The organism is Pseudarthrobacter sp. rb, from assembly GCF_056389225.1.
Genome location: NZ_JBWJAR010000007.1, coordinates 114200 through 170087, shown reverse-complemented (window position 1 = coordinate 170087; position 55888 = coordinate 114200). Strand labels below are relative to the sequence as shown.

The 55888-nt window shown below is 61.9% G+C and carries 57 protein-coding genes (2 of these 57 cut by a window edge); 23 read left to right on the top strand and 34 right to left on the bottom strand.

Annotated features, from left to right (window positions below):
- The 3 genes in view from ACWRN3_RS11705 to ACWRN3_RS11695 are tightly spaced (at most 26 nt apart) and all read left to right on the top strand, a layout consistent with a single transcriptional unit that may run on beyond the window.
- On the top strand, positions 1–156 hold the 3' end of the coding sequence (locus ACWRN3_RS11705; protein ID WP_476740743.1) for a fumarylacetoacetate hydrolase family protein. The gene continues 669 nt to the left of window position 1, outside the view; the window shows 156 of its 825 coding nt (coding positions 670–825); the start codon falls outside the window, past its left edge; the stop codon is at positions 154–156.
- The gene (locus ACWRN3_RS11700) at positions 156–905 is read left to right on the top strand and encodes a maleylpyruvate isomerase family mycothiol-dependent enzyme (protein WP_476740742.1); all 750 of its coding nucleotides are present in this window, start codon (positions 156–158) and stop codon (positions 903–905) included. Before ACWRN3_RS11705 ends, ACWRN3_RS11700 begins: the two co-directional genes overlap by 1 nt.
- Positions 906–931: 26 nt before the next feature.
- Positions 932–1501, top strand: coding sequence for an adenylate kinase (locus tag ACWRN3_RS11695; protein WP_255175571.1), 570 nt, complete (start codon positions 932–934; stop codon positions 1499–1501).
- Positions 1502–1576: 75 nt separating this feature from the next.
- Here the strand turns inward: ACWRN3_RS11695 and ACWRN3_RS11690 are convergent, their stop codons facing one another.
- Both ACWRN3_RS11690 and ACWRN3_RS11685 read right to left on the bottom strand, forming a co-directional pair.
- Entirely contained in the window at positions 1577–2029 is a 453-nt protein-coding gene (locus ACWRN3_RS11690) for a DoxX family protein (RefSeq protein ID WP_324644932.1), read from the bottom strand.
- A 151-nt stretch (positions 2030–2180) separates the two neighbouring features.
- Entirely contained in the window at positions 2181–2678 is a 498-nt protein-coding gene (locus ACWRN3_RS11685) for a MarR family winged helix-turn-helix transcriptional regulator (RefSeq protein ID WP_255175287.1), read from the bottom strand.
- Between the two features lie 102 nt (positions 2679–2780).
- Here ACWRN3_RS11685 and ACWRN3_RS11680 point away from each other — a divergent pair, with 102 nt between their 5' ends.
- The 4 genes from ACWRN3_RS11680 to ACWRN3_RS11665 all read left to right on the top strand — a co-directional run bounded on the left by ACWRN3_RS11680 (position 2781) and on the right by ACWRN3_RS11665 (position 5158).
- Entirely contained in the window at positions 2781–3356 is a 576-nt protein-coding gene (locus ACWRN3_RS11680; RefSeq protein WP_255175286.1) for an NADPH-dependent F420 reductase, read from the top strand.
- Positions 3357–3468: 112 nt separating this feature from the next.
- On the top strand, positions 3469–3993 hold the full coding sequence (locus tag ACWRN3_RS11675; protein ID WP_255175285.1) for a VOC family protein: 525 nt from the start codon (positions 3469–3471) through the stop codon (positions 3991–3993).
- The gene (locus ACWRN3_RS11670) at positions 3990–4814 is read left to right on the top strand and encodes an alpha/beta hydrolase (RefSeq protein ID WP_476740741.1); all 825 of its coding nucleotides are present in this window, start codon (positions 3990–3992) and stop codon (positions 4812–4814) included. Before ACWRN3_RS11675 ends, ACWRN3_RS11670 begins: the two co-directional genes overlap by 4 nt.
- 44 nt (positions 4815–4858) lie before the next feature.
- Positions 4859–5158, top strand: a complete 300-nt coding sequence (locus ACWRN3_RS11665; protein WP_476740740.1) for a luciferase domain-containing protein — start codon at positions 4859–4861, stop codon at positions 5156–5158.
- A gap of 45 nt (positions 5159–5203) precedes the next feature.
- Here ACWRN3_RS11665 and ACWRN3_RS11660 read toward each other — a convergent pair whose 3' ends face one another.
- From ACWRN3_RS11660 to ACWRN3_RS11630, 7 genes are all read right to left on the bottom strand, one after another.
- Entirely contained in the window at positions 5204–6370 is a 1167-nt protein-coding gene (locus ACWRN3_RS11660; protein WP_255175282.1) for a serine hydrolase domain-containing protein, read from the bottom strand.
- A gap of 24 nt (positions 6371–6394) precedes the next feature.
- Positions 6395–7381 (bottom strand): alpha/beta hydrolase, encoded by a 987-nt coding sequence (locus ACWRN3_RS11655; RefSeq protein ID WP_476740739.1) that lies wholly within the window; start codon positions 7379–7381, stop codon positions 6395–6397.
- A 29-nt stretch (positions 7382–7410) separates the two neighbouring features.
- Positions 7411–9891 (bottom strand): beta-glucosidase family protein, encoded by a 2481-nt coding sequence (locus ACWRN3_RS11650; protein ID WP_324644925.1) that lies wholly within the window; start codon positions 9889–9891, stop codon positions 7411–7413.
- A gap of 44 nt (positions 9892–9935) precedes the next feature.
- The gene (locus ACWRN3_RS11645; RefSeq protein ID WP_255175279.1) at positions 9936–10796 is read right to left on the bottom strand and encodes an ATP-binding cassette domain-containing protein; all 861 of its coding nucleotides are present in this window, start codon (positions 10794–10796) and stop codon (positions 9936–9938) included.
- Entirely contained in the window at positions 10793–12640 is a 1848-nt protein-coding gene (locus ACWRN3_RS11640) for a dipeptide/oligopeptide/nickel ABC transporter permease/ATP-binding protein (protein ID WP_324644922.1), read from the bottom strand. Before ACWRN3_RS11640 ends, ACWRN3_RS11645 begins: the two co-directional genes overlap by 4 nt.
- Entirely contained in the window at positions 12637–13578 is a 942-nt protein-coding gene (locus ACWRN3_RS11635) for an ABC transporter permease (protein WP_476740738.1), read from the bottom strand. The genes ACWRN3_RS11640 and ACWRN3_RS11635 overlap by 4 nt, the downstream gene beginning before the upstream one ends.
- Positions 13579–13647: 69 nt before the next feature.
- A complete protein-coding gene (locus tag ACWRN3_RS11630) occupies positions 13648–15147 on the bottom strand; it encodes an ABC transporter substrate-binding protein (protein ID WP_255175275.1) in 1500 nt (499 codons plus the stop codon).
- 201 nt (positions 15148–15348) lie between these two features.
- Between ACWRN3_RS11630 and ACWRN3_RS11625 the strand changes: the two genes are divergently transcribed.
- Positions 15349–15987, top strand: coding sequence for a TetR/AcrR family transcriptional regulator (locus ACWRN3_RS11625; protein WP_476740737.1), 639 nt, complete (start codon positions 15349–15351; stop codon positions 15985–15987).
- 43 nt (positions 15988–16030) lie between these two features.
- On the opposite strand, the gene ACWRN3_RS11620 is transcribed toward ACWRN3_RS11625, so the two are convergent.
- From ACWRN3_RS11620 to ACWRN3_RS11585, 8 genes are all read right to left on the bottom strand, one after another.
- Positions 16031–16840, bottom strand: coding sequence for an alpha/beta fold hydrolase (locus ACWRN3_RS11620; RefSeq protein ID WP_476740736.1), 810 nt, complete (start codon positions 16838–16840; stop codon positions 16031–16033).
- 131 nt (positions 16841–16971) lie between these two features.
- Positions 16972–17727, bottom strand: a complete 756-nt coding sequence (locus ACWRN3_RS11615; RefSeq protein WP_255175272.1) for an SDR family NAD(P)-dependent oxidoreductase — start codon at positions 17725–17727, stop codon at positions 16972–16974.
- A 25-nt stretch (positions 17728–17752) separates the two neighbouring features.
- On the bottom strand, positions 17753–18589 hold the full coding sequence (locus tag ACWRN3_RS11610; protein ID WP_476740735.1) for a cyclase family protein: 837 nt from the start codon (positions 18587–18589) through the stop codon (positions 17753–17755).
- A 187-nt stretch (positions 18590–18776) separates the two neighbouring features.
- On the bottom strand, positions 18777–19235 hold the full coding sequence (locus ACWRN3_RS11605; RefSeq protein ID WP_255175269.1) for a VOC family protein: 459 nt from the start codon (positions 19233–19235) through the stop codon (positions 18777–18779).
- A gap of 53 nt (positions 19236–19288) precedes the next feature.
- Complete coding sequence (locus ACWRN3_RS11600) at positions 19289–20458, bottom strand: mandelate racemase/muconate lactonizing enzyme family protein (RefSeq protein ID WP_255175268.1); 1170 nt, start codon at positions 20456–20458, stop codon at positions 19289–19291.
- Between the two features lie 24 nt (positions 20459–20482).
- Positions 20483–21844 carry an MFS transporter gene (locus ACWRN3_RS11595; RefSeq protein WP_255175267.1) on the bottom strand — a complete coding sequence of 454 codons (1362 nt, stop codon included), beginning with the start codon at positions 21842–21844 and terminating at the stop codon, positions 20483–20485.
- 381 nt (positions 21845–22225) lie between these two features.
- Positions 22226–23281 carry a zinc-dependent alcohol dehydrogenase gene (locus tag ACWRN3_RS11590; RefSeq protein ID WP_324644914.1) on the bottom strand — a complete coding sequence of 352 codons (1056 nt, stop codon included), beginning with the start codon at positions 23279–23281 and terminating at the stop codon, positions 22226–22228.
- 252 nt (positions 23282–23533) lie between these two features.
- On the bottom strand, positions 23534–24451 hold the full coding sequence (locus ACWRN3_RS11585; protein WP_476740734.1) for a LysR substrate-binding domain-containing protein: 918 nt from the start codon (positions 24449–24451) through the stop codon (positions 23534–23536).
- Between the two features lie 175 nt (positions 24452–24626).
- Between ACWRN3_RS11585 and ACWRN3_RS11580 the strand changes: the two genes are divergently transcribed.
- The 10 genes from ACWRN3_RS11580 (at position 24627) to ACWRN3_RS11535 (ending at position 36443) form a co-directional block, all read left to right on the top strand.
- The gene (locus tag ACWRN3_RS11580) at positions 24627–25337 is read left to right on the top strand and encodes an SDR family oxidoreductase (protein WP_255175264.1); all 711 of its coding nucleotides are present in this window, start codon (positions 24627–24629) and stop codon (positions 25335–25337) included.
- A 167-nt stretch (positions 25338–25504) separates the two neighbouring features.
- The gene (locus ACWRN3_RS11575) at positions 25505–26704 is read left to right on the top strand and encodes a thiolase family protein (protein ID WP_476740733.1); all 1200 of its coding nucleotides are present in this window, start codon (positions 25505–25507) and stop codon (positions 26702–26704) included.
- Positions 26704–27393 carry a 3-oxoacid CoA-transferase subunit A gene (locus tag ACWRN3_RS11570; RefSeq protein ID WP_018762905.1) on the top strand — a complete coding sequence of 230 codons (690 nt, stop codon included), beginning with the start codon at positions 26704–26706 and terminating at the stop codon, positions 27391–27393. Before ACWRN3_RS11575 ends, ACWRN3_RS11570 begins: the two co-directional genes overlap by 1 nt.
- 1 nt (position 27394) lies before the next feature.
- Positions 27395–28063: a 3-oxoacid CoA-transferase subunit B gene (locus tag ACWRN3_RS11565; protein WP_255175261.1), complete on the top strand. Its 669-nt coding sequence runs from the start codon at positions 27395–27397 to the stop codon at positions 28061–28063.
- A 273-nt stretch (positions 28064–28336) separates the two neighbouring features.
- Positions 28337–28849, top strand: a complete 513-nt coding sequence (locus ACWRN3_RS11560) for an SRPBCC family protein (protein WP_255175260.1) — start codon at positions 28337–28339, stop codon at positions 28847–28849.
- 95 nt (positions 28850–28944) lie between these two features.
- Entirely contained in the window at positions 28945–29871 is a 927-nt protein-coding gene (locus ACWRN3_RS11555) for an oxygenase MpaB family protein (RefSeq protein WP_476740732.1), read from the top strand.
- A complete protein-coding gene (locus tag ACWRN3_RS11550; protein WP_476740731.1) occupies positions 29858–30340 on the top strand; it encodes a hypothetical protein in 483 nt (160 codons plus the stop codon). Before ACWRN3_RS11555 ends, ACWRN3_RS11550 begins: the two co-directional genes overlap by 14 nt.
- Complete coding sequence (locus tag ACWRN3_RS11545) at positions 30340–31344, top strand: hypothetical protein (protein ID WP_476740730.1); 1005 nt, start codon at positions 30340–30342, stop codon at positions 31342–31344. The genes ACWRN3_RS11550 and ACWRN3_RS11545 overlap by 1 nt, the downstream gene beginning before the upstream one ends.
- 608 nt (positions 31345–31952) lie before the next feature.
- Positions 31953–35507, top strand: coding sequence for a MobF family relaxase (gene mobF / locus ACWRN3_RS11540; protein WP_476740729.1), 3555 nt, complete (start codon positions 31953–31955; stop codon positions 35505–35507).
- Positions 35508–36158: 651 nt separating this feature from the next.
- Positions 36159–36443, top strand: coding sequence for a hypothetical protein (locus tag ACWRN3_RS11535; RefSeq protein ID WP_476740728.1), 285 nt, complete (start codon positions 36159–36161; stop codon positions 36441–36443).
- A 120-nt stretch (positions 36444–36563) separates the two neighbouring features.
- Here the strand turns inward: ACWRN3_RS11535 and ACWRN3_RS11530 are convergent, their stop codons facing one another.
- From ACWRN3_RS11530 to ACWRN3_RS11495, 8 genes are all read right to left on the bottom strand, one after another.
- Positions 36564–37055 carry a single-stranded DNA-binding protein gene (locus tag ACWRN3_RS11530; RefSeq protein WP_476740727.1) on the bottom strand — a complete coding sequence of 164 codons (492 nt, stop codon included), beginning with the start codon at positions 37053–37055 and terminating at the stop codon, positions 36564–36566.
- Positions 37056–37113: 58 nt separating this feature from the next.
- Positions 37114–38193 (bottom strand): ArdC-like ssDNA-binding domain-containing protein, encoded by a 1080-nt coding sequence (locus ACWRN3_RS11525; RefSeq protein WP_476740726.1) that lies wholly within the window; start codon positions 38191–38193, stop codon positions 37114–37116.
- Between the two features lie 153 nt (positions 38194–38346).
- On the bottom strand, positions 38347–38859 hold the full coding sequence (locus ACWRN3_RS11520) for a hypothetical protein (protein WP_476740725.1): 513 nt from the start codon (positions 38857–38859) through the stop codon (positions 38347–38349).
- Positions 38852–40669 (bottom strand): type IV secretory system conjugative DNA transfer family protein, encoded by a 1818-nt coding sequence (locus ACWRN3_RS11515; protein ID WP_476740724.1) that lies wholly within the window; start codon positions 40667–40669, stop codon positions 38852–38854. The genes ACWRN3_RS11520 and ACWRN3_RS11515 overlap by 8 nt, the downstream gene beginning before the upstream one ends.
- A complete protein-coding gene (locus tag ACWRN3_RS11510; RefSeq protein ID WP_476740723.1) occupies positions 40666–41880 on the bottom strand; it encodes an ATP-binding protein in 1215 nt (404 codons plus the stop codon). The genes ACWRN3_RS11515 and ACWRN3_RS11510 overlap by 4 nt, the downstream gene beginning before the upstream one ends.
- Before the next feature lie 227 nt (positions 41881–42107).
- Positions 42108–43604: an SCO6880 family protein gene (locus ACWRN3_RS11505; RefSeq protein WP_476740722.1), complete on the bottom strand. Its 1497-nt coding sequence runs from the start codon at positions 43602–43604 to the stop codon at positions 42108–42110.
- Positions 43597–44718 carry a type IV secretion system protein gene (locus ACWRN3_RS11500; RefSeq protein ID WP_476740779.1) on the bottom strand — a complete coding sequence of 374 codons (1122 nt, stop codon included), beginning with the start codon at positions 44716–44718 and terminating at the stop codon, positions 43597–43599. Before ACWRN3_RS11500 ends, ACWRN3_RS11505 begins: the two co-directional genes overlap by 8 nt.
- A 252-nt stretch (positions 44719–44970) precedes the next feature.
- Positions 44971–45258, bottom strand: coding sequence for a hypothetical protein (locus tag ACWRN3_RS11495; RefSeq protein ID WP_109864358.1), 288 nt, complete (start codon positions 45256–45258; stop codon positions 44971–44973).
- 177 nt (positions 45259–45435) lie between these two features.
- Here ACWRN3_RS11495 and ACWRN3_RS11490 point away from each other — a divergent pair, with 177 nt between their 5' ends.
- Positions 45436–46500, top strand: a complete 1065-nt coding sequence (locus ACWRN3_RS11490; RefSeq protein WP_476740721.1) for a DUF3644 domain-containing protein — start codon at positions 45436–45438, stop codon at positions 46498–46500.
- Between the two features lie 94 nt (positions 46501–46594).
- Here the strand turns inward: ACWRN3_RS11490 and ACWRN3_RS11485 are convergent, their stop codons facing one another.
- The 3 genes from ACWRN3_RS11485 to ACWRN3_RS11475 form a co-directional block, all read right to left on the bottom strand.
- Entirely contained in the window at positions 46595–47716 is a 1122-nt protein-coding gene (locus ACWRN3_RS11485) for a C40 family peptidase (protein WP_476740720.1), read from the bottom strand.
- Positions 47716–48216 (bottom strand): hypothetical protein, encoded by a 501-nt coding sequence (locus ACWRN3_RS11480; RefSeq protein ID WP_476740719.1) that lies wholly within the window; start codon positions 48214–48216, stop codon positions 47716–47718. Before ACWRN3_RS11480 ends, ACWRN3_RS11485 begins: the two co-directional genes overlap by 1 nt.
- 249 nt (positions 48217–48465) lie before the next feature.
- Positions 48466–49449, bottom strand: a complete 984-nt coding sequence (locus tag ACWRN3_RS11475; protein WP_476740718.1) for a hypothetical protein — start codon at positions 49447–49449, stop codon at positions 48466–48468.
- 99 nt (positions 49450–49548) lie between these two features.
- Between ACWRN3_RS11475 and ACWRN3_RS11470 the strand changes: the two genes are divergently transcribed.
- Positions 49549–49872: an ArsR/SmtB family transcription factor gene (locus ACWRN3_RS11470; RefSeq protein ID WP_476740717.1), complete on the top strand. Its 324-nt coding sequence runs from the start codon at positions 49549–49551 to the stop codon at positions 49870–49872.
- Positions 49873–49907: 35 nt separating this feature from the next.
- Here ACWRN3_RS11470 and ACWRN3_RS11465 read toward each other — a convergent pair whose 3' ends face one another.
- Entirely contained in the window at positions 49908–50405 is a 498-nt protein-coding gene (locus tag ACWRN3_RS11465) for a hypothetical protein (protein WP_476740716.1), read from the bottom strand.
- A 182-nt stretch (positions 50406–50587) separates the two neighbouring features.
- Between ACWRN3_RS11465 and ACWRN3_RS11460 the strand changes: the two genes are divergently transcribed.
- Positions 50588–50845 (top strand): ArsR/SmtB family transcription factor, encoded by a 258-nt coding sequence (locus ACWRN3_RS11460; protein WP_476740715.1) that lies wholly within the window; start codon positions 50588–50590, stop codon positions 50843–50845.
- 551 nt (positions 50846–51396) lie between these two features.
- Here the strand turns inward: ACWRN3_RS11460 and ACWRN3_RS11455 are convergent.
- On the bottom strand, positions 51397–51813 hold the full coding sequence (locus ACWRN3_RS11455; RefSeq protein ID WP_476740714.1) for a hypothetical protein: 417 nt from the start codon (positions 51811–51813) through the stop codon (positions 51397–51399).
- Positions 51814–52364: 551 nt separating this feature from the next.
- On the opposite strand from ACWRN3_RS11455, the gene ACWRN3_RS11450 reads away from it, so the two are divergent.
- The gene (locus ACWRN3_RS11450; protein ID WP_188571321.1) at positions 52365–52595 is read left to right on the top strand and encodes a hypothetical protein; all 231 of its coding nucleotides are present in this window, start codon (positions 52365–52367) and stop codon (positions 52593–52595) included.
- Positions 52596–52628: 33 nt separating this feature from the next.
- Here the strand turns inward: ACWRN3_RS11450 and ACWRN3_RS11445 are convergent, their stop codons facing one another.
- Complete coding sequence (locus tag ACWRN3_RS11445; RefSeq protein ID WP_476740713.1) at positions 52629–53447, bottom strand: hypothetical protein; 819 nt, start codon at positions 53445–53447, stop codon at positions 52629–52631.
- A gap of 127 nt (positions 53448–53574) precedes the next feature.
- The gene (locus ACWRN3_RS11440; protein WP_476740712.1) at positions 53575–53976 is read right to left on the bottom strand and encodes a hypothetical protein; all 402 of its coding nucleotides are present in this window, start codon (positions 53974–53976) and stop codon (positions 53575–53577) included.
- Positions 53977–54204: 228 nt separating this feature from the next.
- Between ACWRN3_RS11440 and ACWRN3_RS11435 the strand changes: the two genes are divergently transcribed.
- Positions 54205–54420, top strand: a complete 216-nt coding sequence (locus ACWRN3_RS11435; RefSeq protein WP_476740711.1) for a helix-turn-helix domain-containing protein — start codon at positions 54205–54207, stop codon at positions 54418–54420.
- Between the two features lie 477 nt (positions 54421–54897).
- On the opposite strand, the gene ACWRN3_RS11430 is transcribed toward ACWRN3_RS11435, so the two are convergent.
- Complete coding sequence (locus ACWRN3_RS11430; RefSeq protein WP_476740710.1) at positions 54898–55569, bottom strand: HNH endonuclease family protein; 672 nt, start codon at positions 55567–55569, stop codon at positions 54898–54900.
- A gap of 183 nt (positions 55570–55752) precedes the next feature.
- Positions 55753–55888: the 3' portion of a hypothetical protein gene (locus ACWRN3_RS11425; protein WP_476740709.1), read on the bottom strand. Its footprint extends 137 nt past the window's final position; the window shows 136 of its 273 coding nt (coding positions 138–273); its start codon lies beyond the right edge, outside the window; it ends in the stop codon at positions 55753–55755.

Sequence of the window (55888 nt, the reverse complement as noted above, 5' to 3'; positions counted from 1 at the left end):
ATCACCCTGAACCCGGGCGACGTGATCGCCACCGGTACCCCTGGCGGCGTGGGCCACGCCCAGGACCCCAAGCGCTACCTGCAGGAAGGCCAGGTCCTGGTCACCACCATCGAGGGCCTGGGCCAGTTGACCAACCGCGTGGTCAAGGAAGCCTGATGGGCGCCCGCCACGACCAAACCACAGACCCGCGCCTGCAGGAAGACCTCCTGCAGGCGCGGCGTGGCACCGCGTTCTTCGCCCGCAAGCTCAACGAGCTTTCCGATGCAGAGCTCGACGGCGGCACCCGCCTTCCGGGGTGGACGCGCCGGCACGTCGTAGCGCACGTGGGCTACAACGCCCGGGCCATCGCGCGGCTGGTGGAATGGGCGGCCACCGGCGTGGAAACACCCATGTACCCCTCCCCCGAGGCCCGAAACCATGAAATCGACTTCGGCGCCACCCTCTCCCCCATCGCACTGCGGCACCTCTTCGACCACTCCGCCGTGCACCTCAACGTCGAATGGCGCGACCTGCCCGCCGACAACTGGCACCACAAGGTCAAGACCGCCCAGGGCCGAACCGTCCCCGCCGAAGAAACCGTCTGGATGCGCACCCGCGAAGTCTGGATGCACGCCGTGGACCTGGACAACGGAGCCAGCTTCAGCGACATCCCCGCACCGGTCCTGGAACGCCTGATCAAGGACATCACCGGCGCCTGGCACACGCGCGGCACCGACACCGGACTCCTCGTCACGGTGGACGGTACGGACCTGGCGTTTGGCGATGCGGGCACCGCTGACCCAACGATCATCACCGGGCCGCTCCCCGCCGTCGCCGAATGGGCCGCCGGCCGCGGCAACAGCGGCGTCACCGCCACCGGCCCGGGCACCACCGAAGGCACCCCCGCAGCACCGAAATGGATCTAGGGCGAGGGGCTTTTGCGATGACGAGAATGCTGATTATTGGACCTCCCGGTTCAGGAAAAGGAACGCAGGCGGAGCGGATTTCAGAGCGCCTCGGCGTTGTGGCCATCTCCACCGGCGACATCTTCCGTGCCAACGTGAAGAGTGGCACCCCGCTGGGCGTCAAGGCAAAGAAGTACATGGACAACGGCGACTTCGTCCCGGACAGCGTAACCAACATGATGGTCCGTGACCGCCTGAACGAGTCCGATGTCGAGAACGGCTTCCTGCTGGACGGCTACCCGCGCACCACCGCGCAGGTGGACTACCTGGACGAGATCCTCGCTGACGCTGACGAGAAGCTCGACGTAGTCCTGCAGCTCACCGCCGACGACAAAGAGCTGGTGCACCGCCTCCTGGGCCGTGCCAAGGAAACGGGCCGGAGCGACGACAACGAAGCCGTCATCCGCCACCGCCTGGACCTGTACAACGAGCAGACCGAACCCGTGGTGGCGAAGTACGCCGAGCGCGGCATACTCACCCAGGTCGACGGCGTCGGCGGCATCGACGAGGTCACCAACCGCGTGATGCAGGCCATCAAGGCAGTACAGGCCATCTAGCCTTCAGCGAAATGGCGCCGGCATCCGCTTATGCGGGTGCCGGCGCCATTCGTCGTTTATGAGTTTGGCTGCCGCTTAGGCCAGGGCTGCCAGGGTACGGTTACCGTTACGACCAAAGAGCAAAGCGTCGACGGAGAATCGGCCTGCCCCGACGATGGCGAGGGCTGCGGCGCCGGCCGCCAGGACGAGTACGAGTTCGTAACCACCTTTGTCAGCGAAGATTCCGGCCGGGGCGTGCACCAGGAAGAGGGCGCCAAGCATGTCCAGTGCCAGGAGGATGGCCACGGGACGAACCAGCACGCCGACAATGATGGCGGCGCCCCCAAGGAGTTCCAGGAAGCCGATCGCCGGAGCAACCAGCTGCGCGGCCGGTACCCCCATCTGTGCGAACGCTGCCTGGGTGCCGGGGATGGTGTAGTCGAAGATCTTCTGCCAGCCATGGGCGAAGAAGATAACGCCCACAACGAGGCGCAGGACTGTGCGGGCGATGTTGGACTGGGTGGCAGCGGGCTGAATCGGAGAAGTCATGGTGCGGTCCTCTTTTCTCGCCTTCTGAAGCCTGCAGTAGCGGTCTTCAAAAGGAATAAGTTGATGTTTCAAGTAATAGCCTATGGCAGATTACTTGTCGCGTCAACTATTTTCACGGGGCCCGCTTTGGCGCCGCCCCCTATAGCCAAACTCACTCAGGCCCGTCATGCCGGCGGTACAGAGGGGCCATCGCTGCGTCAGGGTCGAGCTTCTCCAACAAGGCATCGGCAATCCCCCGCAACTGACCGAGCTGCTCCGGAGTTAGTGCATCGATAACGTTCCGCCGCACGTTTTCCACATGCCCGGGCGCGGTCTCGACAATTTTGCGCTGCCCCCCGGCGGTGAGGCGGGCGTTGGTTGCACGCCGATCCTCGGGGCACGGAAAGCGCTCCACCAGGCCGCGTGCTTCAAGACGCTTTACTACGTGGGACAGGCGCGCCAGCGTGGCGCTCGTCTGCGCTGCCAGATCTGTCATCCTCAGCGTCTGCCGCGGAGCTTCCGAAAGCATGGCGAGCACGTAGTACTCGAAGTTCGTCAGATCCGCGTCGCGGCGGAGCTGGGAGTCAAGCGCATTCGGCAGCAGCTCGACCACCGTATACAGCCGCACCCAGGCGGCCAATTCATCCCTTGTAAGCCATCGTGTCTCCATGCCTTCATTCTTCCCCAAATTGGTTGTTGCAACAACTAACTTCGGGCGCTACTATTTAGTTGAAGCCTCAACCAATGGGGCCTGCACACAAAGGAGACCGTTATGACTGCAGTAAGCATCCTCGGACAAGGCAACATGGGCTCGGCTATCGCCGGCATCGCAGAGAAGGGCGGCAATACCGTCCAGGTCCTCGGCAGCGGGGACACCGACAAGACCATTACCGGAGAGATTGTCGTTCTGGCCGTTCCCTACCCGGCCGTGCAGGAGATCCTGGCCCAGCGTGGCGAGCAGCTCGCCGGCAAGATCATTGTTGACATCACGAATCCGCTGAACTTCGAAACCTTCGACTCCCTGACCGTGCCGGCCGATTCCTCAGCCACCGCCCAGATCCAGGCCGCGCTTCCCAACTCCAGCGTAGTGAAGGCGTTCAACACCACCTTCGCAGCCACCCTGGCCTCGGGCGAAATCGCCGGGCAGCCCACTACAGTGCTGATCGCCGGGGACGACGCGGACGCGAAGACCCGGCTCGCCGGGCTCATCTCCGCCGCCGGGCTGCGCGCCATCGACGCCGGATCGCTGCGCCGGGCACGGGAGCTGGAGGCAACGGGCTTCCTGCAGATCGCCCTTGCCGCCGGTGAAAAGATCGCCTGGACCGGCGGCTTCGCCGTCAAGGCCTAAACAGGCAGTCAACCCGACTCCGCACCACCGTACTTTCCGGGAACCGGCCGGCTAATAGGCCGGCTCCCGGACCACGGGCGCGGCTTCCGTACCGAGAAAGAACCACCTTCCGATGCCAGTCTCACCCGTCCGGCTGAACCATGCCGTACTCTTCGTCACCGACCTTGCCAGGGCCGAACGCTTTTATACCCAGCTCTTCGGAATGGAAGTCGTCGCCCGCGAACCGCGCGCCAACGCGTCCTTCCTGAGGCTTCCGCGCTCCGGTAACCACCACGACCTCGGCCTCTTCGGGGTAGGCGATACCGCGCCGCCCAAGGTGCGTGGCGCCGTCGGGCTCTACCACCTTGCCTGGCAGCTGGACACCATCGAAGAGCTAGCGGAAGCCCGAAGGACCTTGGAAGAAGCCGGCGCGTACACAGGTCAATCCAGCCACGGGGCCACGAAAAGCGTCTACGGGGCGGATCCGGACGGCAACGAGTTCGAACTTATGTGGATGCTTCCCCGCCAGCATTGGGGCGAGTACGCGAACACCGCGCCCGTTGAGCCGCTGGAGCTCGACGACGAACTGCGCAGATGGTCCGGTGTACCCACCGCTGGCCGAATCACCGAAACTAATCCTGATGAGGACAACCAATGAATAACGCCTTCGACGAACCCACGGTTGTCTGGCACACCCCTGACACCACCGACCGTCCCCTGGTGGTGCTGCTGCATGGACGCGGCGCGGACGAGACCGGCATCATCGGTTTGGCCGGACACTTGCCAGCGGGCCCGTCGTATGCCGCTGTCCGCGCACCGATTCCGGCCGGAGGGGGCTACGCCTGGTTTGCCAACCGTGGAATCGGCCGTCCGGTGGCGGAGTCCCTCAATCAGACGATGGCTTGGTTCCGCAAGTGGCTCGACAACGTGGCACCTCCGGGTCGCCAGGTGATACTCGTCGGCTTCAGCGGCGGCGCAGCCTTTGCAGGAGGTCTGCTCCTGTCCGATCCACAGCGTTTCGCAGGCGCTGCCATCCTCTACGGAACATTACCGTTCGACGCCGGCGTCCCAACTTCACCTGCCCGCTTGGCCGGGGTGCCGGTTTTCGTTGCCCAAGGCGAGACCGACACTGTCATCCCCCGCGAGCTCCTGGACCGAACGTGGACCTACCTGCTCGGTGATTCCGGCGCACCCAGCTACGCCCGCCGCGATCCCGGCTTGGCGGCCACGGCCTCACCAATGACACTGTTGCGGAGCTTGGCGGCTGGATCGCGGAGCGTTTGCACTTCCTCGCCTCCCGCGGCACTCTGCCGTCCGACGATGGCACCTGGAACGCCTTTCCCGACGGCGCGCTCCCGGTTCGTTCCGGCGCTCGCCCCGATGTTTCCTGGTCGATACCGCAGGAGCAGCGCTCCGACAATAGCCCGCGCCACGTCCGGGAGCGGCTCCTGGACCGTGTCCTCGCCTTGCCCGGGGTAACTGCACGCCAGTCAGCCATCTCCGTGCCCGGTGCATCCGGGTTCATGGTCGAACGCGACGCACGGGCGCCGCTTGACGCATTCCTCGTTCCACAGGCCGGAGAGTTTGCGCACCTCCACCCCGAGTACGATGGATCACTGCATACGGCCCTGCCTCCGGCCCTTGCCCGCGAGGCCATAGCCAAAGGTTGGGGCGTGGCTCATCCCCTGGCCGGGATCCGGCTTGCCCGGGGAATGGTCATGATCTATGGACCACGAAACGACGCTGAGCTTGATGTCGTCACCGGAATCCTGCAGACAAGCCACGCCTACGCCACGCTCCCCGCAGGCAGCGGGAACGCCTGACATTCCGCGGAGCCATGGCCAGAGACGGCCATGGCTCCCTTGCGCCTAGCTCTGGCGGACAGCAGCCCTCACGGTTTGCGAGAGGTGGATCGCCCTGGCATCCGCGCCGCCCGGCAGTTGCATCTGGAGCGGGATATAGCCAAAGCTGATGCCGTACAGCGGGTCAGCGTACCCGAGCGCCCCACCGGCACCATCATGGCCAAACGCCTGGTAGCTGCCAAAATCAGAGCCTGGGTGGGGCTTCATGAAAACGACACCGAACGACGCCGGGAAATTCAGGACCCTGTCCACTCCCCACACCTGCTGCTGCCCCATTGCCGCAACAGTATCGGAGTCTACGAGGGCATCCCCCGTCAGGCCAATGGCTGCTGCGTAAACCTGCGCCAGCCCCCTTGCCGATCCGATACCGCCAACTGCGGCAGGGCCAGCCGCCCGCACTTCGCGGCGATTGGGTGAGTAGGGACCCAGGTTTGGCGGTACAAGGCTGTTGACACCGTTGAACATCAGGGCGCCAAGACCATCCGGCGACATCTGGCTTGCGGACATGATTTCAAGCTGTTCGGTCGTAGGTTGCGCGGGACGTACTGCTTCGAACCGATCCTCTTCTGATTCCGGCAGGCCGAGCCAAAAGTCAATGTCCCGGGGTGCGCGGACGGTGTTCTCGTAGAGTTCCTGCAAGGTCAGGCCCGTAATCCGCCGCACCAGTTCCTCGATGACGGATCCGATGGTCAGGCCGTGATAACCGAAGCTTGATCCCGGGCGCCAGTACGGCCGTTGCGTCGCGAGTTTGGGTGCCGCGCGGCGGGAGTCCAGTATGTCCGCGGTTTCCAGCCCCGCGTCCACGTTGATCAGTCCAGCCTGGTGCGACAAGAGCTCGCGGACAAGCACCCGTTCTTTTCCGTTGGCGCCAAATTCCGGCCAATAGTGAACCACCGTTTGATCAAGGTCCAGCTGTCCTGAGCTGACCAGCGTCGCCAGGGCTATTGCGGCGACGCCTTTTGTCGCCGAGAACGTTCCCGTCAACGTGTCGCGTTCCAGGCCGTCTCCACCGACCAGATCAACCACGAGGTGGTCCTTCCAGTACACGGCCAGCTGGGCGCTGTAATTGAGGTCCTCGGCGAGATAGGCATCAAACTGGGCCTGTACGTCCTCGAACCCGGGTGCGACGGTGCCTGTGGACTGGCTTTTGGCAGGAGCCGTGACGGCTGACATATGCTTCGGACCTTTCCTTGGAAACTAGTGGTGGGCCGGCGACTGGCTGCCCGGTGCTGCCGTCCCGGCGGCACCGCGGAGCCAGGCGAGCATTTGCTCAACGGAGTGTTTGGCTGGTCCTGTGTGGGGATGGTCCAGGTGTCCGTGCATGCTGTCCGGTTCCATCTCCATGCGGACTGGCACTCCTGCGGCTTCCAGTTGGGCTGCGAAGAGTTCCCCTGAGGCGCGCAGGGTGTCAGATTCGGAATTGATGATGTAGACGGGGGGAAAACCCTTGACGTCGCCCTCCCCGGCGAACGCATGCGCGTCCTTGAACGTGTCCTCACTGCCGGCGAAATTCAGGTTGATGTCCCGGATGAAGTCCGGCCCGAAGGCAAGGTCAGCGGGAACGCCGGCCATCTTCCCGCGCAGATCCTCGTTGAGCGGGGGAAGCTCGGCGTGGACGAGAGGGTATGCGAGCAGCAAGGAAGCAGGCATCTGCCCGGATTCGTCCCTCAGCCGTCCCGTCAGCGCGGCAGTCAGCGCGGCGCCGGCGCTTGCCCCGCCAAGATGAAGGTCTCCCACAGTCTGCAACCCCAGAGATTCAAGATTCTCACTTGCCCAGCGCCAACCGGCGAGTACGTCGTTTGACGGGGCCGGATACTTCACGCCGTGAAGGGCCTTGCGATAGTCCAGTGACAGCACTGAAATTCCGTGCGAGGCGAGGTAGAGGCTGACCCAGTGCGCCTCGGGCATGTCCAGGTCGCCGGCAATGAAGGCCCCACCGTGGACCCAGACGAGTCCAGCCAGGGCTTCGCCGGGACAACGGTACAGGCGTCCGGGGACCCGGCCCTCGGGGGTCGGGACATCAATGTCGACTGCAGATACAGCGACCAACTCCGGATAGATGGACACAAGTGACTGGTGGTCTGTGTCAGTTCTGGGGTCCGGGAAGGGCCCGTTCAGCTCCAGGCCGCGGATCAGCTGGCCGGCCATTGATGTACTCGGGACTTGCGTGCCTGTATCGGCCATGTCTTTGTCGTTCCTTCTCTTGAGGGGCCCTAGTCCTGGACAAGTTCCAGCGTTGCCTGCAGCGGGAGTTCGTTGACGGAGGTGCCGATGCGGAGGGTGTACATGCCCGGCTCGTAGGTCCAGCCGTTGTCCCAGTACGCAAGGAGCCGGGTGGGGACGTCCACACTGGCTGTAACGGTTTCGCCGGCTTCTGCCCATACAGGAACGGAGGCGACAAGCCATCGGATAGGGCGGTCGACGGCGGAGTCTGGCCTTTCCGCGTATACCTGCACGACGTTCTTGCCGGCGCGGGCGCCGCTATTCGTAAGTGCGATGGTGACTGGAAGAGCTGTATCCGCCGTGGCTGTGGCCGGGGCATCCACGGAATCCAGGTTCCAGTGCGTGTAGCCAAGCCCGTACCCAAATTCGTATGCCGGCGTCCTTTCGGCCTTGAGCCAGGCACGGTAGCCGATATGGATCCCTTCGTCGTAGGTGAGGGTCCCGTCGGCCTCGGGCGTGACATTGATGACGGGCACGTCCTCCCGGCGTGCGGGCCATGTGGTGGGCAGTCGGCCCCCGGGCTCGGCTTCCCCCGTCAGGATGTCGGCAAGTGCATGGCCGAACTCTTGACCGCCGAAGTAGCCGATCAAGGTCGCCGCTACTTCGTCGCGCCAAGGCATCAGGACAGGCGAACCGGAGTTCACGATGACGACAGTGCGGGGGTTGGCAGCCGCCACGGCGTGGACCAAACGGTCCTGCGTGCCGGGGAGTTCGAGGGAGGAACGGTCGTATCCCTCGGACTCAACGCGGGAATTGGTGCCCACTACGACGACCGCAACGTCGGCAGCGCGCGCAGCTTCCACCGCTGCGGTAATGAGGCCGTCGGGGTCCGCATTGTCGGCTTCGGTACCAATCGTGATTCCGAGCGTGTTCGATAGTGCCCCTGCCGTCTTGCTGGTGAGTTCTACCCGTACGTTGAGTGGGGTGCCCTCGACCACGTCCACCGGAACCGAGGCTGCTGGCGGCGCGAGCAATGCGGCCCCCAGGTCCGTTCCAACAGCTTCAACCGTGGCGTCATGGACAAGTACGCCATTCACGAAAATACGGCCATGCCCCACGCTGGAGAAGCCGAGCCGAATGGTGCCGGTCTCGTGCGGTGTGTAGATGGTGTGGAACTGAACCGTCGATGCTGTCGAGATGGGTGCGTCTCCTCCGAACCAGACCAGCGCTGTAGAGCGTCGGTCCTCGGTGAAGAGCTCGTGACCGTTGGCGTCCAAAAAGCGAACTCTGATGCCGGGGGCTCCGGTGACCGGATTGGTGATTTGTTCCAGGGGGAATTCCGCGATCCCTTCCTGCACTACCGCTCCCACTGTGTAACTGACGTTGTCTGGACCGAAAGCAGCGCGGATCCCGTCCAGGGGCGTGACTATTCTTTCGGGAACCACCGTGGCGGAGCCGCCGCCCTGTGTGCGGGCGTAGCGTGCGTTGTGTCCGATGACCGAAACCTTTCGGACCGCGGTTGGATCCAGTGGAAGCAGGCCGTCGTTTTTCACCATCACGGTACCCGCAATAGAGGCTTCCCGGGCGAACGCGACAAGGTCCTCCCGGTCCGCGGGTTCGGGCCGGACGGCCTCGAAGCCTTCCAGGGCACCCACCCGGGCGGCGAGCTGCAGAATCCGCAACACCTTGCGCTCGATCGCGGATTCCGGAATCCGGCCGGCTTTCACCGCCGCGACGAGGGCTTCACCCCAGGGGCCATCCGGCCCCGGCATAACGAGGTCCTGGGAAGCGGCGGCACTGTCGATGCTGCGGACTGCAGTCCAGTCGCTGATGACCACGCCGTCGAAACCCCATTCGCTGTTCAAGGGGGTTTCCAGAAGGTCGTTTTCGGTCGCGGTGATGCCGTTAATGGAGTTGTACGCACTCATCACCAGCCACGCTTTCGATTCAACGATGGCCTTTTCGAATGCGAGAAGATAAAGCTCCCGCAGTGGCCGGTCCCCCACCTTGACATCGACGGTGAACCTGTCAGTTTCAGAATCGTTGGCCACGTAGTGCTTGGGGGTGGCGCCCACACCATTGCGCTGCACACCTGACACGTAGGCGGCCGCCAGCTCGGCTGTCAGCACCGGGTCTTCACTGAATGCTTCGAAGTGCCTTCCCCCCAGCGGGGAACGGTGCAGGTTGATCGTCGGCCCCAGGACCACGTCCACTCCCTTGCGCCGGGCTTCAACAGCCGACGCCGCCCCAAGCCGGTCGGCGATGGCCCGATCCCACGAGGAGCTGATGGCGGCAGCTGATGGAAAGTTCATGGACGGCTCACGCTCGTCCCAGACTTCACCGCGGACGCCCGTCGGACCGTCTGAGAAGAGCATGCGCCGCAGCCCGATCTTTTCGAGTGGCCAGGTAGTCCAGAAATCACGTCCCGTCAGCAGTTGGATCTTTTCCGCAAGTGTCAGTTCAGCCATCAGGGACTTCAGTCGTGCGTCGGTGCTGTGGTCGGTTTTTGCTGCGTCGGTGAGGAATTCCATGGTGGCTTTCTTGGCTGTTCTTGCGTTGATGTTCTTGCTGTTTTTCAGGCTACGCCGGCCTGGAGGTCCTGCTGGTGCTGGAGTTCCAGGAGGCGTACTCTGTCGGCCCGGTGTTTGGCCTGCCGGTCGGGATCGGGAATCGGAGCGGCCATGAACAGCCGCTGCGTGTAGGGGTGTTCAGGTGCTCCGGTGACCTGATCGCCGTCGCCCCATTCGACGATCTCGCCGTGGTACATCACGGCAACGCGGTGGCTGAGGTGCCGCACCACGGCGAGGTCGTGGGAGACGAAGAGGTAGGCGACACCGGTGAGTTCCTGGATCTCGATGAAGAGTTCCATGACGCGGGCCTGCGTGGAGAGGTCCAGGGCGGACACGGGCTCGTCGCAGACGATGAGCTTTGGATCCAGGGCGAGGGCCCTGGCGATGGCGACGCGCTGGCGCTGTCCGCCGGAGAATTCCCGCGGCAGCCGGTGCGCGGCGCCGTGCGGCAGCCGGACCTGGTCCAGCAGTTCGGCCACGCGCTGGTTGGCCGCCTTGCGGTCCACTTTGCGGACGGTGAGCGGTTCGGTGAGGATCTGCTCGATGGTCATGGAGGGGTTCAGCGATGTGTACGGGTCCTGGAAAACCACCTGGATCTCATTGCTGAGTTCCTTGCGCTGGGCGCGGGGGGCCTTGGAGATCTCCTCGCCGCGGTATTTGATGCTGCCGCCGGTAACGGGCGCCAGCCCCAACACGGCGCGGCCCAAGGTGGTCTTGCCCGAGCCGGACTCCCCTACGAGGCCCACAGTCTCACCCGGCCGGATGTCAAGGGAGACGCCCTTGAGCGCCTTGAACGGTTCCTTCCGGAAGCCCTTGAGCGGATATTCGACGACGACGTCCTTGACGTCGAGCAGGGTGTCGGTCATGACGTCACTCCTTTCAATTCCTGGGGCTTGGCTAACTGCGCTGTGCCGGTGGCCGGGATGTACTGCCCGCGGGGGGCGGTGTCTTCGAGGATCGCGTCTAGCAGCTGGCGGGTGTACGGGTGCTGGGCATCGTTGAAGATTGCCCGGACAGGACCGGTTTCCACGACGCGGCCGGTCTGCATCACGGAGACGCGATCGCAGAGGTCGGCAACCACCCCGAAGTTGTGGGTCACCAGGATGACGCCCATGTTCAGTTCATCCTGGAGCTCGCGAAGCAGGTTCAGCACTTCGGCCTGCACCGTGACGTCCAGGGCGGTGGTGGGTTCGTCGGCGATCAGCAGGTCCGGATTGCAGGACACGGCGCCGGCGATCAGGACGCGCTGGGCCATGCCGCCGGAGATCTGGTGCGGGTAGGAGTTGAAGGTCCGTTCCGGGTTGGGGATGCCCACCTTCGCCAGCAGCACCAGGGCACGTTTGCGGGCTTCAGCCTTGGAGATGCCCAGGCACACCCGCATGGGTTCCATTAACTGGCTGCCGATGGTGAACGCGCCGTCCAGGTTGGACATGGGTTCCTGCGGGATGTACGCGATGCGCTTCCCGCGTACCTTGGTCATCTCCTTCTCGGAGAGGTGCGCCAGATCCTTGCCCTCAAAGAAAATGGAACCACCTGTGATGCGCCCGTCCTGGGGCAGGAGCCGGAGGATGGAGAACGCAGTCTGTGTCTTGCCGGAACCAGATTCGCCGACCAGGCCGTGCACCTCACCGCGCCGGACTGTCAGGCCCACGTGGTTCACCACGTGGGTGGTGGACCCGTCGGGCTGGTCGTAGCCGACTCCGAGGTCCGTGACTTCCAGCAGCAATTCGCCCGTGTCTGTGCCCGGCTCTTCGGGATGGACGACGGCGGCGTCCCCGCGCTTCCCGGCGGCACCTTCGGCGTCGGCTGCTGCAGTCGCTGCCGCGGCCTTGCGGCCCTTCTTCACCGGACCGCTGCTGCGCTCCAGCTCGTCGCGCATGGCGTTGGCCAGCAACGTCAGGGCGATGCAGACAAGACCGATGACCAGGGCCGGCCACAGCACCAGCGCGGGTGCTTTGAAGATGTTGATGAAGCCGTCGTTGAGCATGCTGCCCCAAGTGGGGATGCTCCGATCGCCCAGCCCCAGGAATTCCAGTCCGGCCTGGATGGCGATGGCGATGCCCAAGACCATGGCTGACTGGATGATGACCGGTGCCCGGACCACGGTGAGGATGTGGCGGCCGATGATCCTGAAGTCGCTTAAGCCGGAAACCCGTGCCGCGTCCACATAAAGTTCGTTGCGGACTGCGGTAACGGACGCATAGACAAGCCGGAAGAAAGCCGGCGACAGCAGCACACCGAAGATCATCATGGACAACCACATGGAGGGGCCAACTACTGCGCGGGCCGCCAGCAGGACCACCATTCCCGGCAGGGCCATCAACAGTCCGGTGAGCCATGAGGAGACCGCATCGAACCAGCCGCCGTAGTACCCGGCGATGAGCCCAGCCGTGACGCCGATGACCAGCGCCACGGCGAGAGCCACCACGGCGCCGGCGAGGCTGAACTGGCCGGCGAAGAGCAGGCGGCTGAAGACATCGCGTCCGGCGCTGTCGGCCCCCAGTAGATGCCCGGATCCGGCCTTGGCCAGCACATCCTTGAGGGTGGCCTCGTTGGGATCGTGCGTTGCCAGCACTGGGGCCAGGAGGGAGGCCAGTGCCACCAGGAACAGGACAAGCAGCGATGCCGCACCTGTCGGGTGTGTTACGAGCTTGCGGAAGAGGGAAATCTTGGCTGCCGTGACGGGCAGTGCGGGAGGAGCGTCGATCATGACAGCCGAACTTTCGGATTGAGCCAGCCCTGGGCCAGGTCGATGATGAGGTTGACGGTCACCACGATGGCAGCGGTTGCAAGCACGACTCCCATCACGACCGGGATGTCACCCTGGCCGGTGGCGGCGACCGTGATCTGCCCGAGGCCGGGCAGGGCAAAGATCTGTTCCACGATGACGGCGCCCCCCAGCAGTCCAATGAACTGAACGGCAAGTACAGCCAAGGCCGGTCCGCCCGCGTTGCGCAGCACGTGCTTATAGACAACGCGGTTGAAGGACAATCCGCGGGCGCGCAGCGTGCGAACGTAGTCCTTGCGGAGCGCATCAATCAGTGAACCGCGGATCTGCTGCACCACGGCGGCGACGCATCCGATGGAGAGGGCGATGATCGGCAAGGTGACCGTCGCCGCCCAGCCGCCGAACGACGTCGTAATGGGCACATACCCTGTGGCCTTGAACCACTTGAGGTTGAGCGCGAACAGGGAGACCAGACCCAGCGCGATCAGGAACCCGGGGATAGCGAAGCCGAGGACACCCACGAACTGGACTACGCGGTCGATCCAGCCGCGGCGGACTGCTGCCCAAACAGCCACGACTACCGAGATAAACGCAGCGACGATGGTGGCGCCGAGGACGAGGGAAAGCGTGACCCAAACCCTGCTGCTGACACCGGTGCTGACGAGCTGGCCATTGAACCAGGAGCGGCCGAGGTCGCCGGTGACGGCTCCGGTAATCCAGTCCCAGTACTGGACAACGAGGGGACGGTCGAGACCCAGCTGGCTTGCCTTCATGGCAACTTGGGCGTCCGTGGCGGTGGGGCCCACGATGCGGCGGGCGATGTCGCCGCTGCCTGAGTACAGCAGCAGGTAGGCGACCGTGGTGATGACGAACAGCAGGAGGACGCCGGAAACCAGGCGCTTCAGCACGAATCGGTACATTCGAAAATCCTTTGAAAACGTTGCTGAGGTTGCCGGCCCGGGCAATGTCGCCGGACCGGCAACCCTCCGCTACGAAGCGGGTGTGAACGACCAGATGTAGGGGTAAACGTTGCCGGTCTGGAGTTCGACCTTGGTCTTCGCGTCAGTTACGAAACTGTTCTGCGGACGGTACCAGGGGGCAAACCAAGCCTGCTCCACGATGTACTTGTTCAGTTCCTTTGCTGCCGACTTCTGCTCGTCCCCGGAACCCAGGTGGATCTTGTTGATCAAGCCGTCAACCGTCGGGTCCTCATACTTGTAGGGATTCCACGCTGAATTCGGGGCAATCTTCATGTTGATGAGCTGCCAGTCCGACTGTTGCTCCAGGATCATGTAGCTCGCGGCGTACTTTGCTGCCAGGAGATCGGCAATGAAGTTGTTGCCGGCGTCGACCGTCTCCACTGTGACTCCCACTTCCTTGAGCTGCTGGGTGATCAAGGTGAAGATTGAGCTGTTGACGAGCGGTGTGGACGGCATTTGCAGCGTGAAGCCGTTCGCGTAGCCCGCGTCGGCCAGAAGCTTTTTGGCCTTGGCAGGGTCATAGGCATAGCGGGAGTCCAGGGAAGCGTCGTAAGCGTCCGAGGACGGCGGGAAGACCTGGGTCGTGGTTGTTCCGCGGCCTTGGTTGACAGCATCCAGCAGCGCCTTTGTGTCGAAGGCGTAGTTCAACGCCTGCCGGACCCGGACGTCCTTGAGGGCGGCGTTGGTCTTGCCGGCGCGGTCGAACAAGATCAGTCCAGTCCAGTTGCCCTCGAAGGTGTTGTTCTTGTAGCCCGCCGCTTCGGCCTCCTGGATCATCGAAATGTCAATGAGGGAACCGTTGAGCGTTCCGGCCTTGACGGCATTGAGGAGTGACGTCTGTTCCGGGTAGACGTTCAGCACCATGTTGTCGTAATGGACCAGGCCTTTGTTCCAGTAGTCAGGATTGCTCTTGTACGAGTATGAGGTCCCGGTGACTGTGGCTGCGGTATCCAGGATGTAGGGGCCGGATCCGACAGGTTTGGTGGCGATGTCCGCGTTCCCGAAGGATGCCGGGCTCTGCATGAACGATGCATCCTTGGACAGGTAGCCGAGGAATGCGGGGTCTGGGGCCGAGAGGGCCAGTTCCAGGGTCGTGCTGTCCACAGCAGTGGCTGTCTTGAGTGCTGCCAGGAACTGGGCGTCTGCCGACGTTCCGGCCTTGAATCGCTCCAGGTTCTGTTTGGCTGCGTCCGCGTTGAAGGGGGTGCCGTCGGTGAATTTGACGTCGTCGCGGAGCTTCAGGGTCAGGACGGTTTTGTCGTCATTGTACTTCCACTCGGTTGCCAGCATGGGTACCAGCTTTCCGCCAGGTTCCATGCGGAGCAGGGTGTCATACACGGCCTGGTAGAAGGGCGAAACGTTCGCAAAGTCGGAGTCGGCAGCAGCAAAAGATTTCGGCGCCATGAGGGTGCCCAGCGTGAGCGTTTGCGAGGAGTGCTCCGCAGAGCTTTCCCCCCCTCCACCGCAGCCGGTGAGGCTCAGGGCAACGGCGGCAGCAAGTGCGGCCATGCGTGTAGGTCGGAACATCATTGGTCCCTTTCACGGTCAGTGGCGTCCACCATGGACAGCCATTGAAAGAGACCGTAACATGAAAACAGACCATGCGGTATGTTTTCGCTGCCGCTATCGATTTTTCGCCAAATGTGACGCGCCGCACAGCTGTTGACGCCCGCCCCGGCGTGCCTTGTCCAAGGTTGTTAGAGTTTCAAGATGACTGAAACAGCGACCACTGCCGCCGCACGGGAACCGCGGCGCGGCCGGCCGCGCGGAACCTACGCCAAGACAGAAGCACGCCGGCAGGAAATCCTGACGGCTGCCTTCGAGGTTTTTTCCACGGCCGGCTATCGGGCAGGATCGATCCAGGACATCGCTGGCAAGATCGGTCTGACGAAGACGGGCCTCCTCCACCATTTCCCCAGCAAAGAGGCCCTTCTCGAGGCCGTCCTGACCCTTCGTGATGAAGACTCGTGGGCGGCTGCCGGAATCGTCACCGACAACGGCATGGAAACGCTGAATGGCATTGTTCGGCTCGTGCACAACAACACCACTGTGCCGGGACTTGTTGCCTTGCATTGTGTGTTGTCGGCCGAATCAACAGACCCCACACACCCCGCCCACGAGTACTTCCAGCGACGTTACGACTGGGTGCGGGAAGTTGGTGGGCAGGCCTTCTCAGATTTGGAACGGCAGGGTAAGTTGCGGCACGGGGTAACGCCCGGGGCAGCCGCACGGCAACTGGTGGCACTCATGGACGGGCTGCAGGTGCAGTGGTTGCTGGACAACGAGTCCGTGGACATGGCCGATGAGTTAAAGAACTTCCTGGGTTCCATCACTACCGAAAAGTTTTAGTGCCCCCGGCAGGAACGTATTCCTGCCGGGGAACCACACCGTTTTACAGGGCTGCCCTCAAGAAGGTGAGCAGCTCGCGGTTGAACTCTTCCGGCTCGTTCCAATGGGGGCAGTGCCCGCTGTTTTCGAAAACGGAAAGGGAAGATTTGGGCATGGTATCTGCCAGCCACTGCATGCCTTCAAGCGGGAAAGACGGCGAGAAGCGGCCCGTGGCTACCCAGGACGGAACATTCACGGTCGGTGCAACGTCCCGCCAGTCTGCTGTGAAGTGATCCACCAGGAGCGGAAGTACAGCGCCATCGGGAAATTGCGTGAGGCCGCCCATCTCGGAAAAGAGTTGCGCTACGTGGGGCGGCGCTGGAGGCTCAAGTGCCGGATTGCCCCATTGAAAGCGCCCGTTAACGGAATCCCACACATTGGCCCATTCGACGGACCGGACACCCCAGGCCCACGATTCGTCGTTAACGATTTTTGGCGACTGATCGATTGCTACGAACGCGCGAACGCGGTCCGTTCCGTACAGGTCGAAATATGCGAGACAGACGGAGACGCCCAAGGAATGCCCAACGAGGGCTACCTCGCCAAGCTCCAGATGCTCGAGCAATTCCCCGACGTCCTTGCCCAGGCGGGAGACACGTTGACCGCTGCCCGGGAAGTCTGAGCGGCCGTGGAACCTAAGGTCGAGCGCAATTGTCCTGTAACCTGCGGCGACCAAAGCCTGGCGCTGGAAGGCCCAGTGTGCCGCCTGGCAGGTGAATCCGTGAACAAGTAACACCGCCGGACCGGAGCCGAAGTCATCGTAAACCAGTTGTGCGCCGTCTGAGGTTCGAAAGGACCTTGTTTGACCAGTCATTGCTGCCTCCTTGGGCAATCGGTCGAAAGTGATGAGGTTGTAGCTCTAAAAAGGAGACTCCAAAGGCCGGGCTGATTCGCGGGCAGCCCGGCCTCAGGAACATCCGGCGCTTTCAGCCCGGAAGTGGCGTTTCAGCCGAAGACCACGCCGCCGTTGACGTGGAGCACTTGTCCGGTAATTGTGCCGTTGCCCGGCGCCAGGAGAAACGCGATGGCTGAGGCAATCTCCTCAGGCTTGGAAAGCCTTCCGAGGAGGGACATCCCGGCGATTCGCTCGCGATCTGCATCGTTCAAAACATCAGTCATCGGTGTTTCAGTCGCCCCGGGAGCAACCATGTTCACGCGCACCTGATGGGGCGCGAGCTCACGGGCGTATCCGCGTACCAAGCCGATGAGCGCGGCCTTTGAGGTGGCGTACGCACCGTTACCCATGAGCCCGCCTCCTGTGAAAGCTGCGGCGCTGCCAAGGACGACCACCGACCCGAGCCGGCCTGCGCGTAGAAGGTGGGGCCCTGCGGCCGAGATCGTGTTCTGGACTCCGATGACATTGATGTCGAGTACCCGCCGGAATTCGGCAGCATCGATGTCCAGCAGCGCCGACCGGCTGACTATCCCGGCAGCGGCCACAACCCCGGTCAGTCCGCCACCTGCCGCGAATTCGTCGGCTGCGCGGCGCATGGCCCCAGCGTCCGTGACATCAGCGGCCACGGCGACATGACCTTCTCCGTCCAACGACGCCACTGCATCTGCCGCGGCTGACGGGTTCACGTCGACAATAGCTACGCGTGCGCCCCGGGCCGCAGCCTGGCGGGCACAGGTGAGGCCGATGCCGGAGGCACCGCCGGTTATGAGGACAGCTTCAGCTGTCCCGGATTCGTGGTCATTCACGTCAATTACTCCTGAAGATTCATGTTTAGAGGATCGCCATTGCGTTGGCCGGGCTGCCAACTCCGCCCAGCAGGTTCAGCGGCTGGGCCGTGAGGAAGACGTCATATCGGCGTCGGGCGGCGCAGGCAGCTGCCAGCTCATCGAGCGCCCAAAGCTCGCCAATGCTCAGCCCAAGCAACGGGATCAGGATACGGTGCAGCATCCCCGTGTGGCTGGAGGCAGGCATCGCACCTGATAGTTCCGCCTGGACGGTGAGTTTGGAATCCGTTGCCGGCCAGGCTTCGAGCGCGATGTTGTCGGACGCCGCCACCGCTACTTGATGGTCCCAAAGCCACGCGGCCGATTCTTCGGTTTGGCTTAGGCCCGGCGAGCGGAGGGCGCCGTCCGAGCGGTTGGCGTCCGCCCGGATGTGTTTGAGCCATCCTGTGCGGATCATGATGATGTCGCCCGGCCGGATGGTGCTCCCCTGCCATTCAAGCGTTGAATCCAGATCAGCCACCGGAATTTGTTCGTTGGTGGCCTGGTCGATCGGGCGGCCGACCGCGTCCCGGTAGGCACCGACGTCGATGAGCAGGCCACGGCCGGCGATCCCCCGTTCGGCCACGGCCTGTATTCCGAGGCCGGGTTTTCCCGCCACCAGCCCGTTGGGATCCGCGTCATTGTAGAAGCCGTGGTCCGGATGCCCGAAGTGTCGCAACCCGTCAATTTGCGTCGACGCCTGAAGGAACAGATTGTCGATCCGGTCGTCGCGGTGGAAATCGTTGAGGCCGAACACAGTGTGTTGAATCGAACCGCGGTGGGCAATGATGGGCGGCTCGAATTCCGTCAACGGCAGGTTGAGCGGTATGACTTCGCCCGTCAAAATACTCTCACGGGCTTCAAGGACACGGGCCGGTGTGAGGTGGTTCAGGGTGCCCAGCTGGTCGGCCGGGCCCCACAGGCCCCAGGCCGTTCCCCGCAGCCGGTCGGGGCGATCAAACAGCTGGTAATACCGGGGAAATTCCCCGGCCGGGGAACGGCGTGAAGCTTGATGAGTGGTCATCGGGTGATTAGGCTTCGCCGTCCGTCATGACCTGGTGGATCTCGATCATGTTGCCGGCGGGGTCAGTGAGGAAGATCTGGTGCCAGCCTTCGACGGACCAGACGCCCCAGTCGTCGAACGGGATGTTGTTCTCGGTGAGGCGTGCCTTGATGGCCTCGATGTCATCGGTCCGGAACGCAAAGTGTCCTCCGATGAGCGGGTTGACCGAGTGTCCCTCCTGGGCTGCGAGGTACGGCTGGCGCTGGGTGGCGTGGATCTGCAGTTCGTTGGGGTCGCCGGCTTCGTAGAACTTGGCGGCTGTATCCCACTCGGCGTCGCCGTCGATGTCGTTGTCTGCATTTTTGGACGTGGCGATCATCTTGGGCGAGGGGAGCTGGTTCAGCCCCAGCGCCTTTCCGTAAAAGTCCGTCAGGATCGACATGTTGTCTGAAGTGACATTCACGTGGTGGAGGCGGAGGTATGCCATTGACTTTTCCTTTGATGTGATGGGTTGGTTATTGCGGACAAGAGTGACCGGAGTCAGAGGTCGACCCGATAGCGGGCCACTTTCTCCGGGTCGAGCTGGATGCCGAGGCCGGGGCCCTCAGGAACGCGCATGTATCCATTCTCAACAATGAGCGGCTGATCCAGCAGATCATCGGCCATGTCCAGGTAGTTGGACAGTTCAGCTGCCGAACGCGAGGTAATTTCCTGGGACGCACCGAAGACGAGGGAACAAACGGTTCCGACTTGCGCATCGATCTGGTTGCCGATGACCGCTTCGAGGCCCAGCCCTTCGGCAAGGTGGGAAACGCGCAGCGAACCTGAGAACCCTGTTCGGGCGGTCTTGATGCTCACAGCGGTCGCTGCTCCTGCAAGGATTTCGCGGGTAACGTCAGCCGGCGTGGGCGCACTTTCGTCCGCGACGAACGGCACAGGACATTGGGAAACAAGCCAGCGCCTGCTCAACACATCGTCGGCGGGGCAGAGCTCTTCCACGCGACTTAGTCCCACAGCTTCGAGATCCCGAAGTGCCCCGGCCGATTCCGCCGCCGTCCAACCCCGATTCCCATCGATGTACAGTTCCGCGTCAGGGCCAAGGGCTTCCCGGACTGCCTTGCACACTTCCACGTCCAGGTGGACGGGGCGCCGTCCGACCTTGATCTTGAAACTCGAAATGCCCAACGTCTCCCTTAGCTCGACAGCCTCGGCGGCAACTGTGTCCGGATCATCGAACCCCAGCATGTGGCTGACCTGCAAGCCATCAGCGAAGCCTCCAAGAAGGCGATGTACCGACGTGCCGATCGTCTTGCCCCAGGCGTCCCACATTGCCATGTCGATGGCGGCTTTGGCAGTGGGATTTCCTACCGTTCGAGCCAGGCGCGACCGCACCGCCTCGCGGTCGAGGATGGAGAGCCCGATGATGGCAGGGGCGAAAATCTTCTCGATAACGGCGACAATCGATGCCTGCGTCTCACCATAGGTGTAAGGCCGCGGAGGGGCTTCGGCAAACCCGACCACACCATCGCTGGTGACCACTTCCACAAGCACATTGTCCGCTACATCAATCGATCCGCTGGCAAAACGCAGGGGCTTGCGGTAAGGAATCGCGTACGGGACGGTCCGTACTTCGACGATTCGTGGTGCAACTGCACGCTCACCCGCGGGTGTTGTTTGAGTGGCTGGTTGAAGTAACAAAATTTTGCTCATCCTTTGGTGTGGCTTTGGTGGAGGTCATCCCCGGGCGTGTGCCCCGGCAACATCTGTTTCGAGACTGGTAGTCCCACGGAGCCCGCCAGTCTTCCGGTCAGCCCACCCGATGAGGATGTAGACGAACACTGCAGCGAGGCCGAAGAAGCCCGACATCACCAGAAGGCCGGCGGAGCTTGAGCCGGTGAGGTCAGTGAGCCAACCCTGAATGTAAGGGCCTACGAGGCCGCTGACGTTTCCGACAGAGTTGACGAGCGCGATGGACACTGCGGCGAGGGCCCCGGCATACACCTGGGCAACGGTCGCCTGGAAGGTGGACAGAGTCGCGAAGAAGCCCGCAGCGGCGATGCTGATACCGATAAGTGACAGGAACGGGTTTCCGGAGAGCACGCCAATGAGGAGTCCGAGTGCTGCGGCAACCATGGGCAGGGTGAGGTGCCAGCGCCGTTCGCCGGTTCGGGAGATGCTGCGGACGATGACAAACATGACGATGGCGGAGAATGCCCACGGGATCGCCGAGACGTAGCCGGACCCGACGACGTCCAAGTGGAACTGCTCTTTGACGATCGTCGGAAGGAAGTACGTGATCGACCAGAAGCCGATCAGGATAAAGAAGTAGGTGATGGCGAAAGCCCACAGCGACGGCCGGCGGAGCGCGGCGGGAAGCTGCTTCAGTTCGTGTGCTCCGGAGCCCGAGCGCTGGGTGACATTCTCCGCCAGGTACGCCTTTTCCTCGTCATCGAGCCAGGCCGCCTTCGCCGGGGTGGAGGGCAGAGCAAAGAAGATGACAACTGCAAGGATAATTGCCGGAACACCTTCAATCAGGAATACCCAACGCCATCCGGCAAGGCCAGCTACGCCGTTCATGAGCATGATCGACGAGGTCACGACGGAGCCCACCGCCAAGGCGACCGGAACAGCGAGGTTCAGCCAGGACATCGCCTTGGGCAGCAGCCGGGCTGGGCACCAAAGCGCCAGGAAGAGCGCGGTCCCCGGCGAGTAGCCGGCTTCCGCAAGTCCGAGAAGGAACCGCATGATGTGAAGGCTGACTTCGTCCTGCATGAACGCCATACCCATCGTCACCAGGCCCCAGGTGATCATGATGCGGGCCAGCCAAATGCGCGCCCCTACCTTCGCAAGGAACATGTTCGAGGGGATCTCGAACAGCAAGTAACCGATGTAGAAGAAACCCGCGGCAAGGCCGAATGTCGCTGCTGTAAGGCCCAAATCTTTGGACAGGGGCCCTGCGATCACCCCAAGGTTGGCTCGATCGATGTAGGCAATGAACATGCCAAGCATGAGGATTGGAAGGACCTTCAGGGTCACTTTGCGGAAGACCCGAGCTTCAACGCTCAGATCTATCGGGGTGGTGTTTGTTTTCATCATGACCTCTCTTCGTTGAGGGGGCTCTGGGTTTGGTGCCGCCTTGAAAAAGGTTAGTGAGAGATTGTTCCGAAGAGAAATACCAATTCTCTTTCCTTTGATAGGCAAAGCAGAAAGATCCTCGCCTGCTAGTTAGGCCCGTGGGCTCACCATGCGCAGCCGACCCCAAGGTCAGCTCGGGCTAAATAGCAGGCACGCTCGAAGATCACTCGACGAACGTCGGGACCTCGGGTGGCGCCGTCGTCGGTTCTATAAAGACCTGCGTGACGGATCGCGACGGCGCCCTCCATGCGGCCAACAATCAAAACGGACATCGGATGCAAAGGGCGCGGCCATGCCACGCCGGCCCTCGCGAACCTCTCGTCGGCGCCCGTCAGCCCGTCGTTATTGGCGGCGGTCGGGAAGGCCAGGAACCAGCAGCACCTTGCAGGCGTCTTGGGAGAGAAGCTCGATGGCTTCCTCGAAAGCCGACAGGGGAAGACGGTGGGTAATGAATTTGGAGAGGTCTAGTTCGTCATTCGCCACGAGCGCAGCAATTCGATCCCAGGTTTGCCAAAGGGACCGCCCGAAGCTGCCCGTGAGAGTCAGACCCTTCTTGATTAGGTACGCCGCGACGTCGATCTCGATTGGCTTACCGGGGATTCCGACGGTCACAACCGTCGCCTCCCGGCGGACCGCTTCCAGCAGCGGCGGCAGTGCGGCCGGCACGCCAGAAGCTTCGAAGGCCACATCAAAACCGGACTTCTCCCCCGAGAGCCCCCGGCAAACACTGATGACATCATCGTCGGGAGATAACGCTATTGCTCCCAGTGCTTCGATAACACCCTGCCGGTAGGCATTGGGTTCCACGACGACCACTCGGCTGGCACCCAAGGCCCGGGCAATTGCAGCAATAAACAGGCCGACTGGACCACCACCGCTTATCACAACGTCAGCCCCGGAAAGCTCAACCCTGGACCGTTGAATGGCGTGCATGGCGACCCCCGCCGGCTCGAGAAGGGCGCCCTGTTCCAACGGAAAGTCCGCCGGCAATTTAAAACATGCCGTGGCCGGCGCAACAAGCCGCTCGGCAAAACCACCATCGAGATGAAGCCCGAGTAGTTCCATGTTCAGGCAATTGTGGGCGTCACCGTTTCGACAGGGATAGCAATCCCAGCAGGCAACATGGGATTCCAGGGCAACCCGGTCCCCCACCTTGAGCGACTCGACAGCTGAACCAACTTCGATGACGGTGCCGGCGCACTCATGGCCCAGAACAACCGGCATTTTGAGATTGAACGCCTGCGCCATGGGTGAGTACTCGTAGAGGGCCCGGTCAGTTCCACAAACCGAGGCTGCGGCGACCTGAATCTTCACTTTGTCCGCGGAAACATGCGGCTCAGCATACGAAGCGTGGAACTTGACTCCCCGCTCAGGACAGGCCTTGACTATCGCACGCATGGTGCGGAGGGCAGTAGCGGATTCTCGTTCAGAAGCACTAAGGGACGTCATTGTGAACCTATCTGTTGCGCCCAAGAGAATCAGCATCTCGTCGATGCCCGTGCGACTGCCGCCCGCAACTCCGCTACGTTGGACCAAGGGCGGAGAGGCTGGACCGGCTTGCGTTGAATTGGCTTGGGCAGGATTGGAGGGCAACTGGTGCGCCTCCAAAGATAGTTTGAGAGTCAGCCCGGCAGAAATACCGATTCACGCTCATCTGATAGCGAAGCCGGAAAGGTCGGGGGTGGGCAATGCGACTTCCGAGACTTGGAGCACCGCAGCAAGTGCAGGAGATGTGTCATCCTTTCGCCACGTCAAAGTGGCAAACATGTGGCTGGGGTGAATGTCGTCCAATTCCCGGTAGACGATTCCGACGGATTGCGACGGAGTTACCGAACTGAGTGTGATGGTGATGCCCGCGCCGGCGGCAACGAGGGCAAGAGCAGTAGAGGAGTCAGGAGCCACTTGGACGATCTTCGGCCTGAATCCGGCAGTAATGCATAACGCATACATGGTGGCCTGGAGAATCGAACCTGTATCAGCGGGCAGGCTGACAAACTCTTCGTCGTGAAGGTCCGCCAAGGAAAGACTGGGCTGGGCCGCGCGAGGGTGGCCTTCCGGCAGGGCGCACAAAATTCTTTCGACTTCGACAACGCGGGACTCCAGTTCCTTCTGGGGGGTGGGAAGTCGCGCGAAAGCGAGATCCAGTGATCCCTCAAGAAGCTTGTCCAATGCCGTGTAGACGTAGGTCTGGGACTCCAGCTGCAACTCGATCCCCGGGTGGGACTCGCGCACAGCTCGGGTCAGAATCGGTAGGGCGCGCTGACTCGAGGCGCCGGCGAAAGCGATTCTGACGCGTCCCTGTTCCCCCGCAGCAATTGACTCGGCCAGGTTCTGGACCGCAGACACTTGACTGAGTACCTTTCGCGCCGGTACCAGGAGCCTCGATCCTGCATCCGTCAGTGCAACCGTACGGGTGCTTCGTTCGAAGAGCTGAACGCCCAAACTTTGTTCAAGTTGCTTGATGCGTGCACTTAGCGGCGGTTGCGACATATGCAGCCTCGCGGCCGCCCGGCCGAAATGCAGTTCCTCGGCCACGACGGCAAAGGCCTCAAGATCCTTTACTTCCACTTCGTCATCCTCACGCAGCCGCTCCATTGTTCTGAAATTCAGATCAGTTTACTCGGTATTGGTATCGGATGGACACGTTATCTGTCCTTCTTTCCGGGCATACTGAAAAGAACGTGTTGCACCGCCGCAACGGAGTTCCGTGCATGCCGACGTGCGTGGAGGAAGGAAAATTGTCATGGTAGAACGTCTCCTCGTTACCGGGGGTGCCTCTGGAATCGGTCGTGCCATCGCCTCGCGCGGGCTGGAGCAGGGGTGGGAGGTCGTGGTCATCGACAAGCAACCCGCGGACCTCGGCCGTTCAATCACAGCCGATTTGTCGGACGTCGACAGCACGGCGGAAGCCCTCGAAGCCGCCCTGTCCGAGGGTCCAATCACACGGTTGGTCAACAACGTTGGTGCAGTTTTCCCCGCCCCGCTCCGCGAACAGTCCCTGACCCAGCTCGATCAGTCACATGCGCTTAACCTCCGTTGCGCCGTCCAGTGCACCCAGGCTGTTCTTGACGGCATGACGCAGGCCGGGTTCGGCCGGATCGTCAATATGTCATCGCGAGCAGCACTTGGTAAGGAACTGCGCACTGCTTATGCGGCCGCCAAAGCGGGCCTTATCGGACTGACCCGCACCTGGGCCTTGGAACTGGGTCGGGAGGGAATCACAGTTAATGCCATCGGACCCGGGCCCATCGCCACGGAACTCTTCATGAAAGCAAACCCGGAAGACTCACCGCGGACAAAAGCCATCATTTCCTCCGTTCCTGTGGGAAGGCTCGGCCAGCCGGAAGACATTGCCAACGCTGCAGGGTTCTTCCTGGACGAGCGGTCCGGATTCATCACGGGGCAAACCCTCTACGTATGCGGTGGACTCACGGTCGGAACAAATCCTGTCTAACACGCGCCTCGCGCAACCCAGCCACATGCCGGGGCAGTCCCGCTAAATGGTGCATGCGTTGACTGCATTGGACACGGCCAATTTTGTAGCAGGCACCGCGGTGCCGACTGTTGCCTTAAACCGCGCAGCCCCGAATGACAGAAACAGACTGAAATGGATAAAACCCTATGAACCAGGCTTTTGTGTACGACGCTGTGCGTACCCCGTTTGGCAAGTTCGGTTCCGGTCTTGCCGGGGTGCGGCCGGATGACCTTGCCGCGCATGTGATCAGGGAGTCTGTGCAGCGGGCTCCCGGGCTTGATGTTGAGCGGATTGATGAGGTGGTGTTCGGGAACGCCAACGGTGCCGGTGAGGAGAACCGCAACATCGCCCGGATGGGGACCCTGCTGGCCGGGCTGCCGGTCTCGATCCCGGGGACTACAGTGAACCGGCTGTGTGGGTCGTCGCTGGACGCGGCGATCATCGCGTCCCGGCAGGTCAACGCCGGCGACGCCGATCTCATGCTCGTGGGCGGGGCGGAGTCGATGTCCCGTGCCCCGTGGGTGCTGCCGAAGACGGAGAAGCCCTACCCGGCCGGGGACATGACCCTGGCCTCCACCACCCTGGGGTGGCGGCTGGTGAACAAGGCCATGCCGAAGGAGTGGACCATCTCCCTGGGTGAGGCCACCGAGCGGCTGCGCGAGAAGTACGGGGTGACCCGCGAGGCGCAGGACGAGTTCGCCGCTGCCTCGCACAATCTCTCCGCCGCGGCGTGGGATGAGGGGTTTTATGACAACCTGGTCGCCCCGGTGCCCGGGACGGACCTGGTGCGGGATGAGGGCATCCGTGCGGGTTCGTCGGCCGAGAAACTTGCCGGGCTGAAGACCGTCTTCCGGACCGAGGACGGCACGGTCACCGCGGGCAACGCATCCCCGCTGTCCGACGGCGCCTCCGCGGCCTGGATCGGGTCCGAGGCGGCCGCCGGGCTGCTGGGGCTGGACCCGCTGGCCCGGATCGCCGGGCGCGGCGCGCACGCGAACGATCCGCAGTATTTCGGCTACGCCCCGGTGGAGGCGGCGAACAAGGCCCTCGCCAAGGCGGGGATCGGCTGGGACCAGGTGGGCGCCGTCGAACTTAACGAAGCCTTTGCTGCGCAGTCCCTGGCCTGCATCAACGCCTGGGGGATTGACCCCGGAATCGTGAACCAGCACGGTGGGGCGATCGCCATGGGCCACCCGCTGGGTGCTTCCGGCACCCGGATCCTGGGCACCCTGGCCCGGTCCCTGCAGGCCTCCGGGCAGCGCTGGGGCGTCGCCGCGATCTGCATTGGCGTGGGCCAGGGCCTGGCCGTGGTACTCGAGAACGTCACCGCTGGAAAGGACCAGTAATGCTGACTTTTGTTGATTCGGTCCAGGAGGCCGTGGCCGGGATCAAGGACGGTTCCACCGTGATGATCGGCGGGTTCGGCAACGCCGGGCAGCCGTTCGAACTGATCGATGCGCTGCTGGAGTGCGGGGCCACGGACCTGACCGTGGTGAACAACAACGCCGGCCAGGGCGACCAGGGCCTGGCCCTGCTCATCAAGGAAGGCCGGGTGCGGAAGATGATCTGCTCCTTCCCGCGGCAGTCTGATTCGTGGCACTTCGATGCCAAGTACAAGGCCGGGGAGATTGAGCTGGAGTTGGTGCCGCAGGGCAACCTGGCCGAACGCATCCGTGCCGCCGGGGCCGGGATCGGCGGGTTCTTCACGCCCACCGGATACGGAACCATGCTGGCCGAGGGTAAGGAAACCCGCATCATCGACGGCCGTGGGCAGGTCTTCGAGACCCCTATCCACGCCGATGTGGCCCTGATCAAGGCCCTGAAGGCGGACGGGAAGGGCAACCTGGTGTACCGGAAGACGGCCCGGAACTTCGGTCCCATCATGGCCGCGGCGGCGAAGCACACCATCGTCCAGGTCTCCGAGATTGTCCCCACCGGCGGGCTGGACCCGGAAAACGTGGTCACCCCCGGCATTTACGTCAACACCGTGGTAAGAGTTGCCCGCAGCGGCAGCGCAGCAGAAAAGGTGGCCTGAGATGAGCCTCACCGAAACCAGCATCAAGACCTCCGAGACGCCCCTGGGCCGTGATGACCTGGCCCGGCTCGTGGCCCGCGACATCGCCCCGGGCTCGTTCGTGAACCTCGGGATCGGCCAGCCCACCCTGGTGTCCAACTACCTCACCGAGGAACAGAACATCACCCTCCACACCGAGAACGGAATGCTCGGCATGGGACCCGAAGCCACGGGCGGGGAGATTGATGAGGACCTCATCAACGCGGGCAAGATCCCGGTCACCGAACTGCCCGGCGCATCGTACTTCCACCACGCCGATTCCTTCGCGATCATGCGCGGCGGGCACCTGGACATCTGCGTCCTGGGCGCCTTCCAGGTCTCGGCCACCGGTGACCTCGCCAACTGGCACACCGGGGCGCCCGGGGCAATCCCCGCCGTCGGCGGCGCCATGGACCTGGCCACCGGCGCGAAGGACGTCTTCGTCATGATGACCCTCCTCACCCGCGATGGCGCCTCCAAAATCGTCGAGGCCTGCACCTACCCGGTCACCGGCGTCGGCTGCGTCACCCGCGTCTACACCGACAAAGCCGTCTTTCTCACCGGCCCCCACGGTGTCACCGTCCGGGAGACCTTCGGCTGCACCCTCGAAGAACTCCAGGAACTCGTCCCCGTCCCCCTCAAGGCCGCTTGATACCGTCCCCACGTCGGCCAAGGACCCGAGCCCACCCGGCGCTCTACCAAGCCGTCACCACGTACTTGGCCTACTGCCTCTCCGGCTTTCGCAACCTATCTGATCCGGCATGACCGGAGGAGATAAGTTTGCCTCCAGGTAGCGCTATGGAGCATGCCCTTGAAGCATCCCTGATGCTCCAACAGGTTGCCTCCGACTCCCAACTGTCCCTGCGGATGAGCAAGATGAGCAAGATAGAACCTCAAATCATCACAGGAATGCCAAGATAACTGTATGAAGCCGCGCCTCTTCGATCTCCGTTCTACATGGCAGCTTCCCGCCTCGCCCGAGAAGGTGTGGGCGGTGATTGCAGACGTCGATATGAGTTGGCCCCAGTGGTGGCCGCATTGCACCTTCGCTGCGCCATTGGAGCGAACCGAAGCCGCGAGCGGAGCCCCGGAGGAAATCCTGAAGGCCACCACGGCCCACCTGAACTTCAAGGCGTTCCTGGGTTACACGCTCACCATCACCATCCACCCTACAAAGGTCTCCGCGCCTCGTGAGATAGAGTTCGACGCCGGCGGTCACTTGCAGGGCACGGGCCGAGTAACCCTTGTCCCCCAAGAACAGGGCAAGACGACCCGTATGGACATAGAGTGGCGCGTGCGGCCTACCCGGCGCTGGATGAACGTACTGACACCAATTGCCGCTCCGGCCTTCGTCGCAGCACATGCCCTGATGATGCGCCAGGGGGAAAAGGGCTTGCAGCGAGAACTGGCCAACAACCGCGCAAAGAAACCTGCGTAGACCCGTCTACATTCACCTAGCCAGCTGAGGACAACAGTTCTAGGATGTAAGCAAGTTAGCCGAGCTGGGGAGCCTTCGCAGCCCACAGTTCGAGCGTGCAAAAGCAGGTACTAAGAGCGGGGGCTACGGTGAACCTTCATCCCACCCTCGCGGCCAGCCTCCGTCGCCAGGAGAGCCCTTCCCCGAACGACTGGGAAGCCACCTTCCGCACGATGGTCCTTTACGACCTGGCAGCAGATATGGAGCTCGGCTTCTTCCTCTCGTACTACCGGAATTTTGCCATCCCAAGCATCGCAGCCACTCTCTACCGGAACGGCGAAATCCAAGAGCGTCCCATGAAGCGCTCCTACGACACTGCAATCGTCATCTACGAGCTCATCGCAAGCGGCCTCGACAGCGACCGTGGACAGAGCATGGTCGCCCTACTCAATCGCGCTCACCGCAACGTCCCCGGTAGCCCTGACGATTACCTCTACGTCCTCCTCACCCTGCTGGTTGTCCCGATCCGGTGGGTCCAGCACCATGCGTGGCGCCAGCCCACAGGAGCAGAGCTGGCCGCTGCATCGCGCTTCTTCGCTGAGCTGGGGGCCCGGATGAACATAAATGGAATGCCTGACACCTATGCCGAAGCGGAGCGCTTCTTCGACCAATACGAGGCAACCCATGTCTCTGCATCGATTGAAGGCCAAAAGCTGATGGACGCGACAGTTCAGGTCTTTCAGAGCCGTCTGCCGCTTCCTCTACGACCCTTCGCTGCAAGAATGATCAGTGTAATGCTCGCTGATGACCGACTCGTTGGCGCCCTCGGGCTCCCCCGCAGCGGCCGAGGCTCCCGAGCCACCCTGGGAATTATTCTGACAGTCCGCAACGGCCTCCGCAGGCGTCGGCATATGAACCGGAAGCCCCATTTCACGCCAGGCAAGGCCGGCTCGTCTTTGTACCCGGGCGGCTACTCTCTGGATCAAATCGGCCCCGTCAAGGTCCCTGGCCCGTCAACCTTCCAAAGCAATGAACTATCGTGAAGCTCGAAAATTAGCCCGCAAGGCCGAGCAAGGCTTTGGGTTGCCCAAAGCGCCAACGCTCCAGCTCATCCAGGACAAACTGGAACGGCAACGAAGCCGTCCCATCATTGTCGATGAACTGCCTGGCCTATCCGGATCGGAACTTTGCGGCGTGTGGCTTGTCTGCGCGGACCGGGACATCGTGTTGCATGCCCCCGTGAAGTCAGCCTGGCACCGGCAGCAGATCGTCCTTCACGAGTTCAGCCACATGATTCTCTGTCATGACCTCGAAGAAAGTAGCGCAGACCTTGCCGCGACCTTCCTGCCTGACCTGAGCCAGGACGTACTTCGCGTGCTCGGACGCAGCAGCTACACAGACGGCGCAGAACTCATGGCTGAAGTCTTGGCCGACCAACTCGCTACTCGGATCATCAACAGCGACGTCGATGCCATGCACGAGCCCTTGGCATTTCGACAAGTATTCGGCTGATGGAAGCGGTCCCTGCCGCCGCACTCTGGGTCCTGACCGTTCTCAGGCTTCCAACAGCGCTCGATGCTCACCGTGGAAGCGTCTTCCGCGCCACTATCCTCGCTGCGATCGCCTGTACCCTTTATGTCCCAGCGGTCTACTACACCGTCGATCCATTAATTGGCGGACACAACCGCGTCGGGCTGGTTACCCTCTTGTCCTTGCTCCTGGGGTTCTGGCAGTTTCGCACGGCGATTCTGCTGGCAGCGGTTACAGATACAGAAGTACGACGGCGGCAGCTCGTCTTGGGCAGATTCGCTGCTGGCGCCGTGTGCACCACAGTGACGGCCGGGTTTCTCGCCAGCCGCGTCGATGGCACGGATCCCAACTTGCCGCTGACCTACGCTGAGCAGCCCGGGATGGCAGTCTTCCTCTGGACAGGCTCCGCTTTCATCATGTGGGTCTGCCTCGACATAGCCCGTGTCTGCCGCAGCAACGTCCCGCACATGCACGCACCGGCCTTCCGGTCGGCTTTTTCCCTCATCGCAGGGGGATGCGTCCTCTTCGCACTTGTCCTGCTGGACCGGCTGATCTATGGCGCTGTGATTGCAGCTGAAGGCGCCGAGAGTCCGACAGCTGACGCACTGACAAGCTTCTACTGGATTGGAGAGACGGCTGCTGTGCTCCTGGTCAGTCTCGGACTACTTCTCCCCCGTTACGCGGGACGCCTCCGGCAGGGCATCTTCGCGCTGCGGGCGAGGCTGCTTCTCATCGAGATCAAGCCAATTTGGATTGATGTGACGAACTGTCAGCGGGAGCTGGTCCTGCAGGACCGCCGCGTAGTTGTGCTTGGATTCTTCAGCCGACACCCTGAAACCCAGCTTCACAGGCGCCTCGTTGAAATTCGGGATTGCGAAATGGCGAGCCCCCTGGCCCGCGAGCGCCTCAACGCGCACCACCTGTTGGTAGTCGAACGCGCCGAGCTCTTACTCGAGAGCCGCTCGGCGGCCTACCTACGTCGATAGGATCCAGTCTTCACACCTCTGGCATCCAAGGCGTCCAGCGTTAGATGCTGTCACGGCCAGTCATGTCGCCCCGCTGAGCCTCGCTGATGAATCAACGTGAACCAGAAGAATTGCGAAGAGTGCCGTACCACTTTCAAAGCGACGCGGAGGAGCCACCGGTTCTGCTCCCAACGTTGCGCGAACAGGCACCGGAGTCGTCGCCACCGAGCCACAATTCGACCTTCTACAGTGCCGGCAACAACTTTGAGCTCGCCGCACCTCAAAGCGCAGTTGCAGGCTACGAAGCGTCGACTGGAGTCCGAGAGGATATCCTGCGAGCGCCAACGCCAAGTGGTTCAGTCCAAGCTCCGCTCTCAAGCCGCAGAGATCGACCGGCTCGAAGCCGAGAGTTCGGAACAGCGGTTGAGCATCAACCTCCTCCAGTCGGAGGTCGCGCGCCTTAAACGAGCTCAACGGACTAATGTGCAGGACCTGGCCCACACCGCGGCCTTGCTTGTCTCAATCTCCCGTGCCAAGGGAGTGGCTCTTGACGTCCGAACCTTGGACATCCTCCGCCGGCGGGGTTGGGATCCAAGCAAACAGCAGGCAGGGGCACCTCGACTGTGACCATGTCTATCGCACGTCTGTCTGCCCGGTCGGGTCTGCGCTACCTGTTCAAGACGACGATGATGGATGACTTTTCCGGTTCTCCCCGGGACCCCACCACGTACTACATGAAGGCGGGCACACCCCAGGGGCGTTGGATTGGCGGCGGACTAAACGGCATCAGTAAGACGCTGGGTGACGCCGTCACGGAAACCGACGCAAGAGCGGTATTTGACATGGCGGTGCATCCGCAGACCGGCACTCCCCTGGGCAGGCCTCACACCCAATCTGCCGCCGTCGAGAACAGGGCCGGCCAGTCAGCTCAACGGCATGCGGTCGTTGGCTTCGACCTGACGTTCAGCGTGCCAAAGTCGGTGTCCGTACTCTGGGCGCTGAGCCCGCTCAGCAAGCAGCAGCAGATCCTGCGAACCCACCACGAAGCGGTCGAGGCGACCCTTGCGTGGCTGGAAAAGAACGTCATCCACACAAGGGCCGGCCGTAACGGAGTCGCCCATATCGGCACGCAAGGAGCTGTTGCCGCCGCGTTCGACCATTGGGAGTCACGAACCGGGGATCCGCAGCTCCACACCCACCTGGTAATCGCCAACCGCACACAACGTGTCACCGACGGAGCCTGGGTCACCCTCGACTCCCGGGCTCTGTACAAAGCAGCGGTCGCGGCGAGCGAACACTACAACGGCCTGCTGTTCGACGCCCTCCAACGGGACCTTGGGTGCGAACCCGAGATCCGCGCTCCCCTCACCACAACGCACAACCCCAGCCAACAGCTCACCGGGATCGATGAAGAACTCATCCGCGAATTCTCCAATCGCTCCCGCCTCATCGACTTGGAAACTGATCGTCTTGTGGCAGCGTGGACCAAGGATCACGACCGGGCTCCATCGGCTACGACCACCATCAAACTCCGCCAGCAGGCAACCCTTTCTACTCGCGGCCCGAAGCCCGAGAGTCCCACACCACTGCACCAGCTCTCTGAGCAATGGCAGGCTCGAGCAATTGCCAAAGGTTTTCAGCCATCTGACGTCCTCGCCCACACCATCAACCGCTCCCGCGTCGCCCCTTTTACCTTCCTGGACTTCACTCCCGACTGGACCTCCGCTGTCGCGACGATCGCCAGGGAACGGGTTGCCGGAAAACGCTCAACCTGGAACCGCTGGAACCTACTTGCAGAAGCGGAGAGAGTCTGCGCCCAAATCCGCTGCAGCACCTCATCAGACCGGGCTGCCCTGATAGATGCAGTCGCCACCGCTGCCGAACAACAATCAGTGCCGTTGAACGGATACCGCTATTCCCTTCCATCGAACACCGGCCCGGAGCTGCAGCTCAACCAACGAACCGTATTCGACTTCCAGGGGTCACGCCTCTACACCGATGCTTCAACACTCGCCTGCGAGGACGCCGTCATGACAGCAAGGAAGAACGACAGCGGACCGACTGTCCGCCCAGAAGTCATCATGGATTCGCTGGACAGCGGCCGGCGACAGCAGGTGCCGAGGCTGCATACCGATCAGCGCGCGGCCGTTGCCGACGTCGTCCTCAGCGGAAACCGGCTGGACGCCATCGTCGGCCCCGCCGGAACGGGGAAGACCACGACGCTGGGCGCCGTGAAGGCTGTTTGGGAAGCAGAGCACGGAGCTGGGAGCGTCATTGGGCTCGCTCCAGCTGCGGCGAGCGCAGCGGTGCTGGGCCACGAACTGCGCATAACCACCGAGAACGTCGCCAAGTGGCTGTCCGAGTCAATGGGTCAGAGTGCAGCTACGAGGGGTGAGCGTTTCTTCCACATTCAGGAACTCCTGGGGGCATCCAATTGCAGCGATCGCCGCAGCGTTACATTCGCACAGGAGGCTGCCCGGCTAGCCGCAACCCAACAGCGCTGGTGCTTCCACCCGAATCAGCTCATCATCATTGACGAAGCGTCCATGGTGTCCACCTTTCAGCTTGCTGCACTTGTGCAACAAGCAAAGGAACCCGGCGCGAAAATTCTCCTGGTAGGAGACCCAGGCCAGTTGGACGCAATCGACGCCGGCGGCGTCCTCGGCTGGCTGGACCGCCAAGGACTCACCACCCGCCTCAGCACTATTTGGCGATTCCACGATGAGTGGGAGCGCGCCTCGTCCCTCAAGCTGCGGGCAGGAGACTACTCGGCGATCGAGGACTACGAGCAGCATCGGCGGATCCGCCACGGCTCCTACCTAAGCATGCTGGACGAGGCGTATCTTGCGTGGCGGGCCGACAGGCGCGCCGGTAAGTCTTCCATCCTGATTGCCGCAGACAACGAGACGGTCAGCATGCTGAACGAGCGGGCCCGAGCAGACCTGGTGGCCCAGGGAGTTGTGAATGCAGAGCTGGCAGCTCAACTCGCCGACGGCTTGCAGGCCGGTTCCGGTGACACCATCATCGCCCGCGGCAACAATCGCCGGCTCATTGACAGCGAAGGCGAATTTGTCCGAAACGGAACGCTGTTCGACGTCAGAGCGGTCAACAGGCACGACGGCTCAGTTCTCGCAGTGCGGCGGGAGATTGGGGCGAGCGTCGTACTCCCCAGGGCCTATCTTGAGACGTCCGTTGAGCTCGGCTACGCGACTACCGCCCACCGGTCCCAAGGCCTTACGGTCGATACTGGGCACACAGTGGTCACCCAAGGACGGTTGACCCGCGAGCTGCTCTACGTGAGTATGACGCGCGGCCGGTCCGGGAACGCAGCATATGTCAGCGAGGGCGACGACTCAGAACACCAAGCCGTCGACCCCTCGCTGCACCTGTCGTGGCGCGGCATTCTCGGTGAGATATTGGCCGCAGAGGGTGCCGAGCGGACTGCACACGAGGTCCGCGAGGCCGAGAGGAGGAAGGCGGACAGCCTTGAACGGCTGTACGCCGAGTACGACTATCTGGCGCAAATTGCTGCTGCCGAGGACCTCAGACGCTGTCTGGGAAAAGTTGACCCGGTTGCAGTCCCCGGGCTAAGCGCGTCACCGTCGTGGGGCGCAGCAGTTGCGGCCTGGCGCAAGGCCACAGCATGGGGCCGTCACGGGGCAGAGCGCGTCATGGAGCGAACCGTGCAGGACAGCCATTCAGTGCACGACCCGGTGGCCCTCTTCAGCGCGCGGCTTCGTCGCTATGCAAAAGGAACACCGACGACGGCGATAGACCCTTTGCGCGAATCGTTCCCTGTGCTGGGACCCGAGTTGGCAGACATGATCGTCCAAGTCCGCGAACGCGTCCGGCAAAGGATGGAATCCGTCACCTGGGCTGCCCTGACGCAGGATGCTCCGTGGAAGGACGAGCTGACTGCCGCCGTGGGTGCGACAGAATCCTTGGGCGGACTGATTCGCGACGTTGCCCTGTTCAGGGACAGATGGGGAATCTACGATTCCCACCTGCCATTGGGGACTCCCCCGGCGGACTACGAGTGGGAACAGCTGGGCCAGCGGGAAAGACTCCAGGAAGCAATTGAGAGCGCCAGAAGCTGTCAGGCTGCCCCTCATCCAGAGATGAGTCCACCCGATATGCATCGATCCCAGCAAGTCGTCCTTACGAGTTCAGGCTGGCAGATCTAAGCTGATGTAGAGGCAAAACATTGGTCGTGAACCCAGCGGTGAAACCGAGAGTTGCGACAGCCGGGTTGGTACTGGCCAGCGCGGTTGTTCTATCCGCGGCTGCCCTCTCTCTGGTTCTCCTTCTCTCCGCCAGCGTTCCCTTCTCCGCAAAGTTAGTGGGCTGCGCCACGCTGTTCGCTGCTGCACTACTTACTGGATGGCAATGGTGGCGACGGACTGGACAACGTCGGGCCTGGCAGGAACAGGCGACGGAACAGTGGAGATCCTTCATCAATGCCAAAGGGCTTGGCGGCACAACGGCGGAGGTGACGCTGGTTAGCGTTGACGAAGTGCAGCCCACCGGCTCCTGGGTCACGATCAGATGGAATCGCTTCAACCACACTCAGCGGGCCTGGCTGGAGTCGCTTCCGGAACCGATCTGGCCCGGATCGGTCCTGCTCATCTCCCCGGACCCAGCCCAGGTTATGCCTGGCGCGCCATGGCCGGACACGTACTTCATTCAGGCGGTCGATTGTTTGGCCTGGGCTCCTGCCGAAGGGCGCGGGGCGGCTCCTGTAACGCCATCCGTTGTGAGGGCGCGGAATACCTGAAGCCCCTGCCGCTGACTTGGTCCCAAACCCTTATTCGAATATATGTTCTATAGTTGTTTGCGTGATCAAGTCCGGCTCGCCAGAAGACCTCGAGCGCATGATGGCCCGGATGGACGCTGAGTCCAGTCGTCCGATGGATGATCCGGCGCCTATTCGGGACTTCCCGAAGTACGCCCGACCGTTGGTGTACGTCGGCGGAATCTATGGCAAGGCCGTTGGCTGGACCCATAAGTACGGTCTTATCGAGTGGCTGGATTCCTCCGGCAAGTACCACATGGGATGGGCTCACTCTTCGAGCATCAACCGGGTGGAACCGGACGAGTGGAAGGGCAGTTCCCGGCTATAGCGGGCACCGCGGTCCGTCAAGGAGAAAGCAAGACAAAGGCCCGGTCCTCCGCGGAAGGACCAGGCCATTGCCATGTCTCACTAGCGGGCACGCCCAGGAGGCTCACCCAACGGCGCAGAGTCAGAGACTAACCTCATTCCGCGCCGGCTCGCCGAAAGGGGACACCGACACCGGCCCCTTGGTTGCGATGTTGTACGCAGGCTCGGGCGCCGCCTGCAGGCCTGCCTCTACTGAAGCCCCCGGCCCAGCGGCACGCGCAGAACGCTGGTATGCAGCGGTACCGAAACGAAGGTCCGGACCAATGGTCTCGGCGACTATCCGACGGGCCTCACGCCGCTCCCCATCCTTTTCAAAGGAACGAAATTCGAGCTCGCCCGAAACGGTCACGGGGTCGCCCTTCTTCAGCGAATTGGAGACGTTCTCGGCGAGCGCCCGGAACGCGGAGACGTTGTGAAAAACAGGTTCCCCGTCATGCCAAGATCCGTCTGGACCCTGGACCCGCTGGTTCACCGCAACGCGGAGCTTCGCGTGTGCTACCCCTGACTCACCGTAGGTCAGATCCGGATCTGCCACGAGGTTGCCGGCAATGTTAATCGGTATCTTGGTGCTCATATCGTGCGTCCTTCCTTCGCGGACGGGGCTTTCCCATCCAACGCTTTATCGGCTGGCCTCACGGCCCAGAAAATTCCAGACCACGCGACGGTCCCTCTGCCGGCTTCACGCCCGCATATGTTTCCTGGCCTTCAACTCGCAGGGACACTTCAGCAGCTGGAACCTTCCCGCCCAGTCCTGGCGGATCGGTCACTTCAAGAATTTCCTTGCTTGCGGCCGTCACCCGGCCGAGCACTGACTTGGCAATATCCACGCGTGAGGCCGGTGGCTTGCGGGAGGTAGCTCCGGCGGCTGACTGCTCCGCTTCGATAACTGCATCAGCCCAGCCGGACAGATAGCTTGCTGATTGAGGACCTCGATCAATCCCATGCGCCTTGAGCACCGTGTAGGCCACTGACTCGGCCTCGACTTCGGCCAACCCGCGGTGGTCCACGCTGCTCCCATACAGCTTGCCCGCCTTGTCGTCTGGTCCGTGCAGCAGAACGTGCCCGAGCTCATGCGCGAGCACCGCTGCGCGTTCCTCTGAGTTCAGCCAGCCACCCACCTGAACGCGATGCTGGGCAAAGTCCGTGAAGCCGCTTGTAAGCCCAAACTGTGAATCCGCGACATGCACTGAGAAGCCATGTGCGCGGGCAACTGCAGCCAGTGACTCCCACAGCCGCGGCACCTCGACCGAGGTGAGTGCAGCTGCTCGAGGAACCAGCAGCGGGGTACCCTCGGTCTGGGAGACGTCGAAGACCGCCTGGCCCCGCCAGCCTGTGATGAGCGTCTTCTTCCCCTCGTCAACGGCGCCCGTGGGAGCCTTGTCGCCAACAGGGATGCGGTGACGCGTGCCGTCAGGCAAGAGCACCTGTTGAACGCGGGCCGTCCTCGGCGCAATCACCCACAAAGCATGCTCACCACGAAGAACAGTCCGCCCGTGCCGCTCCCATTCCTTGTAGCCGGCCACGAGCGTGGGCTCGTCGGTACCGCGCTGTGCCATCTGCATCATCAGCAGGGCAACATTCCCGCCGGAATAGCGCCACAGGCTGGCGGAAGCGTCAAGGAGAACCTGCCAATGGGACGGCGACTCGACAGCCTTTTCAAGAATCGAGTGCAGCCCGTCCATCAATGCAGCGACGCGTTCCTCAGGCGCCATTCGCCGAGTCCCCAACGCGGAGTTCAGGCCAGCGGAGGGGCTTGACGGAACTTCGGGTGCAGCGGCCACGACAGCCACCCTTCTGCTTCTTGGACCGCAGCTAAGCTGCGCAGATACCGGTTCATGGTCACCGAATCATCCGAGCGACATGACTCAGAATTCGGGTACCAATTGGTGGGACGCCTTGCACCAGTCGAGGAAGGCCGGATCGTCGTTCGCAAGCATGCGCGGTGCGGGCTCCTTGTGTGCCTGCAGTCCGACACATCCGGCCGCCCTGGTGTGCGTCCTCAGACGTTCGACGGCGTGTGGGAGCCTTTCGTGAAAGGCGAGCGGCCCGAAGCCCGGATCGTCCGTCGTGTAGGAGGCCAGCTCCGCGCGGTGCAGCGCGTACAACTCGGCCACAATCTCAGGGTGACGCCACCAGCAGTCCGGGACGACCGACGTCGTCAGTTGATACGTGGCAACGAGCCACCGCACCCAGGCAAATAGCGATCGCCATGCCTCCTGTGATTGCTCGATCGTCATCTCCCGCCAGCGGCGGGTCACGGATTTGGGGCCAGCCGGCGCGGCAAATGCCGACCTGAAGAGTTGTGCAGTGATCTCGTCGTCCCCAAAGGAACCCGAGGAGGGAACATCAAACTCGTCGACGTTGTCAGGGCTATGCATCAGGGGTCCCTTCGGTCTTCTGTTGACGCTGCCTGTGCCCGTCGGCCAACAGGCGCTCCATCTCAGCCTTAAGGCGGCGCAGTTCCCCCGCGTCCTTGCGCTTGTGCCATTCCAGGAGATCCAACAGAATGGGCCGCGTGCGCCGACCCAGCATGAGTGCGGTGCCAGCAGGGAGGCGTCGGATCTCGTCCAGGGCAATCACTGGACGGTCGCGAAGCTGTTCACCGTCCTGCCGCCCCTGCGATGACCAGGAACGCGTGGTGAGCGTCAGGCTGCGCTCGCCGAGCAGACCGGCGAGCGATCGGAGGTCGTGTTCGTCAGATCCGCCTCCGAAAATCACCTTGATGATGGCGGAGTCCCAAATTGTTGATGCCTCATCGATGGACCAACCCGAACGGGCCTGGGAGAGGGATTGCAGAACGACGAGCGTGGAAATGCCGATGCCCCCGCCATCAGCCAGCGCCACCGGCAGCCCGGGCCACGGTGCCAAATTCGCGATCTCGTCGAGTATGAGGGAAAGCGGCGGCTCGAGCCGGCCACCTGGCGAGACGAAAGCCATTTCACGTGCCGCGCTGTCGATGTCGTCGATCAGCGCGGAAAGGTATGGACCGGCAGCAGCCGCACCTGCGCGAGTGCCAATCAAATAGAGCGTGCCCCGTTCCCGAATGAACGCCTTCGGATCAAACTCCTCGGACTCGTCCTGCGGGTTCAGTGCAGCCAAAACCTTCGGTGAAGACAGCGGGGCAACCGCTGCCGAGACACCGATCCAGGAGTTCGAGGTATTCCGCGGGTCGTCTTCCAGGATTCCCATGAGGTCTGACTGCCAACCAAGCGCTGCGCCAGGCCTGCCCAGCACTTCCAGCGCTTCCCGGGCAAGCACAGGGCTGGAGGACCAGCGTCGGAACGCAGCCACTCCCTCGCCGGACAGAGCAGCAGCATGGAGCAGGCATTGGAGGACGATCAGCGAGCGCTTCTGCCACGCAGCGTTTTCGCCCTTCATCTCCGTGTCCGCGGTAATGACCAGCGCTCGCCGGGTGGCAACATCCGGGTCTTCACATCCCCGCACCGGTGACCAGCGGAGGGACGACGGCAGACCTGACATGCCCTGGGGATCAAACACTGTCACCGGGCGCCCGTCAGAAGCCCTTGCCTTCATGGTCACTACAAGGTTGTCTGCCCGGGTAGACGTCGTTACGACGGCACCCGGCGCATCGAGGATCGCATTGATGACCACGTAGAGGCCCTTGCCGGACCGGGGAGCACCTTGGATCACCATCGATTCTTCAGTGGAGACGTGGACCGTGACGCCGCGGGAACGGCCCAGGGTCCAGGACAGGTCCTGGACCGAAGGCTTCACCACTCCCGGGCGCGTGAACTTCCCCCGCTTCTGCACCGCCCTCGCCCCAAAGTCGTGGACGATTTCGGCGCGACGGGCAACTCCGTCGCGGTTCAGGATGTCCTGCCGGAGCCACGCCCCCGATTGCTTCCACCGCCTCCACGCCGTCAGCGCAGCCACGGCGAGCGCTCCGACCAGCAGCAGCGCCGGAGCCAGGATCCACCAAACGCTGTCCGTGCCGATTGCGCAGTCCCCACGGCGGATGACTATCCAGTCCATCCTGTTGGCCAAAAGTCCGACGACGGCACCCGGGTTGAAGGGCGACGGCGGCAAGGAGCCGCAGTGCCAAGAGGTCGCGAGCTGCGCCGCGGCCTGCACCAGCGCGCAGAGACATACGTAAGCTGCCGCTCCAACGAGAGCAGCGGTGACGAGCGGATTGTCGCCGGCAGCACGGGAGCTCGCTGGCCGTCTCACAGCATCCTTTCGTCTGTCCCGAACACGGCCAACTCGTCGGTTGTCACCCGGTTGGCAACGATGAAGGAGCGGTTCCCGACTTTCCAGAGACCGACGCCCTTCGGAAGGTTCTCAACGTGCTCGCACTCAGCTTCGGTGAGGCCCAAGGCTTCCTTTGTCAGTCGCATGGCATCGTGCTTCTGGCGGTAAATGATCCTGGTATCTGCTTCCGTGAGGAGGCCCAGGGCTTTCTGCCGGTGTCCGCTGGTACTGTCGCCGATCTCGTTGAGGTCAGCAACCTTGTGCATTATCAGCAGGTTGGCAATGCCGTATGTTCTGGCAAGGCGCCATTGCTCGCTCATCTTCGCCAACATGTAGGGATCGGCGAGCATCCGCCAACCTTCGTCGTACACGACAAGGCGCTTGCCGCCGTCGGGATTGGTGATTGCCGCCTCGAGCCAGGTGGCGCCGCAAGCGGCGGCTAGCGAAAGGGCCTGCTCTGACGCTCCGATGAGGGCGGAGGTATCCATCACCATCATTGGGGCGTCCGCGTCGAAGGCTACGGTGGACGGAGCATCGAACATGCCCTCCAGATCACCGGACACCGTGCGCCGAAGGGAATGGCTGACGGCGGTTCCTCCCTCTGCACCGACGAGGGCCACCATCTCCTTCGAGGGTCGCAGTAGGTGGTCCAGCACCATGGGCAGCGTGGGGTTGGAGTTTTCCGCCATGGTTTCCATGAGGGCGATATCCAGCGCTGTGTGCTCGACGGGGCGGAGCGGCAGTCCTTGGCGCATGAGGGATACCAAGGCGACCAGGAGGTACCGGCGGCGCTGGCGAACGACAGCCTGCCACTGTGCTTCAGTGAGGGCGCTCGACCGCGGCCCCGCATCAAGCGGATTTACTCGTGCGGGACGGCCGGGTCCAACGGAGATGACTTTGCCACCGACAGCTTTGGCAACGGCGACCCACTCACCCTTGGGATCAGAGGCGACTGCTGCTTTCCTGCCCAACGTAATGGACCGCGCCACGAGCGACTTGCCGCACATCGATTTGCCTGTGCCGACGGTTCCGATAACGACGATGGATGGGCCGCTGATGATCCCTTTGTCGTAAAGGATCCAGGGATCGTAGGAGAAGGCTCCCGACCCAAAGACATCGGTTCCGATGTAGGTGCCTTCGTGCCCCAGCCCCGATTCGGTAAGAAAAGGGTAAGCGGCCGCGAAGGTCATGGTTGAGGCGCGGTGCGGCGCTGGACGTAAGCGGTGCGGGCCCCGGAGCGAGTTCGGTTCTTTACTCCCCCAATCGCCCGTCACGCGAAATTTCTGAAGTCCCGGCTGTTCATGCTCCGACGGAGCACTCGCCCGCCCGGGCTCCTGTGGTGCCGGTCGGCGTCGTGCTTTCCACTCGTCCCGGTTCTTGCCCGACGGAAGGTATTCGAAAGTGGCCTTGGTCGTCTTCACCGCAGTCCCCTTCCCAGTGGAAGGCCGCTCGCTACAAAGGCCGCCCATTGCTGTCCGTAGAGAAGCCGCAGCTCAACGAAAGCGCCCGCCGCTGCGGACTCAAGCTCCTGACGGTGCCGTGCCAAGTCCTCCAGTGAGGTCGCTGTGACGGTCATATAAGCGGCCGGGCGGACGTCACCGTGGCCGGCGACAATCTCTTCCTCCCGTTGTGTCACTTCTTCCTCCTCGGCCCTTTGCTCACGGGTGAGCGGTCTGTCGAAGCGTGCATTGATGCGGCGACGGGTCTCGTGGGCTTCCTGGGCTGAGCGGATGTCACGAAGTGCTTCGGCGGTCGGTACCGCCCGAATAACCTCGGTGAAGGTGTGGCGGAATTCGCCCACATAGATCAGGGGGTGGAGGAAACCCGGGAAGACTTTCTGCCGCGGCCATTCAGCAATCCAAAAGGTCTGGTGGAAGCCGGAATCTGTCCGCAGGTAGGTCCAGTGCTCCTCAACGCCCATCGGGCCTTGCCTCATGAGCTCATCCGTAGACTCTGCTGCTGGTGCACTCGACGCCGAAGCTGTCGCGGCCATCGCTTTGCCGGCGGGCAAAAGGGCAGGATCGAAAGCGCCGCGAATGATGGCAAGCAACCCCGCCTCGCCGAACCATTCCTCGACCTTGACGTTGTGAGTACCCAGCGACGTTCGTATCGCATCGACTTCGAGCCGCAAAACGTGTTCAAGGCCGGTGACGCCCCCGCCCGACTCCCTGATCCGCCGTCGCGCCTTGCTCGTGTCCAGGACAACCGCGACAACCAGCTCATGGCTCATGGCTGAGCCGGCGGCCCCCAGTAAGTCCTCGTATGCACGTTGACCCCATCCAGAGTCTTCCTTGTCTCGCGCCGGCAGGGCATTCTCCCTGTAGAAGTCCCAGAGGGACGATGACGGGTAGGGCACGGTGTAGTCCTGGATGGCGATGCGGGCAACGCTTTGCCGTTGGGCCATGCCGGCCTGAACGCGTGACCAAGCCTGGACTGCCCACGCTTTATCGTCAGCATCCAAGAGAGCGAACGAACGCGTACTGCATCGGAGCACCGCGATTGCTTCCTTGCCGTGGCCATCGACCAGGAAGCATTCCCCATGAGCGGTAGTTCGAATCTCCAGAGTGCCCAACCCGCCCGGAAGGGCAAGTCGGCCGGCGAGGCGTGGACCTTCAGGCTTTACGAGGAACCTCGTCTGGCCCGCGGCTGCGCGGTAAAAGAACGTCGCGATCTGTTGTGCCCAGACTGGATATGGGACACGGGAGTACTGCAGTATTCCGAGCAGTATCAGCGCGAGCCACATGGGTCCAGTGGTGAATAGACCCACTGGACCGTGGCTCGCAGAGGCAACGATGGCTACCGTGACTCCCCCGGCCACAATGAGCAATTGGTACCACTTGAGCCCGAGGAAGAAGCCGCGGCGTTCGTACCTTGGGAATTTGACGGCTTCCAACGCATGCCCGTCTTCAGACATGAGGGGTGCCTCCCTTCGGAGGATCAATTCTTGCTGGCTGGGGTTTCGGAGGTTGCGGGCTCGACGGTCCGGGGGTGTTAGCGGGAGGCCGCCCTCGCGATCCCGGTTCTGTAGGTGTGCTCTGCCGGGCTGGCGCTGGAGCAGCGCCGCCTTGGCTTGGCGGACTTGCACGCACGAACCCCCTGGGTTCAGCGGACTGGGGTGCATCCGGTGATCCGGTTGACGATCCTGTCTTCAAGGCTCTCTGTCCTCCATCGGGGTCCGGTGAGGTCAACCCGGCGGGCACAGGAGGAGCTGACACCTGTGTCGGGAAGACGTTACGGCTCGAACTGATGGGCCGTGTCATGGCGGAACGACTCACCATGTTCGCGAGAGTCAGTCGGCCGCCTGCCTGCCGACTGATTTGCCGGGCCGCAACACTGGTGCTTCGCGACAGAACGTGGCCACCGCCAGCCGTTTGAGCGGCTGCAGCCAGTTCCCCTCCAGCGAAGCTCACGAGGCGCAGGGCCATCATGGGTGCCCCACATGCGAGGGCCATGCCTACGGTTCCGGCTGCCAAGCCCGCGAAGGACTTGGAGTCGGCAAAGAGCTTTACGGCGACGGCCAAGACTGTTGCAGCCAAGGGCTTGGCCACAACCAACGCGATGACGACCTCACACCAGCGACGAGCCCAGGATTTTGTCTTGTCCCAAGGCAGCAGCATGAGGGCCACGGGGGCGACGGCGGCGAGGACAACGAGGGCGAACGAGCGGAAGATCATCGAGCACATCAGAATGAAGGCGAGTATCCAGACGACCACGACTGCCATCATGGTCACCACGGCAGCGCCCGCCGGGCCGCCGGTGTTTCCGGGAGCCAGTGAAACCAGGTTCCATTCCCGGCCACTTCCCTGCGGCGCTCGTTCAAAGCCGAAGAGCCGCATGAAGACAAGATAGGGGTCGGAACCAATCGATTGGAGGAGGGCGGCAGACGCCAAGTCTGTTGCCCGCGTCAACTGACGGACAAGGTAAACGGCGCCGCCCACGAGTGGGATGGCGACGGCGCCGCCTATCATCGCCCTTCCAATGCGTCTGGGTTGCTGGCTAATTAGCCCCGAGAGCAGCTGCAAAATCATTACGACGGCGAGCGGAGTCAGCATTACTATCACCCACCAGCTCGTGAGTCCCTGGATGGACAGCCACTGGGAGTCGTCGACGTTCGACACAGTGAAGGCACCCGTGATGAAGGCCCACAGCCACGACGCCATGTTCTGCAGAATGTTTGCGAACAGTGACGTGACCGCGCCGAGGGCATTGTCGTTTGCCTGTGACACCAAGCCGCATCCGGGCGGCCACCATCCATCGAGATCGCACTCAACGGGCATGACCTAGAACCCGAGAGGGAATGCGGTCTGCGACCAGAGGATGTAGCCGTTGATGCCGCCAAGGATGGCAGCCACGGGCCCTGTCCAGAGGAGGATCACGCCTCCGCTGGAAGCCAGGCGCGACGATTGGCTCAGCTTGCCGGCCAGCAGCAGGGCTGCGCCGATGATCGCCACGATTGCGATGATGATGAAGGCGCCGACGAGGATGCCGCCGCCGATTTGTTTGAGCGATTCAAGGAAGGGAAAGCTAGCGTTCGGCGTGATTCCCGGGTCCACCGCTGCCAGAAACATGGGTGCTCCGTCCGTCGTATTCCATGGGTGAGCAGATGAGCTCACACGTTCATGGAGGGGGCGGGGCCGAACGACATGACATTTCTTGTTCTGAGCAGATTTAATTAGAGTTCGCGTTGAGCAGGTTTGCCGTTGTCGCAACTGCTAGCGCGGCGGATAAACGAACAAGGGGGAAATTTGGCCAAGGCTGACTGGTGGCACACAATGCGCGAGGCTCGGCGCCAAGCCTGTGTCGCGGTTGACTTCTATAACAGGCCAGGCGAACGCCAAAGCTATGCTGATTTTGTTGTTCACATGCACCTGGCCTGGCAAAACCTTCTTCACGCCCAGCTTATGAGGAAGAAAACTAACATCTACTTCCGAGCATCAAAGGGCAGCCGCCTCTACAAGCGAGATAAGTACGGGCAAAAACAGTCATGGGACCTACAAACTTGCCTGGATGTTTCATACAAGGAGCATGACCCGATTCGGCTGAACGTTGAGTTCTTCATAGGTCTGCGGAATTCAATCGAGCACCGCTTCGAAAGAAGCTTGTTGATCGCCACAGCAGCTCATGCTCATGCCTGCGTAATCAACTTCGAAGCCGAACTCACGCGGCACTTTGGTGCAACGGAGTCCCTTGCTGACGAACTAAGATTTCCGGTGTTCGTGCAGTCACTTTCGCCCGAAGGCATGGATGAGCAAAGAAGCCTCCGCCGCGGCCTGCCATTGGAAGCGAAGACGTACATTTCGGAGTTCGAGGCCACTATCCCCGCTGCTATCCGCCAGGATCCTCGTTTCGAATACAGAATCCAGCTTCAGCCAATCCGCGGAGTCAAGGACGAAGCGGATCTGGCCTTCAAATTCGTAAACGCCAAAGAGCTTTCAGAGGAAGAGTTAGCAGAAGCCGTAGCAGCCGGAAAAACGGGAAAGGTGCTTATTTTCGAAAAGTTGAAAGCCAGTGGCTTCGACGACGAGATGCTTCCTGCTGCTGCAGCCAATGCCGTCCAGGAGCAAACCAAGTTCCGATTCTCCGTGAACGACTTCACGAAAATGCGGCATCGAGATGGTGTAGGTCCTAAGAAGGGTCATGGCGCCTCCGCCACCTTCGCCGATGGCACAAACTGCATCTACAGCAAGGCCCACAAGAATCACGTCTACACGAAGGCCTATGTGGCCACACTAATCCAGGAACTATCGGAGCCCGAAAAGCATGAAAAGGCACGTGGGCGCACTCCCGAACCTTCCGTCCCTGAGACCTGAGGGGCTGGGGCTGCTCCCGCTGCTGTGCGTACGCAAAGATGTTCGACTCATAAGCCAGAATGCCTGCCCGGTGCTGAAGGAACACGAGCGATGTCTACCGCTCTAAAAGGTTGAAGTAAGCAGTCCCAGTGTTCCAGCTGATCGGATGTAGCAACGTCCCGACGTCCGGGTTCAGCGCGCTCCACATCATGTCATCGCCGGCGTATATGCCCACATGGCCCCAATTATCCGGTCCCTGCGGATTTTGGACCACCAGGTCCCCCGGCTGCGGGTCGTCGGTCCGTACCCCACCACGCCACTGCTCCACCCGCGGCAGTTCGATTCCAGCCTGCCGATAGATCCATTGCACGTAGCCGGAACAGTCCCAGGCTTTGAAAGCAGTGCCACCCCACACATACCGTCCACCTAGACCTTCCTGCGTGAACCGCAGAATATCCTGGCGGAGCTGACTCAGGTTTTTCCAAGAGGCCGCAGGCCCCGCTTTGGGCGGCGAAGATGAGCAAGGAGCTGGCGACGTGTCCGGTTCCAACGCAGCAACGACTGCTGTCGCGGCACGCTCCCAACGCGCGTATAGCTCGGGAAAAGCAGATACCTGGACTGCCTGAGCAGCCAGGTCTTTGTCCATCGCCTGCCACCCGGGTACGTCGAGCAGCCCTCGAGGACTTCCTCGGTTGGGACCCAAAGGGCCGCCGTAAAAGGCGCGAGCGTTGTAGAAGACGTCCATAAGCTGCTCAACGCTCCCCCACCCCGCCGTGGGACGTTGTTGAGCCGAGCCTATTGAGTCGTGGTCGCTCCCAACGCCGTCATTCGGAAAGCCCATGGAAGCCGGCACCCTGGGGTTTGCGAGTACGCGCAAACTCGACTCCTGCATTGCCATCATGATGGCAATGATCTGTCCCGAACGGGGTACGCCAAGCTGTTTCCCGACCCCAATGTACGCGCGGGCCACGCTTTCCTGTCGCGAGTTCAGCTCGTATAGCACCTGGCTGCCATCGCGGACCTCCAGACCCTCGGCAGTCCCCATACCCGTGCTAGTAGATGCAGCATCAGCCGGAGCACAAGCGAGAGTGGGCTCGCCTCTCAGACCAGCAACTAGAGCCACACCCGCGACGAACGCCATCAGGCCGAGAAGCACAAGGACAGTAACAGCGGCAGCGACACCCTTCAGCAGTGCCCGTCGCCTGACCAGACTCGCCACTGCCACAAGACCGATCATCAGTAGACGATCCGGTCTGCGGTCGCATAGAAGGCAACCATGGCGCAGTGGTCCGCAGGGGCTGTAACCGCGGGCGGGCAGTTCAGCATCACCGTTATAGGTGTCGAATAAGTGTTTCGATCCCTGCTGGTCTCATCGACCACTTGCACGATCACAGTGCACACATGAAGGCCCGCCCAGGGAGGTGGGAATTCCTGAACTTTGGCCAACTCAAGATCGCAGCGAACAGATTGCGCTGTGCCGGTCCGGCGCGCCGACTGCTGTCCAAGGCTCGCAAAGGAAGTGGCAGTGACGCCAGTGGCCTCGAACTCTTTGACCAACACCGACAAGGGGTTGGATCCATCGGGAAGCAACTCCCACCACGAGCGCACCCGTGCATACACGTCCGAGTACGACGACGAGCGGCTGTCCCAAGTGTAGATTCCCTTTGCTGCCTCTACAGCGAGCGCTCGGAAGTCGAGCGTTGGCGAAAGATCAACAGGCGAGGCCAGTGCAGCCACATTGGTTTCGACAGGCAGAGTAGAAGGCGCGCCCGTTGCTGAGGGCGTTCCGGAAGGCACCGACGCTAAAGGCGTGCTGGGTGTCGGGATTGGGACCGACGACGCACCCGGCCCATCGCCCGGCCAGGACAGGAAAACGAGGCCGCTTAACATCAAGACAACGAAGAGTCCGGCAAAGATCGAGCGCCGACGGCCCACCACATGGAGGGCGCGTATTCCCCGGCTTCCCGTTCCCCAGCCAACCATGACTTAGGAGGACTGTCTGTTGGCTTCGTGCTGGAGCACCCGCCAAGCCGTCCGGTACAACTGCCGCGCGAAGCCGATGTTTACGGCGATATATCGCTCACTTACGCCAAGCTCGGTCGCTAGGGCGGACATCTGCATGGACCTGGGTAGGCCGCACAGCCCAGGGCGGACTATTGTCTCGGCCACTTTTCTCAAAACGTCTGTGGGAAGGCAGTTGGCAGCGCACCGACAAAGACCTTCCATGCTTAGCCCCGGCTCGGGGTGGCAAGACAGTGCAGCACTGATCGTCATAGCGGTCTGCCGCACGACAGTAACGGCATGCCAGCGTCGTCTGTCGCTTGGCGATGGGGGCCCATAGTGCCGTGGCCCAACCAGACTAGAGACAGCGAGTTGCCACGTGTCCTCCTTGACGTTTCTCTGCACCAGGCTGAGCATGGCCTGCGCCCACGCGTGATCGACATACTTCTCCGTGCTGTCCCAACCCAACCCTGCGCTAACGACAGCAAGAACTTCAGGCGATGCTTCCGCCGTCGTGAAATCCATGAGCAGCGGCAAAGTCTGATGACTGAGTTCGCGCCGGACGTGCGCCGCGCAGATCTTGTTGCAGACACCTTGGACCCAGGCTTCGAACGGGATGCCCGGCAACTCCCGGTAGCGCCCCCTCGTCACGCCGTCCCATACCGCGACCCGAATGTCCTGCATGAGGTCGTCCACGTCGCAGGTACGCCCAATCCGCGTCAGACGGGAAACCACGTAACCCTGAACGCTGTTGACCGCGCTCATGATGCGGTCGATCGGGATATTGCGCTCCCCTCCCGCAGGAGGGTTTAGCAATGAGACGTCGACACTTATGGTCTTAGCTGGTGCCCTGGCGGGTTTATTTGGTTTGGCGTCGAGTTCCACGACTTCACCACTTTTATCCAGATCGAGTAGTAAGCAGAGTCGCGGATGGAGCAACTCGCGGGCGTGGATGCGCAGATCCAGCAACGATCAGTAGAAGCTATACAAGTTATTGTCGAAGATACTTAAAGTATCGTCAAGGGTGCCGTTCTTACTTTTTGGTCAACCTTCGGGAAGAATATCGATATGCCGCGGATTACCCAGCCACACGACGCCGCCTGGTCGGCCGACGTTGAGGCTGCCGTCGCTACCTTTGGTAACCGGTCGCGGAACGAGATTCTCCGATTTCTTACGGCCAACGGACCGGCGACGCGCGGCGACATTGTCGCCGCGGTTAGCGCCGGCGAACCAAGCGTAGCCAAGCACCTCGCGGCCTTGGAGGACGCGGGCGTGGTGATTGTCGACGTCGAACCTGGGCGCCGGCACGGACGGTCGCCCCGGTACTCTGCCAATGCAGGCCGAATAAAGGAACTGCTCGACGCGCACCTGAGCTACCTGCTCGAGCAGTAGTGGCAACATTGCGACGGCGGTAGCGCCTATTCGACCTACTCCCCTGCTTCACCCGCATCCGACGACGAACCCGCCGCTGCTTGCTCACCTTCCGGCCGCCGGTTGATGTCCCTGTTCAAATACTCTGTGATGGCACGAAGCGTCTCCGGGGACACATCACCAAGAGCCCTGGCCGCAAAGGTCTTCACTCGGGCTGCGCGAAGGGACTTCACAAACTCAAGCTGTGAATCAATGCGCTCGGGCAGGTCAGCGGCCTCGCCACCCTGCAGATAACCAGGGTCGACATTGAAGATCTCACACAGAGCGCCAAGCAAGGCCGGGTCACTGACGAGTCTCCCCGTGCCGTCCTTCATGTAGAACCAACGGGCTCTGGATAGCTTGATTCCCCTGCTCTGTAGCTTCTGCTGAACCTCTCGGAAAGTGACGGGCTGACCTCGCTCGGCAACCACAACATCAAGCAGAAGGTTCAGGCGTCGCGCCAATTCTGCCTGTGGAGACAGGCCGTCATTGGATGCCTCTTCATCAGAAGCCAAGACTTGCCTCCCTCCTGGTACATGGATTCACGTCAACCCTGGTGCCCAGTATTCCCTTGGCGAACGACGGCTGCAACAAGGGTTCCGTGATGCTTCCATCCCCCTACGAATCAGCGTATCCTCGCCTGTAGACCCGTCTACAGGTGGTCCAGCTTACTCAACGTCATTCAGTGGTGGTCTCCATGGCAGAGGACATACTTATGGACCGGACGCGAATCCGACTCCTTCGCTTCCTGATAGCCCATGGCCCAGCCTCTTGCAGTGACGCCTCTCTTGCCTTGGGACTTTCGCAGTCGACGGTTCGTCGCCAGATGGCGCTGCTCCGTGGGGCAGGCGTTGTCACGTCGGCGGCAGGAACATGCACCGCTCAACTCGACCAGATCGAGCAGCAGCTTCGCGAGCTGTCCGCCAGGTTCCAATGCCCCGTTACCGACTCCTGATACCCACCCAGCGAAGCCCCACACATATTGAAATTGCGCTTCCACTCAAGCGAGCGCCCCTACTCGTCAAGAGAAACCGGCTGAAGGAAGTCCGGCCGGCTTCTTGCAAATTGTATTGTAACTTCAGATAGGGTCGACGTGTCCGCAATGCGGTGGAGTGCGAGAGTTGGAGCCGCAAGCACCGCCTACCTTGGCGCCCAGCGTGAGCAGCCCCACCGCGATCACCAGTTCCGGAACGCGATTCCGCCCTTTTTACTATGGACAGTAAACGCGACCTTCAGCCCGAGAAATCAGCCGGGCGTAGCCCGCACGCTCTATCCAATACCCGCCTCTGGACGAGAGGGCGGGCACCATGGCCAACGCCGTGAACGTTATGAACTACCGACGGTCTGGGGACCAATACTAAGAATGATGGATCCTCGCTTGAAGTTCAGATGCTGACGGCGTTGGTCGATACATAGGCCTTTCGACCTCAGAACCTTGCCTTACCAGACATGTAGAGCTTCACCTGCGGACGGCCCCAACGTGTCGCGCCGGGGCTGTCTGCCCAGTTACGTGGCATCGAACGCCAACTCGTCCGGCTCGAGTGGTGGCAGTTCGTGCCTATGGCCGTTGGAATCCAAACCGACAACGTAGTGCCGCTTCTGGGGCTCCAGCACTATAGCCGACGGGTAATTCACGTCCGGCCCGAAGCCCCTCAGACGCCACTCCCCCTTCTTGTCACCGCCTTCCAAGAGCGTCCCCATGATCTTGACAGTCTGGGGAATCTGCACTCCAACTTCTCCGTCGATATCCGTCCACCACGCAGCTGATGCGCCGACCTGATACTCCCTGCTGTCGTGTCGAATTACCGAGATCCACTGACTGATGCGGGCCCCAACGAGCAAGAATCCGCCGCCCACATTAGCCGTGCTGTCAATGCCGTGTAGTCGCACCCGGCGGAGAGGCCCCGAGAGCGTCCCGTCCATAAATCGCCGCAGAATAGCCGGACTCTACACAGTCACAGGGTGCTGACTGGTATTCGTAAAGGCAACGCGGATCACAGCAAAAAGCCATTGGTCGTCATCTCTCGTTTCAAAGAATACGTGGCCAGGCTTGACTTGTTGATAAGTCTGCTCATCCCAAGATGCACCCACTGCAAACCCGTAAGGTCGAGGGCTTCCGTTTTCGTCGGTATCACTAAAGGAGGTGGTAACCACAGGCCCTCTGGCTTCCATGCGGGAACGGATAGCCTCCGCGGCCATGAGTTGTGAGTGTTTCGCTTGTTGCCGGGTTAGTTCAAGAGCATCGTTTGCCGACCTCACAGCAGCTTCGCTTGCATCGGCCGACCGTTTGGCCTCCCCCGCGGACTTTCGAGTCTCTATGGACTGCCAGGCGATCACACATGCTGAAGCTGTGGTCGCCATTGCCGCGATCATTGTCCAAAAAACTGACGGTTCCAACCCGACGCCCCCATACCTCGCTGCTACAGAAATTGCCAGGTTCGATGCTAGCCGCCCTTGCATGTAAGGATGGCCGCGTGAAGATCATCGTTCTCCTGTCCATCGCAGTTGTTGCCGTCGTCCTTACCGTTCTCGGCATCATATGGAGTAGCCCACATAGCATCCGTTTAGACCCGGAAAACGAGGGCCTGATCATCATGGAGACACCCGATACGCCATGGCAGGCGCAGCGTGGGAAGATCCTGGGCATTGGAGGCGCAGCGCTAGGGTTTGTAGCCACCATGATCGCTCTTTTCACTGAGAGCTAAGGTGACGGCTTGGCCGCTGCCGGGCACTTCCGATTACGTCTCCCGTCGGAACCGAACTTCGCCTAGCGTTCTGGGGACTGGGACCCCAGCCGTCTCCCTTACATCCATCCACTCCTTGACTCGAAGGTCCTCGTTCTCCTCCGACATGAGATAAACGTACTGCGTTGATCCAAAGACCATCGGCCCCTGGATTCCTTCCCTCAGCGCGGTCCTTACCCGCTCCACGCCGTCATCTTCCAGCAAGTTGAGGAAGGCGACATCCAGGTTGAAGATGTCTAGCGTGTAGCGAGCGGAAAACCGTAGTAGCCCTCCCCGTGGATAAAAGGCACGCAAGTCTGCGGCCAACTTCTGCCCCTCCACGGGCTGCGGCGGCGTTTGAAGCATTTTTCCGTCGTGACTTATATGCCAGTCCACCAGAGACACCATTCCATCCAGTACCACAGCATCGAGCTTTTCATCGAAATGCTCGCAGGCGTCCCGGACATCCTTCGCAAGGAACAGAGGCCAGCTGTCATCAACCCGCAAAAGCTCACGCAACCGACTACCGCGGTAGTCAGCGTGTTGCTGCCGGCTCTCCTTCGTGGCCCTGGGGTGTTGGCGCACGGGCCCGGGTTGCAGTATCCGTTGTACGACGATGGCGGCAAAGAGGGCTGCTTGAAGGTCCCCCCAAACCATGGCGTCGTTGCTGGGGGTCCCCTCGGCCATGGCTCTAGTCCAGGCTCTCTTGATGTAGCGGCTGCCGAGTTCAGCCTGCCGTTGTATCTCCACGAGGAAGGCATCAAGCCATAAGGCCTCAGTTGTTTCAGGTGTGCCACCCGAAAGTGACCGCATGAAGATTTCGGTTGTGGCCAAGTTGGCAATACCTCTTTCCGGTGGGTAAGCGGTGGATTTCCCCGTCGCAGGGGCTGGGATCCCTAATTTCGACAGCTGCCGATCTTGCGGGCCCATCGCCCTTAGAACCATCGGTTAGCAGAAGGTCCTACTTCGATTCGAAGGACACGATACGTCCGCCAAGTTTGGGCTGGAGGTCTGCGACGTCGTCATCGTTGATGATCCAGTTGTCCCCGACTAGCCAGTCGTTGCCAGAGTCCCCGAAGATTGAGCTCTTGGTAGCTTCAATACGTCGCTCCACGGCGTCCTTGGATAGGTAGACCGAGAGGACGCTAGCCGTCCCGCATTCCCCGGACTGGGAAGCAATCTTCACCTTGTTCGACTCGGTCCAGTCCTGGCACTTTCCGCCAGCCTTCACAAAGGCATCCTTCAGATCTGCCACTTTGTCGTAGGTCTTCACGGGCTCCACTTTGGCAGCCTCAGTCTTATCCGGTTCACCAGCGCATCCGGCCATTCCGGCGACAACTGCCACCAGCGCCAGCACCGCCACTCCACCTTTTGCCATTGCAAAGTGCCCAGAACGTTGCCGCATTACTCCCCCAAAATCATTCGCTGCTGGCCCAGCAGCCAGCGTCAATTTCCAGAGTATGGATTAGGCCGCTGCCGGGCGTCCACCTACAACATGCTTTGTCTCGATTTCCTTGGCGAATCTTGATGGAACACGGCCAAGGCTGGGGAATGCTTACTCTGGCCAACGTCCGGCCATGGGTTTCTGACTATGGACAACAGCACCGCGAAAAAGACCGGGGATGCCAGCGTGAAGCAGGTCGCGGAGCACATCCGTCACCATCCGAAGACGATACGGATCATGGCCAGGTCTGGGGACTTACCGAATGCCTATAAGGCTTGGCGTGATCGGACCAACAGTCCGCTCCGGATTCCAAGGGCTAATGTGGACCGGTACCGCGCGCTGCAGCTGAGGGCCGCCGACTAGGCATATCCTGTTCAGGAAGCTCGGGGCGCCCTGTCACTCGGGCGGCTGCGGTCAATCGTCTTAGTGGCCTGTACCTCCCGCCTGGATGTCCTCAGATATCTTCACCAGAATGAGGTGCAAGTTTTTCTTGGGCACGTGGCTTGGGCGCGGACAATGAATGCCGACGACAGCCAGCAGGTTGACCGTACTGTCAGCTGATCATAGCAACGTTTCTTCCTCCTCCTCAGTGGCGGCTGGCGAATCGGCGCGTATCCGGTATTTTTCGCAAGGACGCCGATAAAGCGGGGCCCGTTCATCAGCACATCCACGAGGTCGTGGTCATCGCTCTCAATGCTCCATCGACTGATGTCCTTTGCGGCCAGTGAAAGACGACATTGCTAATCCGCCGATTGCAGACCGGTATCGCGAGCCATAGAAGGGGATCAGGAGCATATGTGAGCGGCCCCTGATTGGTTCACGCTCATCCTTTCCAGGGTGTCACTGGCAGCCCTTCAAGATGTCAACTATGGCGTCGTGCTCGGCGTGCGTGACCCAGAGACTGTATTTCATTTTGACTGCTGTTTGCCGCTCGACATACTCACACCGGAAACTCTTGTTCGGCGGAAGCCATGTGGCGGCATCCTTGTCGCCTTTCGCGCTGTTTGCGGGGCCGTCGGCGGCCATGAGGTTCAGTGGGTCGTTCGCGAGCTCTTTGCGCTGATCTGCGCTCAGCTGCTGGGCACCTTTCTGCCACGCGTCGCTAAGCGGGACAATATGGTCAATTTGGATATCGGAGCTGGTGTCCTGCCCGCGGACGAAGTTGATCGTGGTGCCCGTGTACCTGTCGGCCAGTGTGCCTGTCGCGACGACGCAGTTGTTGGTACCGGGCTTGAACGTCTCCTCGGTCAGGTCGCGGGCGAGGATGTCATTACGTGTGTCGCAGCCGTTGTGGTCAGTGTCGGCCCAGGCGGGTCCGAACTCATCGCGGGTGTAACCAGTCTTTGGGGCTCGGCCCTTGACCGGGATGGTCTCAAGCTGGACGAGGGCTTGTCCTGCCTCTCGGGCAGCGCCACCGTCCGAATACTGACCAGCAGAGGTACTTGGAGCGGTTCCGATGCCCTCTATGGCATGGGCGGCAGCGTCACAGCCGGCAAGCGGGCCGACCAGCAAGAGGGCGGCAGCGACTGTCAGGGCTGGGGCAATCGAGCGAATGATTTGAACGGCCTTTCCGTATTGAGGCGAGTTGCTTCACACTAACTTCGGCCACCTTGTGCAAGCGGTAAGAGGACATGTCGTGCCCGCCACACCGGTGCAAGTGTAAGAACTGAACCAGGAAGCCCCTGGCAGGCCGAATCAATTCACCGTGGCCAGGCGGGCCTTGGAACGGGTCCCTATCAGCCGCTGCTTGGTCAGGGGTTGCTCCGTTGATTGCCTGGACTCCGCGCCACCAGGAAGGATCTCGCTCAATCTCGCAATTTCCCGGATGTGC

What these genes read in the sequence shown, in the direction of transcription:
- ACWRN3_RS11700 (WP_476740742.1), top strand. Translation starts at nt 156, where the DNA reads ATGGGCGCCCGCCACGACCAAACCACAGACCCGCGCCTGCAGGAAGAC.
- ACWRN3_RS11695 (WP_255175571.1), top strand. Translation starts at nt 932, where the DNA reads ATGCTGATTATTGGACCTCCCGGTTCAGGAAAAGGAACGCAGGCGGAG.
- ACWRN3_RS11690 (WP_324644932.1), bottom strand. Translation starts at nt 2,029, where the DNA reads ATGACTTCTCCGATTCAGCCCGCTGCCACCCAGTCCAACATCGCCCGC.
- ACWRN3_RS11685 (WP_255175287.1), bottom strand. Translation starts at nt 2,678, where the DNA reads ATGGAGACACGATGGCTTACAAGGGATGAATTGGCCGCCTGGGTGCGG.
- ACWRN3_RS11680 (WP_255175286.1), top strand. Translation starts at nt 2,781, where the DNA reads ATGACTGCAGTAAGCATCCTCGGACAAGGCAACATGGGCTCGGCTATC.
- ACWRN3_RS11675 (WP_255175285.1), top strand. Translation starts at nt 3,469, where the DNA reads ATGCCAGTCTCACCCGTCCGGCTGAACCATGCCGTACTCTTCGTCACC.
- ACWRN3_RS11670 (WP_476740741.1), top strand. Translation starts at nt 3,990, where the DNA reads ATGAATAACGCCTTCGACGAACCCACGGTTGTCTGGCACACCCCTGAC.
- ACWRN3_RS11665 (WP_476740740.1), top strand. Translation starts at nt 4,859, where the DNA reads ATGGTCGAACGCGACGCACGGGCGCCGCTTGACGCATTCCTCGTTCCA.
- ACWRN3_RS11660 (WP_255175282.1), bottom strand. Translation starts at nt 6,370, where the DNA reads ATGTCAGCCGTCACGGCTCCTGCCAAAAGCCAGTCCACAGGCACCGTC.
- ACWRN3_RS11655 (WP_476740739.1), bottom strand. Translation starts at nt 7,381, where the DNA reads ATGGCCGATACAGGCACGCAAGTCCCGAGTACATCAATGGCCGGCCAG.
- ACWRN3_RS11650 (WP_324644925.1), bottom strand. Translation starts at nt 9,891, where the DNA reads ATGGAATTCCTCACCGACGCAGCAAAAACCGACCACAGCACCGACGCA.
- ACWRN3_RS11645 (WP_255175279.1), bottom strand. Translation starts at nt 10,796, where the DNA reads ATGACCGACACCCTGCTCGACGTCAAGGACGTCGTCGTCGAATATCCG.
- ACWRN3_RS11640 (WP_324644922.1), bottom strand. Translation starts at nt 12,640, where the DNA reads ATGATCGACGCTCCTCCCGCACTGCCCGTCACGGCAGCCAAGATTTCC.
- ACWRN3_RS11635 (WP_476740738.1), bottom strand. Translation starts at nt 13,578, where the DNA reads ATGTACCGATTCGTGCTGAAGCGCCTGGTTTCCGGCGTCCTCCTGCTG.
- ACWRN3_RS11630 (WP_255175275.1), bottom strand. Translation starts at nt 15,147, where the DNA reads ATGGCCGCACTTGCTGCCGCCGTTGCCCTGAGCCTCACCGGCTGCGGT.
- ACWRN3_RS11625 (WP_476740737.1), top strand. Translation starts at nt 15,349, where the DNA reads ATGACTGAAACAGCGACCACTGCCGCCGCACGGGAACCGCGGCGCGGC.
- ACWRN3_RS11620 (WP_476740736.1), bottom strand. Translation starts at nt 16,840, where the DNA reads ATGACTGGTCAAACAAGGTCCTTTCGAACCTCAGACGGCGCACAACTG.
- ACWRN3_RS11605 (WP_255175269.1), bottom strand. Translation starts at nt 19,235, where the DNA reads ATGGCATACCTCCGCCTCCACCACGTGAATGTCACTTCAGACAACATG.
- ACWRN3_RS11600 (WP_255175268.1), bottom strand. Translation starts at nt 20,458, where the DNA reads ATGAGCAAAATTTTGTTACTTCAACCAGCCACTCAAACAACACCCGCG.
- ACWRN3_RS11595 (WP_255175267.1), bottom strand. Translation starts at nt 21,844, where the DNA reads ATGATGAAAACAAACACCACCCCGATAGATCTGAGCGTTGAAGCTCGG.
- ACWRN3_RS11590 (WP_324644914.1), bottom strand. Translation starts at nt 23,281, where the DNA reads ATGCGTGCGATAGTCAAGGCCTGTCCTGAGCGGGGAGTCAAGTTCCAC.
- ACWRN3_RS11580 (WP_255175264.1), top strand. Translation starts at nt 24,627, where the DNA reads ATGGTAGAACGTCTCCTCGTTACCGGGGGTGCCTCTGGAATCGGTCGT.
- ACWRN3_RS11575 (WP_476740733.1), top strand. Translation starts at nt 25,505, where the DNA reads ATGAACCAGGCTTTTGTGTACGACGCTGTGCGTACCCCGTTTGGCAAG.
- ACWRN3_RS11570 (WP_018762905.1), top strand. Translation starts at nt 26,704, where the DNA reads ATGCTGACTTTTGTTGATTCGGTCCAGGAGGCCGTGGCCGGGATCAAG.
- ACWRN3_RS11565 (WP_255175261.1), top strand. Translation starts at nt 27,395, where the DNA reads ATGAGCCTCACCGAAACCAGCATCAAGACCTCCGAGACGCCCCTGGGC.
- ACWRN3_RS11560 (WP_255175260.1), top strand. Translation starts at nt 28,337, where the DNA reads ATGAAGCCGCGCCTCTTCGATCTCCGTTCTACATGGCAGCTTCCCGCC.
- ACWRN3_RS11550 (WP_476740731.1), top strand. Translation starts at nt 29,858, where the DNA reads ATGAACTATCGTGAAGCTCGAAAATTAGCCCGCAAGGCCGAGCAAGGC.
- ACWRN3_RS11545 (WP_476740730.1), top strand. Translation starts at nt 30,340, where the DNA reads ATGGAAGCGGTCCCTGCCGCCGCACTCTGGGTCCTGACCGTTCTCAGG.
- mobF (WP_476740729.1), top strand. Translation starts at nt 31,953, where the DNA reads ATGTCTATCGCACGTCTGTCTGCCCGGTCGGGTCTGCGCTACCTGTTC.
- ACWRN3_RS11530 (WP_476740727.1), bottom strand. Translation starts at nt 37,055, where the DNA reads ATGAGCACCAAGATACCGATTAACATTGCCGGCAACCTCGTGGCAGAT.
- ACWRN3_RS11525 (WP_476740726.1), bottom strand. Translation starts at nt 38,193, where the DNA reads ATGGCGCCTGAGGAACGCGTCGCTGCATTGATGGACGGGCTGCACTCG.
- ACWRN3_RS11520 (WP_476740725.1), bottom strand. Translation starts at nt 38,859, where the DNA reads ATGCATAGCCCTGACAACGTCGACGAGTTTGATGTTCCCTCCTCGGGT.
- ACWRN3_RS11510 (WP_476740723.1), bottom strand. Translation starts at nt 41,880, where the DNA reads ATGACCTTCGCGGCCGCTTACCCTTTTCTTACCGAATCGGGGCTGGGG.
- ACWRN3_RS11505 (WP_476740722.1), bottom strand. Translation starts at nt 43,604, where the DNA reads ATGTCTGAAGACGGGCATGCGTTGGAAGCCGTCAAATTCCCAAGGTAC.
- ACWRN3_RS11500 (WP_476740779.1), bottom strand. Translation starts at nt 44,718, where the DNA reads ATGATTTTGCAGCTGCTCTCGGGGCTAATTAGCCAGCAACCCAGACGC.
- ACWRN3_RS11495 (WP_109864358.1), bottom strand. Translation starts at nt 45,258, where the DNA reads ATGTTTCTGGCAGCGGTGGACCCGGGAATCACGCCGAACGCTAGCTTT.
- ACWRN3_RS11485 (WP_476740720.1), bottom strand. Translation starts at nt 47,716, where the DNA reads ATGATCGGTCTTGTGGCAGTGGCGAGTCTGGTCAGGCGACGGGCACTG.
- ACWRN3_RS11470 (WP_476740717.1), top strand. Translation starts at nt 49,549, where the DNA reads ATGCCGCGGATTACCCAGCCACACGACGCCGCCTGGTCGGCCGACGTT.
- ACWRN3_RS11460 (WP_476740715.1), top strand. Translation starts at nt 50,588, where the DNA reads ATGGCAGAGGACATACTTATGGACCGGACGCGAATCCGACTCCTTCGC.
- ACWRN3_RS11455 (WP_476740714.1), bottom strand. Translation starts at nt 51,813, where the DNA reads ATGGACGGGACGCTCTCGGGGCCTCTCCGCCGGGTGCGACTACACGGC.
- ACWRN3_RS11435 (WP_476740711.1), top strand. Translation starts at nt 54,205, where the DNA reads ATGGACAACAGCACCGCGAAAAAGACCGGGGATGCCAGCGTGAAGCAG.